This window comes from Paraclostridium dentum, assembly GCF_012922555.1.
Lineage (GTDB): Bacteria > Bacillota > Clostridia > Peptostreptococcales > Peptostreptococcaceae > Paraclostridium > Paraclostridium dentum.
Genome location: NZ_WIPK01000001.1, coordinates 1,153,433 through 1,211,103, shown reverse-complemented (window position 1 = coordinate 1,211,103; position 57,671 = coordinate 1,153,433). Strand labels below are relative to the sequence as shown.

Below are 57,671 nucleotides of genomic sequence, written 5' to 3'. Positions count from 1 at the left end.
AGGAACATTACTTAAAAAAATAGTTAGTGTAACACCATCAAAATTAATAGTTCCAACTGTAGTTTTCTTAGGAATAATGTCAAATATGGCATCCGATGCAGGATATGTTATATTAATTCCACTTGGAGCTTTAGTCTTTATGGCTTATGGAAGACATCCATTAGCAGGAATAGCAGCAGCATTTGCAGGAGTTTCAGGAGGATTTAGTGCAAATTTAATAATTGGAACAATAGATCCGATGCTAGCAGGAATAACAAATGAGGCAGCACATATAATTGATCCTACAGTTAGTATAAGTGCTACTGCGAACTATTTCTTTATGGTAGCATCTACATTTTTAATAACGATATTAGGAACTATAATAACTACAAAAATTATAGAACCTAAACTAGGTAAATATGATTCTAAAATGGCAAAAGATTCAGTTGGAATGTCAAGAGCTAGTGATTTGCAAACTATAAAGCCTGAAGAAGCTAAAGCAATGAAAGTTGCAAACTTTACTTTATTATTTATGGTAATTGGGTTAGTTATTCTTGTTGCAATGCCTAATTCATTTTTAAGAAACTTAGACAAAGCAAGTTTCCTAGATTCTATAGTTGATCACTCAACTCTAATGAATGGTCTAATACCAATAATAGCATTATTGTTCTTTGTGCCATCAGTGGTTTACGGTAAAATTGCTAAAACTGTAAAAAATGAAAAAGAGGTTGCAGCACATATGAGTAAAGCCATGAGCTCAATGGGTGGATATTTATGTTTAGCATTCGTTGCAGCTCAATTTATAAAATACTTTGAATATACAAATTTAGGAACTATAATTGCTGTAAGAGGAGCAGAGTTCTTACAGTCTATAAATATAGGTTCAATACCACTACTTGTTGGATTTATAATAATAACAGGGTTTATAAATCTGTTTATGGGATCTGCATCAGCGAAGTGGGCTATAATGGCTCCTGTGTTTATACCAATGTTTTTAAAACTTGGAATAGGTGCAGATGTAGTTCAAACTGCATATAGAATAGCGGATAGTTCTACAAATATAATATCTCCGCTTATGAGTTACTTTGCGATGGTTATAGTATTTATGCAAGCTTATAAGAAAGATACTGGAATTGGTACTGTTATATCATTGATGTTACCTTATTCTATGACATTCTTAATAGCTTGGACATTACTGTTTGTAGTATGGATGAGTTTAGGGATACCGGTAGGATTTTAAATTAAATAAAAAAAGCTGTTTCATAAATGAAACAGCTCTTTTTTTATATATTATATATCTTATGAAGTTTCACACCTATTGAAATTTTTTCATAAAACTCAATATTTGATTTATCTAGATTTAATATTGATTTAACTTTTAAAATTCTGTATCGAATTGTATTTTCATGCTGAAATAATTCACTAGAAACTTTTTTATAATCGCCATCATGGTTGACGAAGCTTATTAGAGTTTCTAAAAGGAAGGATTTATTTGCTTTATCATAGTCTAAAATAGGTTTCATTATATTGGAATATAGTTCTTTAGCCTCCTCTAAGTCTTTACAGCACATAAGCAATGAATATATACCTAGTGAATTATATTTAATTATTTTTTCGTTAGATATTGAGTAAGAACTAGAAGAAATTAATGCTTGATTTATTGCATTTTTACAGGATGTTATAGGTATGTAATTATCGCTAATTCCTATTATAGAATCATTAATATTATATTTTATATGATTAATATAAAAATCTAACATTTTGTTTAACTCAGATTTGGATATGCTATTGTAAGTTATTAATAGCAATAAACCATTCTTAAATGGTAAACATGTAGTTGCCTTATTTTTTGATAACAAATCTATTAAATTTTTATTCCAGCTATCATTTATATTTTCTGAATAACAGTATATGGCAGTTACATATTTTAAAAAAGAATAATTTATAGATTTTAATGTATTGTGGATATCGCTATTAGATAAATTGCTTTCTAGTAGTGAAGATATTCTCATTTCTAGTATAATGTTTTTTTGTTTTTCTAATATAAGTGACATAATTTCATTCATTACATCACCATAGGAAGTAGTATAGTCTATAGTAACTATAGGAAAATTAATATCATTTCAAACTTCTATTAGTTTTTGTGTAAAACTGTTTAAATATTCATTTGTTATACAAAAACAAGCACATCCACATGAATCTATAAATTTTAACGCATATAAAGCATAATCTTCATCATCTTTAAATGGGAAAAAATTACTTATAAAAAAATCACCTTCTTTCAAGACTAATTTATCCCTATTAACTTCTATAGGACAATCAAAAACAGATACTCTATTGATAATTCTATCTAAACCTTTATGGCCAGCTATTACCTTGCTATCTTTAAAAATATCGAGCTTTAACGCATCTCTAACTGATATACCCATTGAAATACCCCCAATACTATATTTAATAATATTTTAACAGAAGTTTTTAAATATTTGTTAAATTTGTGAAAAATACAAAAAATTCAAATGTATTATTATAAATTTTACAAACTAAGATTGTTAAAAATATATTACCATTTAATCAAAGTAATAAATCAGAAGGGGGAATAATTGTGAAATTGGAAATAGGTAACTTTTATGTAAAAAGTATAGAATTTAGCAATAAGACAAGTTATGAAAATGGGATCTTAAGATTAAATAAAGAGGAACTCTTAAATTTTATTAAAGAAGACGAAAGAATAACAGATGCGGATTTACATATTGTAAACCCTGGAGAAATGATAAGATTATGTCCTGTAAAAGAAGCAATAGAACCTAGAGTTAAAGTAGATAATAGAGCATTATTCCCAGGTTTTACAGGCGATTTAGAAAATTGTGGTCATGGCAAAACACATGCTTTAAAAGATTGTAGTGTACTAGTTGTAGGAAAACATTGGGGAGGATTTCAAGATGGATTAATAGATATGGGAGGAGAAGGTGCAAAGTATACTTACTTCTCTAAAATTAAAAATATAGTATTAGTTGCTGATACAAATGAAGATTTTGAAAAAAATGAACAGCAAAAGAAAAATGATGCTTTAAGAGTTGCAGGTCATAAGTTAGCTGAATATATAGCAAAGTGTGTACAAGAATTAGAGCCTGAAGAAGTAGAAGTTTATGAACTTGAGGGAATTACAAAAAGAAGTGAAAAAGTTAATGGACTTCCTAGTGTAGTATTTGTTATGCAATTACAATCTCAAATGGAAGAAGATGGATATAATGATTTGACTTATGGATGGAACACAAATCACTTGGTGCCAACATTAATGCATCCGAATGAAATATTAGATGGAGCTGTAGTATCAGGAAGCTTTATGCCATGTTCATCAAAATGGTCCACTTATGATATACAAAATGCACCCGTAATAAAAAGATTATATAAAGAACATGGAAAAAGCTTGAACTTTTTAGGTGTTATATTATCTAACTTAAATGTATCATTAGAGCAAAAGGAACGATCTGCTATATATGTAGCGCAAATTGCTAAGACATTAGGCGCAGATGGAGCAATAGTTGCAGAAGAAGGATATGGAAATCCAGACGCTGATTTTGTAGGTTGTATAGTTGCACTAGAAGATGTTGGAGTAAAAGTAGTTGGACTTACGAATGAATGCACGGGAAGAGATGGAAACTCACAACCTTTAGTTACATTAGATGAAAAGCTAGATGCAATAGTATCTTGTGGAAATGTTTCTGAACTTATCGATTTACCTCCGATGGAAAAAGTTATAGGAGAGTTAGAGTCATTATCAAGAGATGGATTGTCAGGAGGATGGAGTGATGATGAAATACTAGGTCCTTCAGTAAGAGAGGATGGATCGATTATAATGGAAAACAATGCTATGTTCTGTGGAGATCAAGTGTTAGGCTGGTCAACTAAAACAATGAAGGAATTCTAAAAATAGGGGGTAAAAATATGAAAAAGGCTATAGTATACCTAAATCAATTTTTCGGGCAAATAGGAGGAGAAGACAAAGCTGATTTTAAACCACAAATAAAAGAAGGGGTTATAGGGCCTTCAATTCAGATGGAGAAACTATTAGAAGATACTACTGTTACTCATACTATAATATGTGGGGATAACTTTATGGGATCAAATACAGATGAAGCAGTAGCAGTTATAATTGAATTTTTAAAAGATAAAGACTTTGATATATTCATAGCTGGACCAGCATTTCAAGCAGGAAGATATGGAGTTGCATGTGGACAAATATGTAAAGCGGTAAAAGAGAAACTAAATAAACCTGTAGTTACTTCAATGCATGAAGAAAATCCAGGGGTTGATATGTTTAAAAAATATATGTACATTTTAAAGGGCGGAAATAGTGCTGGTAAAATGAGACATGATTTAGCTAATATGGCAAAGATATCTAACAAAATATTAAGAAATGAAACTATATTAGATTCACAAACAGAAGGTTATTTCGGAAGAGGAAATAGACATCAAGTTTGGATTGAAGATGAAAAAATGGCAGCTGATAGAGCTGTTGAAATGATTATAAAGAAATTAAATAATGAAAGTTATGAAACAGAGCTACCTATACCTAAAATAGATAAAGTAGCAATAGCTCCAGCTATTAAAGAATTAAGTAAAGCAACAATAGCATTAGTAAATACGGGTGGAATAGTGCCTGTTGATAATCCAGATAAAATACAATCAGCATCAGCTACTAGATGGGGAAGATATGATATATCAAGCACTGATGATTTGAAAAGTGGCGTTTATAAAACAATACATGCAGGATTTGATCCAGCTGTAGCTGATGATGATCCAGATGTAATAACACCTATAGATGCTCTTAAAACTTATGAAAAGGAAGGCGTAATAGGTAAATTGCATGAATACTTTTATTCAACAGTTGGGACTGGGACTACTCAAGCAGAAGCTGCAAAGATGGCAAATGAAATAATTCCTTATCTACAAGAAGCTAAAGTTGATGCTATCATAATGGTTTCTACATGAGGTACTTGCACTCGTTGTGGAGCAACGATGGTAAAAGAATTTGAAAAAGTAGGTTTTCCAATTGTCCAAATGTGCAATTTAATACCTGTTGCAAAAACTGTAGGATCTAATAGAATAGTACCTACAATATCAATACCATACCCTCTTGGAGATCCTTCAAAATCTAAAGCTGAACAATTTAAAATAAGATATAAGATGGTAGGGACAGCATTAAAAGCGTTAACTACAGATATAGAAGAACAAACTGTATTTAAAAATTAATATTTATCAATGTAAAACTAAAAATTAGGAGGATAAATATGAAAAATACAGTCAAAAAAGAGGATAATAGAGTATTTTATATTTCGTTATTGATAGTATTACCTATGTGTTTATGGGCAGTGATATCGAGTAAAAGTTTTTCAAAGGCAGCAGATGCAGCATTAAGTTTTTTGACAAGTAAGTTTGGATGGCTATATTTAATATCAATGCTATTGTTTGTAATATTTGCAATATGGTTAGCTTTAAGCAAATATGGAAATATAAAATTAGGGCCAGATGATTCTAAACCGGAGTATTCAACTTCATCATGGTTTGCCATGTTATTTGGAGCTGGAATGGGTATTGGTCTAATATTTTGGGGAGTAGCAGAACCATTATCTCACTTTGTTTCACCAAAAGGAAACATAGCACCTGGAAGCACAGAAGCTGCGGACTTTGCCATTAAATCATCATTTCTTCACTGGGGGATACACCCTTGGGCAGGGTACAGTATAATTGGATTGTCTCTTGCGTACTTTCAATTTAGGAAAGAAAAATCAGGGTTGATAAGTTCAATATTAGAACCTGTAATAGGAAAAAAGATAAATGGATGGATAGGAATAACAATAGATGTTCTTGCTGTATTTGCAACTATAGCAGGGATAGCCACATCTCTAGGACTTGGAACTATGCAAATAAATAGTGGACTTAGTTATTTGTTTAATGTGCCTAATAACGCTATTACTCAAATCATTATAATTGCTATAACAACTTTTGTATTTATAGCTACAGCTGTATCGGGAGTAGATAAAGGAATAAAGAAAGTATCCGATTTAAATTTAATACTAGCGCTTATAGTAACTGCTGCAGCTTTTTTAGTAGGGCCTACATTAGAAATAATAAATAGTTTTACAAATTCACTAGGAAGCTATGCTCAAAATATATTATCAGATAGTTTATCAATAGGAGCATATTCTGACAATACTTGGACAAATAAATGGACGGTATTTTATTGGGCATGGTGGATAGCTTGGGCTCCTTTTGTAGGGACATTTATAGCTAGAATTTCAAAGGGAAGAACTATAAGAGAATTTATAGTAGGGGTTATGGGAGCTCCAGCAATTGCATCTTTTATATTCTTTGCAATATTTGGGAACCTAGGAATTAATCTATCTTTTGGAAAAGGGTTAGAACTTACGGCAATTGAAAATATAGCATACGATGTATCTACTGCATTTTTTTCAGTACTTAGTAATTATAATTTTGGGTTTATAATATCTATTATAACAATAATACTTCTAATTACATTCTTTATAACATCAGCAAATTCAGCTACATTTGTTTTAGGAATGTTTACATCACAGGGAGATTTAAATCCAAGTAACAGAAAAAAAATAATGTTAGGCTTATTACAATCTTTTTTAGCTGTAGTACTTTTGTTAACGGGAGGTCTAAATGCACTTCAGACTTCATCTCTGATTGCGGCGTTTCCATTTATATTTATAATGATATTAGCATGTATTGCCTTAGTTAAAGAACTCAGAAAAGAAAATCTAAATGAAAAAGAAGAAAAGGAAATTAGCAAATAAATAGATTAGAGCTACTTCGAAATGGAGTAGCTCTGTTTTATTAAAAAACATTATAAATACTTAATTTCCCACAATATGCTAGAATTAATGTATGAAGTAAAAAATATAATATATAGTAAGTTAGGAATAACTAAAAGGAGGTATTAACATGCAAATCTTAACAATTGAAAATGTACCAGGGAAAAAAATAGTAGAAGTTGTTGGGTTAGTTAAAGGTAGTACAATAAGGGCAAAACATATAGGAAAAGATATTGGAGCAAGTTTTAAGCAATTAGTTGGTGGAGAGCTAAAAGGATACGATGAAATGCTAGAAGAAGCTAGAAAAGTAGCTATAGGAAGAATGGTTGAAGATGCAGAGAACAAAGGAGCTAATGCTATAATAGGATTTAGACTAACATCAGCAGCAGTTATGCAAGGAGCAGCAGAGATGCTAGCTTATGGAACTGCTGTAGTTATAGAGGAAGAAAAATAAATTGTTATATTTTATAGGAATGATAGTCATATGTGCATATGTAGCTATCATAGTTGGAAGTATAATATTACTTATCTTAAAGGTTATAGAAAGAAAAAAAGAGAAACAAGAAGAAGACTGGGATAAGTATGATGATTATTAAATTTATAAATTTAAATAATTATGAATATTTTTTAAAAGTATTGACAAAATATATTAAAAAGTCATATTATAAAAATAAGCAATTATAAAAAAAGCTTTGACGAGAAAGAGTAAGGTTAATGTAATCTTTACAGAGAGTACCCGGTTGGTGAGAGGGGCAAAAGATAATTTAACTTGAATACATCTCTGAGCTGCACTCCGAAAGATAACAACCAGTAGGCAGTTGCCGGATTTTGCACACGTTATAGTGCTAGAGTATCCCAATAAGTTGGCGTACTTGAAGAGGTCATTATTGCGAGATAATGATGAATTAAGGTGGTAACACGTGAGTAATACTCTCGTCCTTTTTATAAGGACGGGAGTTTTTTTATTGTATTGGCGCCGTATAATATTTAAGCTCCCATCCTTAAAAATTAATTTATATAAAATTTTAAGGAGGATTAATTATGAAAAGTATAGATGAACAAATAAGAATAATATCTAAAGGTGTAGATGAAATAATAGGAATAGAAGACCTTAAAAATAAATTAGAAAAATCTCAAAAAGAAAATAAACCTATGGTGGTTAAACTAGGATTAGACCCTAGTGCACCGGATATACACTTAGGACACACTGTTGTACTGAGAAAGATGAAACAGTTACAGGACCTAGGTCATAAAGTAATTATAATTATAGGAGATTTTACAGGTAAAATAGGAGATCCTACAGGAAAATCTAAGGCTAGAAAGGCTCTTAGTACAGAACAAGTATTAGAAAATGCTAAGACGTATGAAGAGCAAATTTTAAAAGTGCTAGATAAAGAAAAAACAGAAATTGTTTTTAATAGTAAGTGGTTATCAAAGTTAAGTTTTGAGGAAGCTATAAGTTTAGCCGCTACTACTACAGTAGCTAGAATGCTTGAAAGAGAAGACTTTAAAAAAAGATATGAAAGTCAAACTCCAATATCTCTACATGAATTTTTCTACCCTCTAATGCAAGGATTTGATTCAGTGGAGATAAAAGCGGATATAGAATTAGGAGGAACTGATCAAAGATTTAATGTATTAATGGGAAGATCATTACAAAAAGAATTTAATCAAGAACCTCAAGTAACTATATTTATGCCACTACTTGAAGGATTAGATGGTAAAGATAAAATGAGTAAAAGTTTAGGAAATTACATTGGAATAGATGAACAAGCTAATGTAATGTATGAAAAAGCTATGACTATACCTGATGAACTTATAATAAAATACTTTGAATTAGTAACAGATATTCATCCTGATATAGTAGATAAGATTAAGTTAGACCTAGAAGAAAATAGAGTAAATCCTAGGGATATAAAAATGAACCTAGCTAAAGAAATAGTTAAACTATACCATGAAGAAGAAAAAGCTATTGAGGCTGAAAATAGATTTAAAGAAGTTTTTCAAAAAGGCCAAATACCTAATGATATAAAAACTATAGCGGTATTAAAATCTAAATTTGATTTGATAGATGAGCTAGTTAAAAATAAATTAGTAAGCAGTAAAAGTGAAGTTAGAAGACTTATAACACAAGGCGGGGTTAAAGTTAATAATGAAAAACTAGATGATATAAAGAATATAAATATAAATGAAACTATGATAGTTCAAGTAGGAAAGAAAAAATTTATTAAAATATGCCTAAAACAATAATTTCAAAATTATTAAAAATTTATGGACTTTCTAAAAACTTAGAAAGTCCATAAATTATCTAATGGAAATCTGGATGCTTATCATTTAATTCAGCTTGTCTTTTTTCTATTATTTTCTTAACATCATCTTCACATAAATTTGTCTTAGCTAGGATATCTGACATCCCAACGTTATTTTCAAGTAATGATTTAGCATGCTCAACAGCTTTTTCGTATTCACCTTTTTTGAATTTATGACTCATATAAACACATCCTTTCTTAAATAGATTTCCACAGAATTAGTAAGTTATAACTGTAAAATAATACACATTAAAATATTAATAAAGTTTGATATTAAACTCATATACATGTATAATTATTTTAGAATGAAATTAAGTTACTTTTTACAAAGGGAGTTTATATAATGAGTAATATAAAAATACTATGTGATACAATGAATGATGTACCCGAGAATATAATGAGAACATACGATATAGAGGTACTGCCAACAACTATAATATTTGAAGGAAAAGAGTATAAAGCAGGAGTAGACATAGGTGAAGATGAATTTTACAAATTACTAAGAAGTAGTGAGAATATACCATCTACATCTCAAATTACATATGCTACATTTAAAGAAACTTTTGAAAAGTACATAAATGAAGGTAAGAAAGTTTTATACTTAGCGGGTTCATCTGCTGCATCTGGAACATATCAATCAGCTATGATAGCTAAAAATGATATTGAGGGAGAGGTTTATATATTTGATACATATGGACTTTCTATAGGCGGTGGAATTTTAATAGGTGAAGCTGCTAAAATGGCAACTGAAGGATATGATATAGAACAAATAATGAATAAATTAGAAGAAGAAAAGGAAAAGGTAAATGTATTTTTCTCTGTTGATTCATTAGACTACCTACAAAAAGGTGGAAGAATATCAGGAACTAAAGCTGCTATAGGAACTTTACTTAATATAAAACCAATATTAAAAATAGAAGATGGTTTAGTTAAGCAAAAGACTCAAGTAAGAGGTAGCAAGAAAATAATACCTTCATTGATAGAACAACTTAGATCAGAAATTGGTGAAGATTTTTCAGACAAAGATGTCTATGTTGGATATGGTGATGATGTAAACGAACATAAGAAATTTATGGAAAAAGTAAAAGAAGAGTTAGAGCCAAGAAATGTATATCCTTTCAGAATAGGAGCTTGTGTTTCTTGTCATTCAGGACCTAGCGTTTTAGGAATAGCATGTTTAAAATAAGGAATTATAATATTATAATAATAAAGAAAAAGACCCCTAAATTAAGAGGTCTTTTTTTATCTGCAATTTTTTTGAATATAGTTTAACGAACTTTTCATATCGTTAAAAGAATTTCTAGGAATCATTAAACGTTCAATTCCATTATAAAATCCATAGACATCAAAAATTTTATCTATTTTTACTTGTATTATATCGTCGATAATATCTATATAAATACATTTAGAATATTTACTAAAAGATTTAAATATAAGAATTTTATTGCTACTTAGTTGAATCATTTTAAAACCATTAAGGTATAAATTACTATCTAAAAAATTCATAAATTCTTCCATAAAATTACCTCCGACTACTAGTATTAACAAGGTTTTTGATTTATATAACTATTTACTAAAAATTACAACATTAAGGCATAAACTTGTATAAATTTTCCTATTGTAGTAAATTAAAAACGAGGTTAAGTGACATAATTATATATATACTTTGTAGGAGGCAATTCAATGAAAATAAATAAAGAGAAATTCATATATGAATTTACAAGGAATCAAGCTACTCATGAAGAAATACATGAAAATATATTAGAGGGAATGAATGTGCATGGAGCAAATTTTATAATTTTAATTTGTGCAATAATAATAGCATCTGTTGGGCTGAATATGAATGCTACTGCAGTTATTATAGGGGCAATGTTAATCTCTCCACTAATGGGTTCAATTATAGGAATAGGGTATGGTGTAGGTACATATAATGTGAAGCTTTTAAGAGAAGCTTTCAAAATTTTAATAATTTCAATTGTAATAAGTATAGTAACATCTACACTTTATTTTTCAATTACGCCAATAACAACAGCCGGAAGTGAAATATTATCAAGGACTAGTCCTACTATTTGGGATGTTATAATAGCTTTTGTAGGTGGAATAGCAGGGATGATAGGTATAACTCGTAATAAGGCAAGTAATGTTATACCTGGAGTTGCAATAGCAACTGCGCTTATGCCTCCACTTTGTACAGCTGGATATGGACTAGCTACAAAACAATATGGAATGTTTTTTGGAGCTGGGTATTTATTTTTTATAAATGGATTTTTTATAACAATAGCAACTGTAATAGTTACGAAAGCATTAAATATTCCAACAAGAATAAACATATGCAATATAAAAGAAAGAAAAGTTAAAAAATTTATAATCATAGCATCTATAATTGTTATAATTCCAAGTATGTTTTCTGCAGTTAGTATGATAAAAGAAACTCTAGATGAAAGTAATTTAGATAAATTTATAAGAGAAGAATTAGGAAATCAATATGTTGTAAGTAAAAAAATAAGTGAAAAAAATGATACAATTACATTAGTTGTAGTAGGGGAAAGAATCTCTAATAATCATTTAAAAGAATTACAACAAAGTTTAAGTGATTATGGATTTGAAGATAAAAAATTAGTTGTACAACAAGATGAAAGTAAAATTTCAGATATTGACAAATACATAAATGAAATTAAAAACAAAAGTAGTGATTTTATAATAGACAATCAGTCTAAAAGTAAAAATGAAGTAGAAAAACAAATTAAGGAATCTGAAATGGGTACAAGTGAAATTTCAAAAGAGTTAAAGGCTATATATCCTCAAATAAATGAAGTATATTCAGGTTATTTAATTGGTGAAACGGATAAATCTAAAGAGATTCCTACCTTGGTAATATATAGTAGTGATGAAAATTTATCAAATAAAATAGATAATATTGAAAAATGGTTTGAAGCAAGAACAGGTCAACAGAATGTAAAAGTCTATGTAGAACAACGTAATCAAGAGGATGCAAAAACAGATAATGAAATTAATAGATAATTTTAACAATAACAAGCAATAAATACTAATTGTAGATGATTTTTAAAATATATGTTTGTTTTATTATAGAGAGATATATAGAAATATGCTATAGTTAGAAAAGTAAAATATATTTTGGGAGTTGGGGTAAAATGAGTGAAAATCAAGAAAGCTTAGTTGATCCACTTTTAAAAAGTGGTAGCGTTTATAAATTAAAATGTAATAAATGTAGATCTATATCTATACAAATTACACAGAATAAAGAACCTGATTGTATTTGTTTAGAATGCGGAGGTAAATGTATTTCATCAAAAATAAAATAATTTATTTAAAAAGGCTACTTCAAAATAGTTATAAAAATATTTTTGAAGAGCCTTTTTTACTTTAATATAAAAATTATTGTTCTTAGGAGGAATAAATGAAAAAAACTATAGGCGTACTAGCTCATGTAGATGCAGGTAAAACTACATTTTGTGAGCAAGTTTTATATCACACAAAATCAATTAAAAATAGAGGAAGAGTGGATGATAAAAACACTTTTTTAGATAATCATGAAATAGAAAAACAAAGAGGTATAACTATATTTTCTGAACAAGGCAAATTTTATTATAATGGATCAAGTTATAATTTAATAGATACTCCAGGTCATATAGATTTTTCTCCAGAGATGGAAAGATCTATAAGGATAATGGATTATGCAGTTGTAATAATAAGTGCTGTAGAAAAAGTTCAAGTACACACTAAAACTGTATTTAGGCTATTGAAAAAACATAGAGTTCCTACTTTTTTATTTATAAATAAAATTGATAGAAGTGGTATTGATGCAGAACTTTTATTAAGTGATATTAAATCAAAACTAACTGAAAATACTGTGGATTTAAGTGATAAATTAAATATAGATGGAAGCGATATAACACTAAGTGAAGAGTTAATTGAATTTATAGCTGAAAGTGATGAAGAACTAATTGAAAGATATTTAAATGATGATTATGATGAAAAAATATGGATATATAAGTTGAAAGAAAAAATAAAAAAGTGTGAGATATACCCTATGTTGAGAGGTTCTGCCCTTCATGATATAGGAATACAGGAATTTTTAGAAAAGCTTGATTTATTAACTTATACGGAATACAAAAATGATGAAGATTTTATAGGGAAAGTTTATAAAGTAAAGTATGATGAGAGTAGAAATAGAATAACGTATGTAAAAGCTATTAGAGGTAAAATGAAAGTAAAAGATGAAGTCTCATATATTGTAGGTGATGATATAGATACTGAAAAAATTAATAGCATTAGAATATATAGTTCTAATAAGTTTGAAAGTATTAATAAAGTTGAAGCAGGTCAAATTTTTGGAGTTGAGGGTTTAAGTGAGGCAAATCCAGGAACTGTTTTGTATAAAAATTTTTCTAGTAATTTTTATGAAGTCGATTGTGAATTAGATATGGTACCTACATTAACTTCAAAAGTTATATTTGATAAAAGTTTAAATGTAAAAGAAGTTTTGAGTATTTTTCAAATTTTACAGAATGAAGAACCTTCTTTGAATATATTATGGAATGAAAATTTAAAAGAAATACAAGTAAATATAATGGGGAAAATACAATTAGAGGTTCTAAAGGAAATTTTAAAAAGTAGATTTGGTTTAAATATTGATTTTGGAAAAAGTGAGATATTATATAAAGAAACTGTAAAAGAAAAAACAGTAGGATATGGGCATTTCGAGCCGTTAGGGCATTATGCTGAAGTACAATTAATCATAGAACCTGGAATGCGAAATAGTGGAATTAACTTTAAAAGTATTGCACATCCAGATAATTTAAATCAAGGGCATCAAAACCTAGTTAAAACACATATATTTGAAAAAGAACATAATGGAATTTTAGGTGGTTATCCTATAACAGATATTGAAGTTACTTTGATTACTGGAAGAGCTCATAACAAACACACTAGTGGAGGTGACTTTAGACAAGCTACTTTAAGAGCATTAAGGCAAGGGCTAGAACAAGTTGAAAATAAAATATTAGAGCCTTTTTATAAATTTAAAATAGAAGTAGGTCATGAATATATAGGTAGGGTAATTTCAGATATACAAAAAATGAATGGCGAATTTAATAACCCTATAATAAGTGAAGGTATTTGTACAATAGAAGGTAGAGGGCCTGTTGCCACGTTAATGGATTATCCGATAGAAATCATTAGTTTTAGCAAAGGTAGTGGAAGTATTGTATTTATATTTGATGGATATGATGTATGTCATAATGAAAGTGAAGTAATTTACAATAAAGGATATGACAAAGATAGTGATATTGAATATACGTCGAATTCTATATTTTGTTCAAAGGGAGAAAGTTATACGATAAAAGGAAAAGATGCGAAGGCATTTATGCATTGTCTATAAAAAAGATTTTTTTACAAGAATATAATATGATAGTAATCAATATAATATAGAAGTTTTAAAGCTTAAATATTAGGGGGGGATTATTATTGTATTGTAAGAACTGTGGAAATGAACTAAAAGAAAATGCTAGTATATGTGTAGATTGTGGAGTTTCTATAGGTAAAGGAAATAAATTTTGTAAGTTTTGTGGAAATGAAGTAAATGAAGATTCAAAGTTTTGTATAAGTTGTGGAAATGAATTGAATAAGCCTTATATACCTAAAATTAAGGATTGTACTAATCGAAAAATATATTGTAGAAACTGTGCAAATGAAATGGATTATGAGTCATCTATTTGTACTAAATGTGGAGTAAAAAGGGGTGGAGGAAATTCATATTGTTATGCATGTGGGAAAGAAACTGATGAAAAGGCAGACATATGTGTTCACTGTGGAGTAGAACTCAAAAAAAGATTTTCAGTAGCCAATACAAAAGGAACAAAGAGTAAATTAATGGCTGTAATTTTATGTATATTATTTGGAACTATGGGAATACACAGGTTCTATGTAGGAGATAATACTGAAGGATTTATTTTACTAGCATTAACTTTAGGCGGGATTGTAACGTGTGGAATAACTACTATAATTAGTGGGATTTGGGTAATTGTGGATTTGATTTTTATAATAATAGATAAAATAACAGATGAGAATGGCGAACCACTTCAATGGTAAAATAATTAGACTTTTAGTATACATTTTTATAATTACAATAATATACTTAATTCCAATTAGCTATATAGAAAGTAGAAGTTTTTGTTTATGGTATAATTTATTTGAATTAAAATGTTTTGGATGTGGAATGACTAGAGCTTTTTTTAACTTATCAAGATTAAATATAAAAAAAGCTATAAATTACAATCATATGATTATTTTGGTTATTATCCCAGTATATTTGATTTTAAAAGATATATTGAATATATTAAAGTGTGAATTTAAAAATTTGAATAAAAAGTAAAAGTATGTAGTTAATAACTACATACTTTTTTTATGTGATTTATTAAAATGTATACTTAATTTAGGTGAGTTGAATTTGTATTGTTAAATTGAATCGATATGTTACAATATTATACAGTGAAACTTATAAAAAAAGGAGAACGTATGAAAAGATATAAAAAAATACAAAAAATAACAATATTTATTATTTTATTTATTGCAATTATATTTACATCAGGATGTAAAAGTGAGAATTTAAAGGAAGTTAAAAGTGAAACACAGGTAAAGTCTTATGAATCAGATAATAAATCACAATCGGAAATACACTTTATAGATACTGGAAATAGTGATGCTATACTTATAAAACAAGGAGATAAATCATCACTTATAGATGGTGGAGATAATGATGATGAAGGAAGAGTTGTAGAATATCTGAAAAAATCAGGAATAAAAGAACTTGAATATGTATTTGCTACACATCCTCATGCAGATCATATTGGAGGACTTGATGCAGTTATAAACTCAATACCAGTAAAAAATGTTTATGTAAGTAATGGAGATGCAAATACAAAAACATATAGGGATTTTATAGAAGCTATTGCAAACAAAGGACTATATCCTAGTGTACCTTTATTAAATAGCGAGTTTGATTTAGGAACGTCAAAGTTTAAAGTTTTATCAGTTGCAAATACAGACGATCCAAATAACAATTCTATAGTTCTTGAATATATAAATGGAAATGATAAAATATTATTAATGGGAGATGCGGAATCTGAAATAGAATCAAAAATAAATACTGAAGATGTAGATTTGTTAAAAGTGGGGCATCACGGTTCTCATAGTAGCACAAGCAAATCTTTTTTAGATAAGATATCACCAGAATATGCAGTTATAATGGTAGGTAAGGATAATAAATATGGACATCCACATAAAGAAACTATGGAGAAGTTAAAACAAGAAAATATTGAAGTACATCGAAGTGATGAGTGTGGGAATATAGTTGTTATATCTACTGGAGATGGATTAAAAATTGATTGTGCAAAAGGTAGCTATAAAAGTGGAAGTGATAAGGGGTACTCAAATAATAACCCAGGAAATATAAATAGCAGTAATTTAAAAGAAGAAAAAGTATATTGGACACCAAATGGTAAGTCATATCACACAACTAATAAATGTAAAAACTTGAGTAGAAGCAAAAACATACTTTCAGGAACGATAAAAGAGTCGGGAAAACTTGATTCATGTGATTCTTGTCACTAATTAATATGAAATAATAATTGAAGTATTTAGTTATTATTGATATATTATATTAAGAAAAAAATTAAATATATATTTAGACGCTAGGGCTAGCATCAGGAGGAAATATGATTGATATAACAGAATTAAAATTTGAATTTAGACAACAAGGAGAAGCTCACAAAGTTGATTTTATAGGTCTTTGTCATATAACAGAAGATCTTTTATGGTTTTGTGAAGAAAGTAATGCTATAGTTTTTGGATTTGAAGATGATAGTGAGTATAAATTAGTTATTAATGAAGATACAGAATATGAGGATATACAAGAGTTCTTTGACAATATAGGAGAAGATCAATGTATATCAGATAGTATAAATATAAAACTTTTAAATTATAGAAATTAAAAAAATTTTAAAAAAGTGTATACATTTTTAAAATAAGTGATATAATAAGTAGTACAGTGATTAAAGAATTACTGATTTAAATAAATGGAGTTAAAAACTTCATGTAGGTATTTAGGAGAACATTTCAATGACTAATGGAATAGTAAAATGGTTTAATAGTGAAAAAGGATTTGGATTTATATCTGTAGAAGGTGGAGATGATGTATTCGCTCATTTCTCAGCTATACAAAGAGACGGATTCAAAACTTTAGAAGAAGGTCAAAAAGTAAGCTTTAATATAGTTGAAGGTGCTAGAGGTCCTCAAGCAGAAAACATAACTATATTATAATTATAGATTGTCTAAAAAAAATTCTCTCATATGAGAGAATTTTTTTTGTCAATAATTAAAATAATTTTAAAATATATGTAATCTTAAGAAATTTTTTTGTTTACAAAAACTTAACAAAAACATAACAAATTAGCATATAATTATTTCAAAGGTTAAATTCTGAAAAATTTTAATATATAAAAGATTTTAACTTAATAAAGGGGGATTTTTATATGGAGCTTTTTAATCCAGTAGTAATTTCTATTGCTGTGATGATTGTACTTTGTTTGTTTAAGTTTAATGTTTTTTTATCAATTATTGTAGCAGCCATAGTTGCTGGGGTTTTTTCTGGGATGTCTTTAAGTGACACCATGACTACTTTAGTAGGTGGAATGGGTGGAAATGCAGAAACTGCATTAAGTTACATATTATTAGGAGCTTTGGCTGTAGCTGTAAGCAAAACAGGACTAGCATCAATTCTAGCAAAAAAAATATCTCAGGTAGTTAAGGACAAAAAAATTACACTAATCTTATTAATAGCATTCATATCATGTTTTTCTCAAAATCTTATTCCAGTTCATATAGCATTTATACCAATATTAATACCATCATTATTATCACTTATGAATAAATTAAAAATTGATAGAAGGGCAGTTGCATGTGCACTAACATTTGGTCTTAAAACACCGTACATTGCAATACCAGTTGGCTTTGGGTTGATTTTCCAAAATATTATAAGAGATCAAATGATAGCCAATGGAATAGATACAACTACTAATATGGTTACAGGCGTAATGTGGATACCTGCGATTGGTATGATTTTAGGTTTGCTAGTAGCTGTATTTATAACATATAGAAAACCTAGAGATTATAAAGATGTGAAAATTGAAGGGTTAGAAGAAAATCAAATTGACGAAAAAATGACAACTAAACACTGGTGTGCACTTTTGGGGGCTATAACTGCATTTGTAGTTCAAATTCTAACTGGATCACTACCACTTGGAGGGTTGTGCGCTATAATAGTATTATTTGTTACTAAAGCTATTAAATTTAGTGAAATAGATGAGTTAGTTGATGGTGGAATAAAAATGATGGGCCTTATAGCATTTATAATGCTTGTAGCAGCAGGGTATGCAAGTGTTCTTAGAGAAACAGGGCAAGTGGAGGCATTAGTAGCATCTGTATCTGGAATAGTTGGAAATAGCAAGTTCATAGGAGCTTTAATTATGCTTTTAGTAGGACTACTAGTAACTATGGGAATAGGAAGTTCATTTGGAACTTTACCGATAATAGCAGCTATTTATTGTCCATTAGGTCTTAGTTTAGGATTTAGTATTCCAGCTATAATTTTATTAATAGGAGTTGCTGGAGCTTTGGGAGATGCAGGATCGCCAGCATCAGACAGTACACTAGGACCTACAGCAGGTCTTAATGTAGATAAACAGCATGATCATATTTGGGATACTTGTGTTCCTACATTTTTGCATTATAATATACCACTATTGATATTTGGATTAATAGGAGCAATGATATTATAATTAAAAAACTAGTCATATGACTAGTTTTTTTAATGCAAATTTAAGATTTATACAAATAATGTATAAAATAGCAATTAAAGTGCAAATTATTATATAAATAATAATTTAAATTTAATAGCAAAAGATGATCATATTAGAAAATAAAATTTCGTTTGATTTTATTGAAGTTTCACAATTTAAAGATATGTTAAAAAAATTTAACAAAAAATACTATTTAAAATTTAAAAAATTGAGCGAATTTTGTAAAAATATGATATAATCGATTTAGTTAAAAAAAGGAAGGTGAAATAAATGAGCAAAAAATTGTCTAAAGAAGCATATGGAGGGATACATGGAAAAGAATATGTACCTTACATAACAGACAAATCAAAAACAGGTGCAAACGTTGCTGTATTAATTATAGGTATTCTTTTAGCAACTATATTCGCAGCATCTACAGCATATTCAGGTATGAAGGCAGGACTTACAGTTGCAGCTGGTATACCGGGGTCTATAATAGGATCAGCATTTATTGCAGCATTTGCTAGTGGAAAAGGTATTCTAGGGAAAAACATAGTACAAGGTATGGCAAGTGGTGGGGAATCAGTTGCTAGTGGTATGATTTTCGTTTTACCAGCTATATTACTAATAGGTAGCCAAGTTAGCTTCCTAGAAGGTTTAGCAGTGGGAGTAGGTGGAGTTCTATTTGGTATAGGAGTTTCATCACTTGTTTATAATTATTTAATAATAGAAGAACATGGTAAGCTTATGTACCCAGAGTCAATGGCTATATGTGAGACACTTGTAGCATCAGATGCAGGTGGAGACTCAATGAAGTACATGGGAATTGGATTTGGAATAAGTGGTATTATAACAGTATTAACAGGGTCATTCTTAAATGTAACAAATAATGTAATAAGCTTTATAGGAAATAAATTCTATAAATATAAGTTCGAAGTTGAAGTTAACCCATTACTTTTAGGTATAGGGTTTATAGTAGGACTTGAAGTATCTTTAACAATGTTTGCTGGTTCTATATTAGCAAACTTTGGGATAACACCATTAATATCTTACTTTACTGAAATGGCAGGGCCAGGAGCAAATGTTTGGAATAACTCTTCAATGGCTATAAGTCAAATGGGTGTAAATGATATCGGTGGTAACTATGTAAAATACATAGGAGCTGGTATGATGCTTTGTGGAGGTATAATAGGAGCAGTAAAACTTATACCAACTATAATAGCATCAGTTCAAGAAACTATGAAAGCTAAATCATCTAATGATGGAGAAGGAAGCTCGGCTCTTCAAACTATAATATTATTAGGTGGAATAGTAATAGCATTTGTAGCAGGATTCATTATATCTGGAAGTGTAACAATGGCAATAGTTGGAGCTATAGCGTCAGTATTATTAGCTGGATTATTCGTTATAGTTGCAGGACGTTTAACAGGAACAATAGGAACATCAAACTTACCAGTATCTGGTATGACAATAGCATCTTTAGTTATATTAACTTTAGTGTTTGTTATAATGGGATGGAAAGGTCAAGCAGATAATAAATCATTATTATTATTTGGTACATTTATAGTAGTTGCTATAGCTATAGCTGGTGGATATAGCCAATCTCAAAAGGTTACTTACATCATAGGTGGAAGCAAGAGTGAAATGCAAAAATACTTTACAATAGCTGGTATAGTAGGTGTAATAGTTGTTGTTGGAACAATATTATTACTTTCAAACCAACTTACAATAACAGGAGATAACCCTCCGTTTGCATTACCTCAAGCAAACTTAATGTCAACACTTACTTCAGGAATAATGTCAGGGCAATTACCTTGGGTTATGATAATCGTTGGAGTATTCATGGCAATAGTTTTATACTTCTTAGGATTACCAATAATGACAGTTGCAATAGGATTCTACTTACCAATAGCAACAACTTCTATAATATTAGTAGGAGCATTAATCCGTGTATTCGTTGAAAAAACTTCTAAATCTGAACAAGAAAAAGAAGGTAAAGTTTCAAATGGTATAAGTTTATCATCAGGACTTGTAGCAGGAGGATCTATAATAGGATTAATAGGTATAATATTACAAGTAACAGGTGTTATAAAGAGTGCAGGTCCAAGTGGATTCGCAGCTGGAAATATGATGGCAATAATATTACTAGTAGTATTAGTAGTATGTACTGCATTGCCGATTGTATCATCTAAGGTTAAGAATAATGAAAAATAATGAAGATGTTTTAAATTTAGTCTTTAAAAAAAATGAAAATATAGAGTACAAAGTAAATGAAAGTGGCATAGTGATTATACAAGAAAAACAAGATCATAAGATTCAAAGAGTTTTTAGAAAATTAAGATTTAAAATTCCTATGTATAAAAATATAGAACTTGATGAATATGGTAGTTTTATATTCTTGCAAGTTGATGGAAATAAAAATGTTAAAGAGTTAGGTGAGATTTTAGAGTCAAAATATGGAGAAGAATCACATCCTCTTTATGAACGACTACTTTTATTTCTAAATCACATTGAAGTAAATTGTCATTACATTGAAAAAGTACAATAAATAAGTAATAGAGTTAACTAAATAGTTAACTCTATTTTTTTGCAAAAAACAGAAAAATCTAAAAAAAATGTCGAATTTGAATAGTTTTAATAAAGTTAAAATTCTAAAAAAGTTAGATTTCAAAATATTGTGGTATAATGAGTTTAATCAAACAAAAGGATGGTGAAATTTAATGAGTAAAAAATTACCTAAAGAGGCTTACGGGGGCGTATCAGGTAAAGATTATGTACCCTATGTAACAGACAAGTCTAAAACAGGTGCAAATATGGCAGTACTTATAATTGGTATTGTTTTAGCAGTAGTTTTTGCAGCGTCTACAGCATACTCAGGTATGAAAGCAGGACTTACAGTTGCAGCTGGTATACCTGGATCTATAATAGGGTCAGCATTTATAGCAGCTTTCGCTAAAGGAAAAGGTATTCTAGGGAAGAATATAGTACAAGGTATGGCAAGTGGTGGAGAATCAGTTGCTAGTGGTATGATATTTGTACTACCTGCTATTTTATTAATAGGTAGCCAAGTGACATTTTTAGAAGGATTTGTTGTAGGAGTAGGTGGAGTTCTATTTGGTATAGGAGTTTCATCACTTGTTTACAATTATTTAATAATTGAAGAACATGGAAAGCTTATGTATCCAGAATCAATGGCTATATGCGAGACACTTGTAGCATCAGATGCAGGTGGAGACTCAATGAAATACATGGGAATTGGATTTGGAATAAGTGGTATTATAACAGTATTAACAGGATCATTCTTAAATGTAGCTAACAATGTAATAAGTTTTATAGGTGATAAGTTTTATAAGTGTAAATTTGAAGTAGAGGTTAACCCACTACTTTTAGGTATAGGATTTATAGTAGGTCTTGAAGTTGCATTAACTATGTTTGCAGGATCTTTATTATCTCACTTTGGAATAATGCCTTTAATAGGATACTTCACTGATTTAGCAGGAGAAGGAGCTAAAGTATGGAACGATCCTTCAATGCCTATAAATCAAATGGGTGTAAATGATATAGCTGGTAACTATGTAAAATACATAGGAGCTGGTATGATGCTTTGCGGAGGTATAATAGGAGCAATAAAACTTATACCAACTATAATAGCATCTGTTAAAGAAACAATGAATGCTAAATCTTCATCAACTGATGGAGAAGGAAGTACTACTCTTCAAACAATGATATTATTAGGTGGAATAGTAGTTGCAGTTATAGGAGCATTTTTAGTTTCAGGAAGCGTAGTAATGGCAATTGTTGGAGCAATAGTTTCAATAGTTTTAGCTGCATTATTTGTTATAGTTGCAGGACGTTTAACAGGAACAATAGGAACATCAAACTTACCAGTATCTGGTATGACAATAGCATCTTTAGTTATAGCAACATTAGTATTCGTTATAATGGGATGGAGTGGACAAGCAGATAATAAATCATTATTATTATTTGGTACATTTATAGTTGTGTCTATATCAGTAGCTGGAGGATATAACCAATCTCAAAAAGTTACTTACATAATAGGTGGTAATAAAAGTGAAATGCAAAAATATTTTGCAATAGCAGGTATAGTAGGTGTAATAGTTGTTGTTGGTACAACAATATTACTTTCTAACCAACTTGTAGTTACAGGGGATAATCCTCCATTTGCATTACCTCAAGCAAACTTAATATCAACACTTACATCAGGAATAATGTCAGGGCAATTACCTTGGGTTATGATAATTGTTGGAGTGTTTATGGCAATAGTTTTATATTTCTTGGATTTACCAATAATGACAGTTGCAATAGGATTCTACTTACCAATAGCAACAACTTCTATAATATTAATAGGAGCTTTAATCCGTGTATTTGTTGAAAAAACTTCTAAATCTGAACAAGAAAAAGAAGGTAAAGTTTCAAATGGTATAAGTTTATCATCAGGACTTGTAGCAGGAGGATCTATAATAGGTCTAATAGGTATAATACTACAAGTATCAGGTGTTATAAAGAGTGCAGGACCAAGTGGATTTGCATCTGGAAATATGATGGCAATAATACTTTTAATAGTATTAGTAGGACTTACTGCATGGCCAATAATAACATCTAAGGTAAAAAATAATGAAAAATAATGAAGAAGTTTTAAATTTAGTTTTTAAAAAAAGTGAGAATATTGAATATGAAGTAAGTTCAGAGGGGATAGTTACTATACTTGAAAAACAAGATCATAAGGTTCAAAACTTTTTTAGAAAATTAAAATTTAAAATTCCTATGTATAAAAAGATGGAATTAGATGAATATGGCAGTTTTATATTTTTACAAATTGATGGTAAAAAAAATGTAAAAGAATTAGGAATAAAATTAGAAGAAAAATATGGAGGAGAATCACATCCTCTGTATGAAAGATTGCTTTTATTTTTAAATCACATTGATGTTAACTGTCATTACATTGAAAAAATTGATTAAAAAGAAGAGGATATCTTAATATTTACTATTAAGATATCCTCTTTTTATATTATGAATTGTAAAGATTTGAAACTTTTTTCCAATCTATTATATTCCATATGTTATTTACATAGTCAGCTCTAAGATTTTGATATTTTAGATAATAAGCATGCTCCCAAACATCAATTGTAAGTATAGGGACTAAACCATCTTGAAGGTTTGTGTCTTGGTTTGATGTAGATTTTATAAATAAATTTTTATTTCTATCCATAAGTAAAGACGCATAACCTGATCCAAATTGTGCTATAGCTTTTTTACTTAATTCATCCTTTAAATTGTCAACATTTCCAAAAGTTTGGTTTATTTTTTCTAGTAAGTTACCTTCTGGAACTAGAGAAGCTTTGGGAGATAGAATTGAAAAATATAAGTTGTGATTATAAACCCCACCACCTTGGTTTATAACTCCTTGTCTAATTTCTTCTGGTAAGTCAGACACATTTTTTAGTAATTCCTCTAAACTTTTTCCATCAAAAATATCTTCATAACCTTTTAAAAGATTATTTAAATTATTTACATAAGTTTGTAGATGTTTACCATAGTGTATTTCTACAGTTTTAGCATCTATATATGGTTCTAATTCATTAAATTTATATCCTAACTCTATTTTATCATACATTTAAAACACCCCTTTTTATTAGTATAATATATATATTCCCTTAAATTCAATATATAAACTAATTTAATAAAAATAACCATTATCATTTTTGAAAATAAGTTTTGCCAATATTAAAATTTTACTTTTTATAATATTTATGTAATTATATTATTAAATTAAACAAATTAGAAAATTATATTTTTAGAATTAATAATTGGTAACAATTAAAAAATAGTTGTCAGGAGATAAGTTATGGAAGTGACATTCATGCATAAAAATAGAGAAATAAGATTTAATATAATTTATAGAAAAAGGAAAACTATGAGCCTAGAAATTAAAAGAGATGGTATTATTAATGTAATTGCGCCTAATGGTTTGGACAAAACCTTTATAGTTGATAAAGTAAAAAATAAATCTGATTGGATAATAAAAAAATTAGACGAAATTGAAGTTCTAAATAATAATCGATATACAAGAAGTTATGAAAGTGGAGATATATTTTTATATTTAGGTAATGAGTACATATTAGAAGTTTTGGTAGATAAAACCACAATTGGAACTAGTGTTAGTTTAGAAAATAATAAATTAATAGTTAGATCCAACTCCAATAATAAAGATGTTATACAACGTGCTTTAAGAAATTGGTATACTGATGAAACCTTAGGTATTACTAAAGAAAGAATAAACTACTATAAGCTCTTTTTTGGAGATACAGTAACCTCTATAAAAATTAAAGATCAGAAGTCAAGATGGGCTAGTTGTACTTATAAAAATGAAATACTATTTAATTTAAGATGTTCAATGATGCCTATACAAATAATTGATTATATAGTTGTACATGAAATGTGCCATATGGAGCATAGAAACCATTCTAAGGACTTTTATTTAGCTGTGGAAAGAATTTTACCGGATTATAAGGAAAGAGTTAAATGGCTAAAAAATAATGGGGTGCGAATGAATTTTTAGAAAATTCTATAAAAACAGTTGACAAAGTATAATAAAGTGTATAATATGTAAAATATAAATAAAATTAAAGGCGAAGAAAAGGAAAGTAACTTTAAGAATACTTTTACAGAGAGCTTTTGTTGGTGAGAAAAAGCAAAGGATATTAAAGTGAAAATGGCCTTGGAGCTGTGTACCGAGATCTTTATGATTTAGGCTACAACGGGTTCACCCGTTACAGTGATAGAGTATAACCAAAATTTTGGCGTACTTGATGAGGTTTGTATTGCGAAATACAAATAAATTAGGATGGTAACACGAATTCAACTCTCGTTCCTAAGATTAAGTTCTTAGGGTCGGGAGTTTTTTTATTCCCAAAATTGAGGTTATGTTAAAACAATAAAAAATGAAGGGAGATTAAACAATGAAAAAAGAAGTAAAAAGAGGTAATCCATTAGCTTTATTACCATTAGGTGTATTTTTAGTATTGTTTGTAGGAAGTGGAATTATAACTGGGGATTTTTATAAGATGCCAGCATTAGTAGCTTTCTTAATAGCAGGAGGTATAGCTTTATTATTTAATAAAAAAGAAAATTTAGAAACTAAGATGAATGTATTTTGTAAAGGTGCAGGAGATACAAATATTATATTAATGGTTATTATATTTTTATTAGCTGGAGCTTTTTCAAGTGTAGCAAAGGCTATGGGTGGGGTTGACTCAACTGTAAATTTAAGTTTATCAATATTACCATCAAATCTTTTAGTAGCAGGATTATTTATTATAGGATGCTTTATATCAATATCTATGGGAACATCAGTTGGGACTATAGCTGCATTAGCACCGATTGCTCTAGGCGTAGCTCAAAAAACTGGCATTCCAGTTCCGTTAGTAATAGGGGCAGTTGTTGGAGGTGCTATGTTTGGAGATAATCTATCGATGATATCAGATACAACGATAGCAGCTGTAAGAACACAGGGATGTGAGTTAAAAGATAAATTTAAAATGAACTTTTTAATAGTATTACCAGCAGCTATTGCAACAGCTATAATTTTAACAGTAGTAACACTTGGATATGGGAATGTAGCAACTCAATCTTATGAGTATGATATTATAAAAGTTTTACCTTATATATTAGTTTTAGCAGGAGCTTTAATAGGTGTAAATGTATTTGTTTTGCTTGGAAGTGGAATATTATTTGCAGGAGCTGTGGGAATATTTTCTAATTCATTTGATATTTTAGGGTTTATAGGTGCTATATCGGAAGGCTTAGGTGGAATGTATGAACTAAGTTTATTAGTAATTGTAGTTGGAGGAGTTGTATCATTAATTAAGTTTAATGGGGGAATTGATTATATACTACATTTCATAACTAGCAAAATAAAAAGTAAGAAAGGTGCAGAGTTTGGAATAGCAGCATTAGTAAGCGTTATAGACTTATGTACTGCTAATAACACAATAGCAATTGTAACAGCAGGACCTCTAGCAAAGGATATAGCTGAAAAATATGATATTGATCCAAGAAAAACAGCTAGTATATTAGATATATTTTCATCATGCTGGCAAGGTGTAATACCTTATGGAGCTCAGCTGTTAACGGCAGCAGGGATAGCTGGAATATCACCAGTTGAAATAATAAAATATCTTTATTATCCAGGATTAATGTTTATTTGTGGAATAGCAGCAATTACTTTTTCACAAGTTGTAGTGAAAAAAAGTAGCTTAAAAGAAAATATATAAATTAGAATAAAATTATAAAAAGAAGTTAGCACATAAAATTACTTATATTGTGCTAACTTCTTTTTAATTTTCATTATAAAAATTATATTTTAGTTAATATAATGGTATCATTTTTGAATTTAATATTATAATCAGCAAATATAACTAAAGTTTCATGAAGTCCGACACTTGAAATAACACCCATTCCTTGTAAAAATGAAATATTAGCCATGCCAGCAATCATAGGGGCAAATCCTATAGAGCCCATAAAGGCTGAATCAGCACTTTTATTTCTTAAGCTGTATTTACATCTATTTCTATCAGAATCTTTTATATTTACGTTATCAAGAACTTTTAATCCTTTTACAATTCTTTTATCAGTTACAGTAATTTTGTTTTCTCTATTCTTTAAAGCTAAATCTAATTCAACTTTTGTATCTGCTGTATGCATAAAAAATTTCCTTTCTAAAATGTAAAATTATAATAATATTATAGCATGAATGTATATACAAGCTAACAAGTAAATTAAAAAAATATTAAAAGTTATTGAAAATCATTATCAAGAGTGGTATTATTTAAATGTGTGATAATTGTTTTCAAATGAAATGTGAAAATAGATGAAAAATAATCTTAAAAAGGGGATGGTTTCGTGAGTGTAAATAAACTTTCAATAGGAAATAGCGCAATAGTCGATTATGTATTTGGTGAAAATGATTTTACTAAAAGGCTATTAGCTTTAGGCTGCATAGAAGGGACTAAAATTACTGTGAAAAAAGTAGCTCCGTTAGGAGATCCAATTATAGTGAATTTTAGGGGATTTGATATAGCTTTAAGAAAAAGAGAAGCTGAATATATAAAAATAAAATAGCATTACAGGGGGATTTAATTATGATTAATGTAGCATTGGTTGGTAATCCTAATGTTGGGAAAACGACTGTATTTAATGCAATAACTGGTCTTAGTCAAAAAGTTGGGAATTGGCCGGGAGTTACGATAGAAAAAAGAGAAGGGCATTTTGGAAAAAATATAAATATTGTAGATTTACCAGGAATTTATGCAATGGATACTTTTTCTAATGAAGAAAAAATATCTAAAAACTACTTAGATGAAGAAAATGTTGATGTAATAGTAAATGTAGTTGATGCAGCTAATTTATCAAGAAACCTATACTTAACAACTCAGCTTATGAAATACAATAAGCCCATAGTAATAATTTTAAATATGGTAGATATGGCAAATTCAAAGGGCATAAAAATTGATCATGAAAAGCTTGAAAAAGAACTTGGAGTAAAGATAGTTCCTATGATAGCAAAGAAAAAAGTTAATGGTGATATTCTTGAAAAAGTCATTTTAGAGAGTTCTAAATCGTTAGTTATATATAAAGAATATCCAAATGAAGAATATAAGACCTATAAAGAATTAGAAAAATCGCTAAGTAAATGTATAAGAACTGAAAATGACAATAAGAAAAATTTAAGTGATAAAATTGATGACATAGTTTTAAATCCTATACTGGCATATCCAATATTTATAGGACTATTATATACCTTATTTAAATTTACTTTTGATTGGGTAGGAGGACCATTACAAGAATTTTCAGCAGGAGCAATAGAAACGTACATACAAGGACCTGTAAGTGAGCTGATGGCAAATACAAGTCCGTGGTTTTATTCTTTAATAGTAGATGGAATTATAGGTGGGCTTGGTGGAGCACTACCATTTTTCCCATTAATATTTGTACTATTCTTAGGCATAACACTACTTGAAGATAGTGGGTATATGTCAAGAATAGCATTTTTAATGGATAAAGTTATGGCAAAAGTTGGACTGTCAGGAAAAACGTTTATTCCTATGGTTATGGGGCTTGGATGTTCTTCACCAGCTATAATGGCAACGAGAACATTAGATAGTGAACAAGATAGAAAAATAACTGCTCTTATAGCTCCATTAATGACTTGCGGAGCGAAGTTGCCTATATATGCAATGTTTGTTTCTATATTTTTCCCTAAAAATGCAGCTTTAGTTACAACATCTCTATATTTAATAGGAATAATAGTAGCTATCTTTGTAGCTTTATTTATAACTAGAAGTCAAAACTCATACTCAACTTCACCATTTATAATAGAACTTCCGAAGTATTCTATGCCTACAGTTAGCCAGTTACTTAAAAATACTTGGAATAAATCAAAAGGATTTTTAGTAAGAGTGTGTACTATAATGTTTGCAATGTCTATTGTTATATGGGCATTATCATCATTTAATTTTAGTGGATTTACATCTGAAATAAATGAAAGTTTTCTAGCAACTCTTGGAGGATTGGTAGCGCCTATATTTGCACCGCTTGGGTTTGGAGATTGGAGAGCAGGAGTTTCTATATTAACTGGACTTTCAGCTAAAGAAATAGTTGTTGCTACAATGGAAATTTTATATGGAGATCTAAATATGGTTCTTCCTACAATGTTTACAACTGTAACTGCATATGGATTTTTAGTATTTAGTGCACTTTATACTCCTTGTATAGCAGCACTTGCAACTATGCAAAAAGAGTATGGGACTAAGATGACTTTAGTATCATTTTTATATCAATTCTTTATTGCATGGGTAGGAGCATTTTATGTATATCAAATAGGTACATTAATCACTACAGGATTTGTTATTGAAAATATAATGGCACTAATTATAGGAACTATAATTATATTTGCAATAGGAATGATTATATTTAAAAAACTACAAAAAACAAATTTAAATAAAGAAGTAGATGTAAAATCTAAGCTAAAAGCTGTTATTCAATAAAGGAAGAAGGTGAACTTATGAGTGTGCTAGTTTTAGGTGGACATGAATGTATGGAGAAAGATTATAAAAGTCTTTTACGTGAAAAAGGTTATAATACGAAAATATATACAAAAATGCCATCTGGTCTTAAAAAAAGAATTGGGAATCCAGATGCTATAGTTTTATTAATGTCAACAATATCTCACAGTATGGCAGAACTTGCAATAAGAGATGCTAAAAGAAAAAAAATACCTGTTATAAAAGTTAAAAACAGTAGTAAAGAAGCTTTTTATGACTGTATAAAAGATATTGATAAATGTATCGGAGATTGTAGTCAATGTAAATTAAAATGTAGAAGCTAGTCAATATGACTAGCTTTTTATTTTTGGCTATAATTACAAAAACCATATATTTAATATGAAATTTAATAAGTTAACAAATTGAGATAAAGTTAGAAAAAATACTATCTTTTTTCCAATTATTGGTATATTATATAAAATATAATTATAAATAAATCTATAAATTAGGGAAAATATAGATTGTTTTTATATATTTTAATTAGGGAGATGGTTTTATGAATAAGAAGAAATTAGTTATAGGTATAATAATATTTGTGCTAATATACGCAATACTTGGTATTGGGATAAAAATAGATAAAACTGGATTTCATGGAGTTGTTCATTGGGGAGATGAACTTATAAATATTTTTTAATTAGAAAAAATATATACATATTAAAGCTGAAACTTAGTTTAATTGGTTTCAGCTTTTTTTATTATATTATTTAATCAATGGAGCAAACTAATCTTAAAAATCTATTTTAGGCAGGAGAAATAATAAGATGACAATGATTATAGAGTTAATACTGTTATTAATTAGCACAATTATGATTTGTTTAACTGAAAATTATTTAATAAATTTATGTGGATTGCTGCTGCTAATGATATATGCAATTTATTTTGTGAAAAAAGTTTATGTAGTAAAGAAAAAAAGGAATGTTAGAAAAGTTCAAATACCAATTTTGATATTAGGTTATATAGGGCTATATATAAACATAAATGTATTTACTAAAATGGGATTTACTTTAGGTAAGTGGACTACAAGTTATGGAGGAGTAATTTTAGGTGTAATATATTTTTTTATTTTATCCACTATAATAATACTTTGGACTATTATAACTATCATTTGGGTATTTAGAATTCCAAAAGATTATAATGCTTTAAAGTCATCTGTAATTGTTTTTGGAATAATAACATTGGTTTTGTTGAGTAGTACAATTTTTTATGCTAATTTATTTGAGGATTATAATAACTATTATACTTTTATAGATATAAATGAAAGTAATGGATTATTTTTAAGTAATGGAAGTAGGGTGAAAAGTAAAATTGACTATTTATATTTTAGTAGTGTTATGATTTTTACAATAGGATATGATGAAGTTAGTATATTAGGTTCTGGATTAAAAATTATAGTTGCGAGTGAAATGTTTGTTTCATATCTATTAATGTGTATTTTTGTTCCAAGCATATTCACATTAATTAGTTCTAGAGATTAAATACGCAACACTAAATAAATAAGGAAGTAAAAATATATAAATTTATATATTTTTACTTCCTTATTTATTTTTAATAAAGCTAAATTAAACCTTTAGAAAATCTTTAGATTTATATACTGATTATCTTAAAAAATAAAAGTTATTATATAAGTACAATAAAGATAAAGAAGGAGGTTTTAAGAAGTTGGTTAAATTTAAAAATGCCTTATGATATTATATATATAGAAAAATAATAAAGTGGGGTAGAAAAAATGAATTTTAATATTTTAGTTGTAGAAGATGAACAAGATATAGCTTATGCAGTAAAAGCTTATTTAAACAATCAAGGATATAATGTATTTATTGCAAATAATGGGGTTGAAGGATTATGTATATTAGAAAAAGAAACTATTCATTTAAGTATAGTAGACATAATGATGCCTAAAATGGACGGAATCGAGTTTACCATGAAATTAAGAGAAAATCATGATTTTCCAGTTATAATGTTATCTGCAAAATCTGAAGAAATTGATAAAATAACAGGATTAAATATAGGAGCTGATGACTATATTGAAAAACCTTTTAAACCTTTAGAGCTTTTAGCTAGAGTGAATTCTCAACTTAGAAGGTACAGAAAGTTTTTAAATTTAGTTGAAAAAAATATACCAAATGAAAACATACATACTATAGGTGGTTTAGAACTTAATATAAATACAAAGGAAGTTTGTGTTGATGGAAACTTTGTAAAAACAACTCCTATAGAGTTTAAAATACTTACTTTACTTATGAAAAACCCAGGGAGGGTATTTTCAGCAGATGAAATATATGAGAAAGTATGGAAAGAAAGAGCTGTGAATACAGATACAATAATGGTTCATGTAAGGAATATAAGAGAAAAAATAGAAATGAACCCTAAAAATCCAAAATATTTGAAGGTGGTGTGGGGCGTTGGATACAAAATTGAAAAACAATAAACTGTATGTAAAATTAATAATAGTAATGACAATACTAATAGCGTCAATAGGAATGGTATTGTCTTATCAAAGTATAAAAAAGTATAGTAATCATTTTGGATATAATATATATGAAGATAATGGGGATTTCACAAGCAAATTAATAGACTCTACATATGGACTTTACTATAAAATTTATGATGAAAATAATGAAAAAACTAGTCCTGCAGATCTTATGTTAGAGTTAAAGCCGGGTGTAGATACTAATGATGAATATACAAAGGAAATAAGAGATAGTTTTGGTAATGAGATAAATGATTTCGCTCAAAACTTAAATACAAATTTAAAAAATTTAGACTATTATGTTGTAGATAAGTCTAAAAATTTAACTAAAAAAAGTCCAAGCGGGAATTTAGATTTACTAGATAGTAATGAAAAAAGTACACAAGAAAATTTAAGAGATAAATATCAGTTTTATATATCTATTGACTTTGATGATAAAGGAAATATGAGGATTAGCAAACTACATGGAGCAGATGAAAGAACTATTGAATCGAATTTAAATCAAAATAAAAAACCATCTGTATATTTAGGAGAAGATATTTATGGATTGAAACCTATAAAAAATATGAAGTTTGTATATGGAGTACCTAAAGATTTAAAATATGTAGATAACATATCACATGAAATAAATATGGAACAAGAGCATTCTTATACTATGGCTTCTAGAATTTTTATAAATATAGGAATTGTATTTGTTATTTTGGTTGCAATGATTATTCCGTATAAGGAAATTAAAGAGTTAAAAATATTTGAAAAAATAACAAAAATACCAGTAGAAGTAGTGGCATTTTTAATTTACTTATCATTTGTTTACGCCTACTTGGCTTCTGATTTACTTATAATAAAAACAGTTATGAATAAAGCAATAATAAGTTTTACTCAATTACAATTTACAATAGATATGAATAATATAATTAATTATTTAATTAACCTGACTTACTGGGTAGTTTTATTTACAGTAATGTTTACAGGAGTAATTTTATTAAAACACATTATAAAAACTAGACATACAACATACTTAAAAGACCATTCGTTGATTTATAAAGGTACAAAATATATAAATAAAAAATTAAGAAAAACAAAAAAATGGATGTTTGACATAGAGTTAGGAAGAAACAATAAAAAGAAAATAGTATCTATGTTAATTCTTAATTTAATTGTAGTAAGCTTGATATCATGTACTTGGCTTTTTGGATTAATATTAGTTCCTATATATACTTTAGTTTTATACTTTATTATAAAGAAGAAGTATCTTTCTATAAATAGGGATTACAATAAATTACTAAATATAACTAAAGAGATAGCAAATGGAAACTTAGGTACAAAATTAAATGATGATTTAGGAACTTTTAATGTATTAAAAAATGAGATAGACAATATTCAAATAGGGTTTAAAAAAGCTGTAGATGAAGAAGTTAAAAGTCAGAAAATGAAGACAGAGTTAATTTCTAATGTAAGTCATGATTTGAAAACTCCGTTAACATCCATAATAACTTATGTTGATTTATTAAAAGATGAAAATTTAACTGAAGAAAAACGAAAAATTTATATAGACACATTAGACAGAAAATCTGAAAGATTAAGAGTGTTGATAGAAGATTTATTTGAGGTTAGCAAAGTCAATAGCGGTAATGTACATTTAAATATTATAGATGTAGATGTAGTGTCTTTAATGAAACAGACATTAGTTGAAGTAGATGATAAAATAAAAGCTTCAAATTTAAAAATAAGAACCAATTTTCCAGAAGAAAAATTAATATTGAAATTAGATAGTCAAAGAACATTTAGAGTATTTGAAAATCTGTTAATAAATATAAGTAAATATGCAATGGAGTATTCTAGAGTGTATATTGATATAATAAGTGAATCTGAATTTGTAAAAATAAGCTTTAGAAATATGACAGCTGAAGAGATTGATTTTGATGTAGAAGATTTAGTTGAAAGGTTTGTAAGGGGAGATAAATCTAGGAACACAGAAGGTAGTGGGTTAGGGCTTGCCATCGCAAAGAGCTTTATTGAGCTTCAAGGTGGAACATTTAATGTTAGTACTGATGGAGATTTATTTAAGGTAGTTATAACTTTAAAAAAATAGAAGTGAAATTTGGTATAGAGCTGTAAATTATGTTTAAAGAGTAAGCATGATTTACAGCTCTTAAATTATTAAACTTATATATTTTTAAAATGAATTTTAAAAATATATAAAAAAATTTATTTTAAAAAATAATTTTTAAAAAGAGATTAAAGTATAGTAATATCAAAGGGTTAAAGGTAAGAAAAAAGACAGTAAGAAATATTATTACACCTTAAGAATGAGTAAAAAATAACAAACTTTATTGACATATTTTTGAAATTATATTATTCTGTAAAAGTCAATAAATCAAATAACCAAGTAATTAACTTAAAGTCAATTGGAATAGTAGACATACTTAGGGGGTATATGCATGAATAAACTTTTAAGCTCTGTGAAAAGGTTAACATTGTTTTTTATAGGAATGAGTATAATTCAATTTGGAGTAGCGTTATATTTAAAAACAAATATAGGATCAGATCCATTTACAGTTTTTACACAAGGATTAGCGTGCGCATTAAATAGCATTGGGGTAAACGCTACTACAGGAACTGCAAATAGAATAATCTTAATTGTATTATTTACAATAATATTTTTAGTTCAGAAAAATCATATTAAAATAGGTACCTTAATATGTGTTATTGGAGTTGGGCCAATTATTGATATGGCTGTAAACGTTGTTACATATTTTCCAATTCAACACGATAGTTATATTGGAAAAATAGTTTTAGTAGGATTAGGGTGTTTTATCATAGCTGTAGGATTTTCTATTCTTTCATCTACTAAGGTAGGAATGGCACCAAATGACATAATACCGTTTATTATAAAAGATAAAATGAAATTAGAATATCGTTGGATAAGAATGGGAATTGATGCTACGTTTTTGATTGCAGGGTATTTATTAGGAGGTACAGTAGGACTTGGAACAGTTATAGCAATGCTTATAACAGGTCCATTTATACAAACATGCCTTCCATATGGAGAAAAATTAGTTAAATTTATTTTAAATGAAGAACCTGCAAGAAATAGTGTTGAGGACTTTAACATATAATATAATAAAAACTCTTTCTTAGTTAAATTAAAATTACTAGGAAAGAGTTTTTTATTTAGAAAAATTAAATATCTAAAAGAGTTTCAAAATTTCTACTATAAAGCAATTCATCAATTTTAGAAATATTAAGGTTTTTATTAATACCAAAGATTAAAATACTATCTCTAGGATTTTTAGGGTATAACTCTCCTACATTTCCTAATTTTAGAGCTTTATTGCTTTCTTCTAAATTTAATTTAGCAGATAAACATAGTTGAATAATTTTATCTCTGCTTGGTTTTTTACTTCCGTTTAAAATTTGATATCCATAAGTTCTATCGATTTCAGCATTTTTTATAAGCAAACTCTTGCTTATATTTTTCTCTTTACATATGCTTTCAAAAAAATTAGGCAAGCTTAAATCAGAAAAATTTTCTTTAGCAATTTTAATAAACTCATCTAAACAAGATTCATTTTCTATATTGTTTAAAACACTCATAAGTTCAACTGTTTTATCCTTATTCATATAAATAATTCCACCTCACATATTAATATGATATAATTCTATGGAAGTAAAATCAATAAAAGAGGTGCAAAAAATTGAATATAGATGAAGAATACAAATTATCGCTATACGAAGAATTAAAATCTATACATAAAAGTAGAAAAAGTGAAATATTCTTAGTTCAAAATACTTTAGATGAAAAATTTTATATAAAACGAGTATTAAAAGAGTATACGTTACAAGTATACGAAAGCTTAACTCATATAGAAAGTAAGAATATGGCTAAAATATATGAAGTTTTTGAACATGAAGATAAATTAATAATAATTGAAGAGTTTATAAGTGGACATACATTGCAAGAAATTTTAAAAAGAGAAGGGAATTTAAGTGAAGAGATTGTAGCAAAATACATGATTGATTTATGTAATGTGCTGAAAAAAATTCATAATTTAAATCCTTGTATAATTCATAGAGACATAAAACCTGCTAATATAATGATAAGCAATGATGGAGTATTAAAACTTATAGATTTTGATATAGCAAGAATATATAAATACGGAGAAAACATGGATACGACTCTTTTGGGAACAAAGGGATATGCATCCCCAGAACAATTTGGGTTTGATCAAACTGACTGCAGAAGTGATATATATGCTATTGGGATAATGATGAATGTACTGACTACAGGTAGGCATACAAAAGAAATAGAAAGTGATGGCAACCTAAAAGATATAATAAAAAAATGTACGAAAATATCTGCTAATGAAAGATATCAAAGTGTAGAAGATTTAAAAGCAGATTTAGAAAAGTTAATTAGTACAGATTGTAAAGAAGTAAAAAATTTATATAAAGTAAATAAAAAAATAGATAACGATATAAAGAATTCAAATATTAATATGAAAAAGAATAACAACCTGTGGGATGTATTACCAGGATTTAGGTCTAGAAATAAGTTGAATATGATGTTAGCTATTTTATGGTATTTATTTTTGATCACTGGTCTAGTTTTTGTAGATAGTACAACCACATTTATAGGAAATATACTTGTAATAGGATTATTATTATCATTATCTTTATTATACACAAACTTTTTAAATATAAAGAGTAAGTTACCTATGATACGAAGTAAAGAAAGGTATTTTAGTATATTTGGATATATAATTTATAGCTTTATACTTTTTATGATTTTTGGTCTAGGCCTTGAGTTACTGAAATAATTAAAAATGTGTATGCTAATGGCATACCAATAAATTAAAAATAAATTTTATAATAAAATCAACAAGTAATTATTTAGTGGAGGTTTTATTATGAAAAAAGTTATAGTAGGTGTATTAATAGGTATTGTAGTTGTTATAGGAGGGTGTGCAGCTATGTTTACAGCTGGAGTGTCTAGCGTGGATAAAGCTGTAAATCAAGTGAAAGAAGATACTGTTAAAAATGATAGCAAAGTGCAAGACTTAGCTAAAGACATGTCTTGGGAAGTAGAAAAAGATCAATTTACTACTAAAATAGTAGGAACATTTGAAAATAAAAGTAATGAAAAAATAGGTTATCTACAGTTTGATTATAAATTAATAGATAAAGAAGGAACGGTTATTGAAAGTTCGTTTACTAACGAGACAGATATTATGCCTAAAGAGAAAAGAAAAGTAGAAATATTATGTTCTAAAAATAATTTTGATAAGTATGAAATAACAGCTAAATCAAGTGCATTTTAATAAAAAAGAGTTGCCACTAATTAAAGGCAACTCTTTTTTTACGTTTAAGAAAACTATAATTATTAAAAAATATATATAAAATATAAAACTTAGTTGTATAATCACTCAAGATAAATTTTATGATAGTATATTTATAAACATTATGATAGTAGGTATTGCAACTAGGTCAATCAAAAAAGCACATACAATTGGTATCGTAAAAAATGCTTTTTCTGAGTATCCATATCTACTACATATTGAATTCAAGTTAGCAAGTGCATTTGGAGTAGCACCAAGCTCATGACCTATAAATCCACCAACCATTACGGCTGCATCATAATCCTTACCTAATAATTTAAACATTACAAATATAGTAAATAAAACTATAAATAATACTTGCATAAAAACTATAATCAACATAGGTAATCCAAGTGTTTTTAATTCCCAAAGTTTAATACTCATAAGGGCCATAGTTAAAAATAAATTTAAACTTATATCACCTAAAAGTTCGAAACATGAATAGTCAACATCTACAAATTTAAATTTATCATTACTATTTCTGAATAACATAGCAACTAAAATACCACCTACATACTCAGGTAATGCATAACCTGTTATTTTACCTATAAAATTGCTAACAACATATCCTAATGACATACACGTAGTCAATATGAAGATATGTTTAATAAATTCTGAAGAATCCAATTTTGATGATGCTTTAGAATCGGATGCTATTGCAATTTCACTATTGATATCATCTTCAATTTCGTTATGATTATGTAAGTTGTTTGAAAGCGAATTTTTTGGTTTTAATTTATACTTCTCAATTAAAAATTTAGAGGTTGGAGCTCCTACAAATCCACCACAAATAAGGCCTAATGTTGCAGCGGCAAGACCTATAGTATTAGCGCCTACAACTCCCATTGATTCTAAAGTTGGACCGAAAGTTGCACTAGTCCCATGACCTCCACCCATAGAAATGGCACCACACATAAGACCAAGCAATGGGTCAAGTCCTGTTAGTAATGCTCCTAATAAGCCTATGATATTTTGAGAAAATATAAGTATTATACAAAATACCCAGTAAATCAGTACAGACTTGCCTCCTTTTTTAATAAGGCTAAAACTTGCGCCTATACCTACGGTAGTAAAGAAAGCGACCATAAATGTAGATTGTAAGCTAGTGTCCAATACAATAGTTAATATATTAAATTGATTAAGTAAAAAAACTAAAAGTGCAAAAAATATACCTCCTATAACTGGTCCAGGTATACAGAGTCTATCTAAAATTGAGATTCGTCTTTTTACTATTTTTCCTAAAATTATTAAAAAACATGTTAATGCAATCGTAGCAGCAATGTTTAAATTAAGATTAAGGATTCCGTTAATTTTGTAAAGTTCCATCAAATCACTCCTTATTTAATTTAGTTAGATATTGGATTATTATACTATAAAACGATATAAAATGTAAATACAATTTAAACAATTCTTAAATTTCTTAATAAAACTTTAATTGAATGTAAAAAAAAATAACTATCTTTTGAAGTGGAATAGTTATTTCAATTAATTTTATATTGCATTTATTCAGTATCTTTTAAAAGTATATTTAGCATTACTGCAAATATAGTTCCTGTGCTTATTCCTGAACCAAACAATAATTTTAAAGATTCAGGTAAAACTGTTAAAAGCTCAGGTCTTGTAGTTATTCCAAGGCCAAGAGCTATAGAAACAGATATTATAATTAAGTTTCTATTATTTATATTAACTTTGCTTAATGTTTTTATTCCGCTAGCAGCAACAACTCCGAACATGACTATTCCGGCTCCACCTAAAACAGGGCTAGGAATAGATGCAACTAGAGCTCCTAATTTTGGGAATATTCCAAGTAACATCATAATTACTCCTGATATTATAACCACATGTCGACTTGCAACTTTGGTGATAGGAATAAGACCGATATTTTGGCTAAATGTAGTATTAGGGCATACTCCAAAAAAACCAGCTAAAAAACTGCCTAGACCGTCAGCTAATACGCCCTTACTCAATTGTTCACTAGAAGTTTTAATATCTGAAGCTTCACCTATTGCTATTAAACAGCCAACGGTTTCTATAGTAGTTACTAGATAGGCTATAATAAATGGAGCAACTCCAGCTAGACTAAACTTTACACCATGTTCTAAGATTACAGGTATTCCAGGTAAACCTACCCAACTTGCTTCCTTTATAGGTGAAAAATCAACCAAGCCAATAGAGATACATACTAAGTAACCTACAAACATTCCTATCAAAATTGAAGAGCTGCTAAGAACTCCTTTACCATATATATTAAACCCTACGACTATAACCATAACCATTAAAGCTATACAAATGTTTGTAATGCTTCCATAAGTAGGAGAACCAATACCTCCAGCACACCAATCCATAGAAACAGGAACAAGTGTAAGTCCTATTAAAGTAACAACAGTCCCTGTAACAACAGGTGGGAAAAATTTCATAAGAGGCTTTATAAATCTACTCAAAATCATTTCTATAAAGGAACCAAGTATGGTAGCACCAAATATTCCTGCAAGGCCCATAGAAGTACCAACTGTTATTGCTGGTCCTACAAATGTAAAAGATGTACCCATAATACATGGAAGTTTAGCTCCAATTTTGTAAATACCTCTTGCCTGGATAATAGTTGCAAGCCCTGCTACAAATATTGTAGCACTAACTAACATAGCTGTAGTTCTAACATCAACACCTATTGCAGGACCTATGACCAAAGGAACTGCAACAATTCCACCAAAAGCTGCAACTATATGTTGAAAACCAAGAAGGATTGAAAGTTGCAAATTTGGTCTATCTTCTATTCTATATAGTAATCCTGAGTTATTTTGATTTTTAATCTTTTGAGAAGAACTATTTTCACTCATAAATTCTCCTCCTAATATAAATTTTGCTGCTAGCTATAATAATTAATCTTCCAAAAGAGCGATGGCTCTTATTGGGGACCCAGAACCTTCTCTAATTTTAAGTGGTAATCCAAAATATAAAAATCTTTTACCCACTAATTGATCTAGATTACAAAGATTTTCTGTGTTGGTGATATCATACTCTCCACATACTAAATGTCCTGAAAAATTTAAGTCTTTTGGATGATCAATTGCAGGAGCATCAACTCCTATATTAACTACTCCAGATGTTGCTAGGTACTTAGCTGCATCATAACTAAGCCCAGAATATTCAGTTTGCCACTTATCTGTGTTAAAATTTCTGTCATAATGACCAGTGTACATTAGCAATATATCACCTTTTTCAATTTTAAGGTTAGACTCTTTTAATGAAATTTCTATATCCTTAATTTCAATATACCTACTATAAGTAATATTGCTTAAGTCTATACAAATAGCACTTCCAAAAAAATACTCAAGAGGCATATTTTCTATAGTCTTACCACTGGATTTATATTCCCAGACAGCATCAGAATGAGTACCACCATGTTCACTTATAAGTAAATTTCTAGCAGAAAATCCTAAAGTTTTACTTCCGGTTCTTTTCATATTTTCTTCATGAGTCATATTTGTCATTATAAAGGTAGGTTGATGCATTGGGAAAACAGACATACCTTGATAAATTTCTTGTGACAAATCAATTACTTTAAACCCCATTAAAACACCTCCTTAAAAACTTTATTTAATAAGTTATATTCACAATAGCTAGAAAATATAATTTATAAACAAGTGTAAATAAAAAAATTAGAAAACTTACTTTAAACTGCAGAAAAATTCAATAGATAAAAATTAATCATAAGTTTGGATAAATGAAGATTTGCTTGTTTTAATAGTTTATCTACTTATTAAATTTAAAAAAAATAAGGAGATAATTGTATGGAGAAAAAACAATATGTATTAGCAGTGCCAAATTTTAGTAATGGAAAAGACAAAGATGTAATTGAAGCTATTGTAGACGTAGTTAGAAATTCAAATGTAAAGTTAGTGAGCTATGAACCAGAAGCAGATTTTAATAGAACAGTTGTTACATTTATAGGAGAGCCAGAAGATGTAAAAGATGCTTTAGTTAATATGGCTAAAAAATCTATAGAACTTATAGATATGAGAGAACACAAAGGAACTCACCCTAGAATAGGAGCACAAGATACTCTGCCTATATTCCCACTTAAAAATATAACTATAGAAGAGTGTGTGAAGCTATCAAAAGAAATAGGGGAAAGGCTACATAAAGAAAGTAAAGTCCCTATATACTTTGCAGGAGAAAGTGCTAGTACAGAAGAAAGAAAGGCATTTGCATATATAAGAAAAGGTCAATATGAAGGTGTTAGAGATCTTTTAAAAGAGATAAAAGATGATAGCAGTAGACAAGAAGAATACAATAATAGAAAGCCAGATTTAAGTGTTGATGGATTATTAAGTGAAAAAGCTGGAGCAACATTATCGAGCGCTGAAGTTAATGGGCTTACAGCTTATAATATATTCCTTGGAACTGAAAATGTAGAGATAGCTAAAAAAATAGCTAAAGCATTAAGAGGACCAAGTGGTGGATTTAGTACTGTTAGGGCAGTTGGAATTAAATTCCCGGAAAAAGAAGGAGTAGTAGTTTCTATGAATTTACTAGATTGTTATCAAACTCCTATTCATAGAGCGTTTGAATTTGTAAAAAGAGAAGCTGAGAGATATGGAGTAATAGTAACTGGAAGTCAATTAGTAGGACCTATAAAGCTAGACTATGTATTAGATACATTTAACTATTATTTACAATTAGAGGATTTTAGAAACGAACAAGTATTAGAAACTCATTTAATGGATATGTAAGGGGGATTTTAAATTATGGATTTAATTATAAAAAATGCAAACATACCTCAAGGAGACGAAATGGTTCTTACTAATATATTAGTAAAAGACGAAAAAATAGTAGGGTTTGTTGATGATATAAATATGATAGATGCAAAAGAAATTATAGATGCAAAAGAAAACTTAGTAATGCCAGGTTGTATAGATTCACATACGCATTTTATGTATCAAGGATTTCCTCATAGAGAAAACTTTTTAACAGGAACAGCAGCAGCAGCTACTGGAGGAGTTACAACTATAATTGATATGCCTTGTTGTTCAGTTCCTTCAGTTAGAAGTATAGAACAATTAGAAACAAAACTAGGTATATGCGGGCCACAAGCTGTAGTAGATTATGCTATGTGGGGAGGAGTTACAGGAGAAGATGTTCGTGAAGGTTGGATGCATAATGTAAAAGAACAAGCTGATTATGGGGTAGTTGCTTTTAAAGTTTATATGACGCCATCTGTTCCAACTTATCCAAGAGTTACAGATCCAGAAATGTTTGAATGCTTTAAAGCAGTATCAGAAACAGGGCTTCCGATAGGAATACATGCAGAAAATTTTGCAATGTGTGATTTTTATGTAAATAAATTTAAAGAAGAAGGTAGACTTGATGGACCTGCTTGGGCAGAAGCTAGAATGGAGCTTGCTGAAAAGGTAGCTATAGAGTTAGGCATTAGCTTTGCTGAAGCTAGTAAAGCTAGACTGCATATAGTTCATATGAGTACAGGTGTAGGGGCTAAGTTAGTAAAAGAAGCTAAAATGAGAGGGTTAGATGTAACTAGTGAATCTTGTCCTCATTATTTAACTTTAAATTACCAAGATGCTATGACTGAATATGGGCCACTTGCAAAAATAGCTCCACCTCTTAGAACTAAAAAAGATAATGAGGAGCATTGGAAAGGTATAAATGATGGAAGTATAGATTTTATAGCAACAGACCATGCACCATATGAAATAGAAAGTGAAAAATTAAAAGAAGGTACGAACATATGGACTTCATTCCCAGGTATACCAGGAGTTGAGACTATGGTACCTGTAATAGTCAGTGAAGGATACAATAAGGGAAGAATTTCACTAAGTAAATTAGTTGATATACTAAGCACTAATGCAGCTAAACACTATGGATTATATCCTAAGAAAGGTGCTTTAAATATAGGGTCAGATGCTGACTTTGCAATAATAGATTTAAATAAAGAATGGACTATTAAAAATGAAAATTTAGTAACTATGTGTGGATACACTCCACTTGAAGGAATGAAGCTAAAAGGAAGAATAATTAAAACTATAGTTAGAGGTAATTTAGTTTATGAAGATGGAGAACCTGGAGTTTTGGGAAATCTAGATAATTATGATGTTTTATTTAATAATCCTGAAGAATTAACTAGTGGAGAATATAAAGTTAGTTATAGAAAAGATCATCCAGAGTTAATTCTTGAACATGTCAAAAATATAAAAGGTATAAAGGTTAAACCAGGATTCGGTAAATTTATAAAACGTCAGACAATAAGTAAGTTAGATAAAAATATCAAGTTCTAATGTTGATTAGTGGTGGAGAGCGGGAGTTGTGAATTGCTTCTGTCGCTAAAGACCTGAAGTGCGCGGTCTTTAACGCTTCTTCAGCAAGTCACAACTCCCACCCTCTATACTATCAATCTTTAGAAACTTAATTTTTTCGGTGAGGAAAGAGAATAAGAGGGGGATTTATTATGAAAAGACATGCAATTTTAGTTATAGATATGTTAAATGATTTTGTTGGAGAGAAAGCTCCATTAAGATGTCCGGGAGGAGAAAAAATAATACCTGATCTTCAAAAGCTTTTTGCTTGGGTTAGAGAAAGAAATGCTAGAGGATTAGACGATGTTCAGTTAGTTCATATACAAGAAGCTCATAGAAAAAATGATGCTGATTTTAGAGTTAGACCAGTTCATGCAGTTAAAGGAACTTGGGGTTCTGATTTTATAAAAGAACTTTATCCACAAGGTGAAGAGTATATAGTTCCAAAGAGAAGACATAGTGGGTTTGCACATACTGATCTAGATTTATATTTAAGAGAAGAAAATATAGATACTGTAGTTGTTACTGGGGTATGGACTAATGTATGTGTTAGAAGTACTGCTAGTGATGCATTATATAATGCGTATAAAGTTATAACTTTAAGTGATGGAGTTCATTCTAAAAATGATGAGATGCATGAAGCAGGGCTTAGAGATTTAAGCATATTTACAAAAGTTATGACTATAGATGAGTATATAGACGCATGGGAAAAAGACTTAGACCCTTGGGTTGGAGGCGGAGATACAGAAAACAAAGTAGAGTAGTTTAAATAGTTTTGATATTCTGGTTTGGGCTTGGAGATGATATTTGGTATTTGCTCCATACAAGCTGGGAAGATGCTTGTAAATGTCGCTACATCCCAAAATATCACCTCAAGCCTTACAGTATATCAAAACTATATAACTTTATGTATGAGAGAAAAAGATAGGAAGTGGAAGGGAATTTTATGAAAATTGTTGTTGGAATTTCAGGTGGTAGTGGAGCAATTTATGCTTTAGGAATTTTACAAGCATTAAGAGAGCTTGGTGTTGAGAGTCACTTGGTAGTTTCTAATATGGGTGAATATGTTGTTGAGCATGAATGCGGTGTAAGTTTAGACGAGCTTAAAGAAATGGCTGACTTTTATTATGAAAATTATGATTTAGCAGCGCGGATAGCAAGTGGATCATTTAAAACAGATGGTATGATAATTGTTCCGTGTTCTATGAAGACATTGGCTTCAGTTGCTCATGGATTTAGCGAATCTTTATTAACCAGATGCGCTGATGTATGCATTAAAGATAGAAGAAAATTAGTATTACTTCCGAGAGAAACTCCTTTAAGTTCTATTCATCTTGAAAATATGCTAAAGCTTTCTAATATAGGGGTTACTATTATGCCTCCTACTCCAGGATTTTATAATCATCCTCAGGATATAAGTGATATTGTTTCATCGATTATAGGAAGGTGTCTAGATCAATTTGATATAGAACATAATTTACTTAAGAGATGGGGGGAATAACATGGAGAGCCAAATGCTTAGATTTACTTTAGATAAATTAGAAAAATCAGGATATCTAAAAACTTGTAAAAAGAGAGTTGATAAAGAATTTGAATTAGGAGCTGTACTTAGGTATTTTGATAATGAAGTACCTATAGTTTTTAAGAATATAAAAAATTATGATACAGATTTAGTTGGTGGAGTATATGGAAATAGAAAAATATTTAATGATTTAATGGATGTAAATGAAGAAAATAGAATTTATAAATTTATGGATGCTATAGCAAATCCAAAATCCTATAAAGAAGTTAAAAGTGGACCTATTGCTCAAAATATTATAACTAAAAATATAGATATAAATAAATTATTTCCGATTCCTACATCGCATGAAAAAGATTCATCAAATTTTATAACAGCAGGGATGCTAATAATAAAAGATCCAGAAACTAATGACACACATATGGCAGTTAGAAGGTTCCAAATAAATGATAAAGATAATATAAGTGCTTTAGTATCTGGAGCTTCTCCTCATTTGAATAAGATAATTAAAAAAGCTGAATTAAATAATGAAAAGCTAGAGTGTGCAATAGTTCTAGGATATGATGCAGAATTTTTGATAGCATCTCAAATTAGTTCTTCAAAATATGGTCTAGATAAGTATGAGGTTTATAGTTCTTTAAAAAATGAACCACTTGAAGTTATAAAGTGTAGTAGTGTAGATATATTAGTTCCAGCATTTTGTGAAATTGTAATCGAGGGGTATTTAGATTCAAATAAAAAAATAAAAGAAGGTCCTTTCGGGGAACTTATGGGATATTATGGTGAAGTATCGAATCACCCAACTATAGACGTTATAGCTATAATGCATAGAGATAATCCTATTTTTCAACATGCATTTCCTTCAAGAGAAGAACATTTATCAAATGGTCTTATAAGAGAGGTTGAAATATATAGTGCTTTAAAAAATATAGTTGATGTAATAGATATTAATGTAACAGTAGGTGGAGGATGTAGACTTCATGCAGTTGTAAAGATAAATAAGCAAAACGAAGGAGATGGAAAAAGTTCAATACTAACAGCGCTTGGAAGTAGTAAAGACTTAAAACATGTGGTAATAGTTGATGGTGATGTAGATATATACAACTATAAAGATGTAGAATTTGCAATAGCTTCAAGAGTGCAAGCAAGTGAGGATGTAATTATAATACCTAATGCACTTGGAAGTCCATTAGAAGCCTCTCATGTAAATAAAGGCCTTAGCGATAAAATGGGAATTGATGCAACAAAGCCTTTGGACAATGAATTATTTAATCGAGCTATAATACCAGGTTATGAAAATATAAACATAGATGATTATTTTTAACTTCTTATGTTAAAGGGGTGAGTATGATTGAAAGCGCTAGGAATAGTAGAAGTAAAAAGCTTGATAGGTGCAATTCAAGCTGCGGATACCATGTTAAAATCAGCAGATGTAGAGCTAGTTGACATAGATTTGGTGGGATCAGGGATAGTTGCTGCAATTATAAAAGGAGATGTAGCAGCTGTTAAAGCAGCTGTTGAAAATGGAGAAGAAAGTGCAGGAAGATTAGCGGAAATAATATCCACTAATGTAATAGCTAGACCTCATGATGAAGTAAGTAAAATTTTATAGGTGGTGGTTAAGTGGCAGATTTATTGACAAAAGTTGTTATGAAGAATATATCAAATAAAGCACTTAATAAAAAAATATGTAAAAAAGAAGAAAATAAAAAAATTGAAAATATAAATTGTAAAGAAGTAGAAATTTTAAAAAGTATATTATACAAGAATAGTAAAAAAAATAATTTAAATAATGAAAAGCATATAAATAAAGAAATGAAATTTAAATCATTAAAAGATTTAAATCACAATATAGTTGTAGATAAAAATATAAATACAAATAATAAATGTAAAAATATGATTAGTTTAAAAGATTTAGCTAAATAAGGGGGGATAATATGAGAAAAGCCCTAGGGATGATTGAGGCTGTAGGACTTACTACAGCGATAGCAGCTCTTGATGCTGCAAGCAAAGCAGCGGATATTACACTAGTAGGATACGATAAAGTAATAGGTGTTGAAAAAGCAGTTAGTGTAACCATACATATAGCTGGGGAGGTTGCAGCAGTAAATGCCGCTATCGATGCTGGTATTGAGGCAGGAAATAAAGTTGGAAAAATTGTTTCAAGCAAAACAATAGCAAGACCTCATGAAGAAATTGATGTTTTAATTAAAGAATTTGAAAAAAATCTTAAAGTAAAAAATAGTAATAAAAAAATAATAGAAAATAAAAATGAATAAAATAATTGATAACGGGAGGAATTTGTTATGGGTCAAGCGCTAGGAATGATAGAAACTAAAGGTTTGGTAGGTGCAGTAGAAGCTGCAGATGCTATGGTTAAATCAGCTAATGTAACTTTAATGGGATATGAAAAAATAGGATTTGGATTAGTAACTGTTATGGTAAGTGGAGATGTAGGTGCAGTTAAAGCTGCCGTAGATGCTGGAGCAGAAGCAGCAAGAAATGTAGGTGAACTTCATTCAGTACATGTTATACCAAGACCACACTCAGAAGTTGAAAGAGTAATTTTAAGCAGAGATTAAATAGATGAAAGAAAAAATTGATTTTACAAAAAATATATTGAACAAAATAAGTAAAAATATAAAAAAAGATAACAAAAAAGAATTTAGTAGTTGTAAAACTCTTATATCAAATAATAAATTTAATTCTATAGACGACAATTCATATGTAATGATACCTACAAATCACAAGAATATAAAAGAAATTCTTGATTTCTTAAATAATAATCATATTAACTATAAAAATAAAACAATTGATCATGAAAACAACAAAGATGAAGCAAGGAAGGAAATAATAACATTAAATGATATTATGAATTTAAATGAAGGAAGTATACGTATATCAAAGAATACTATAATAACTCCAATGGCAAAAGATTATATAAAACAAAAGAAAATAAAAATTGAAATAGGGGGATAAACATGCAAATAGGAAAAGTTATAGGAACAGTAGTTGCGACTAAAAAAGACGATTCGTTAGTAGGAAGCAAATTAATGATAACTCAACCATTGAACTTAAAAAATGAAATAGATGGAAAACCACTAATAGCTGTAGATACAGTAGGGGCTGGAATTGGAGAACTTGTAATATATACAGAAGGGACAGCGGCTAGAAATGCAACCAAAAAACTACAATCATCAATAAATGCAGCTATTATAGGTATAGTGGATAATATAGATGTTTGGGAGGATTAAAATTGAAATATATAAAACAAGCAATAGAGTACAAGGAGTTAATAGATACACTTATGAGTAATAAGCACCATGCAGATATTGTTCTGTATGGTGGGAATATTATAAATGTACTGACTAAAGAGATATATACAGGAGATATAGCTATAAATGGAAAATACATATTAATGGTAGGAGATTGTGAGAGTTTAATAGGTGAAAATACTATAGTAGTAGATGTTCGTGGCAAATACTTGTCTCCTGGATTTATAGATTCACACATGCATTTTGAAAGCAGTATGTTAACAGTTACTGAGTTTTCTAGGCTTTCTATACCATCAGGAACTACAACTTTGATAGCAGATCCTCATGAAATAGGAAATGCATTAGGTACTGTTGGAATGAAAGCTATGGCAGATGAAGCAAGTTATGTTCCGAACTATGTAAGATTTGTAGTTCCTGCACTAACTCCAGATTGCCCTAGCCTTGAAACAGCAGGAGTTGATGTTAGTTCTAAAGATATGGAAGATTTGCTAAACTATAAAAATATAATAGGTATAGGAGAACTTCAAGGATTTAGTAATGCAAAACATGTATATAACAATACCCCAGAAATAATAACAGATTTACTAGCATCGACTACGTATGCTAAAAGTATAGGGAAAATAGTAGATGGTAATGCTCCGGAATTGTTTTCAAATGAACTTGCTGCACATATAGTGTGTACTGGTGGAAAATGTTCTTGTCATGAAACAACTACTAAAGATGAATGTATAGAAAAGTTAAGACAAGGGGTCTACGTATTCATGAGAGAGGGATCTACTCAAAAGAATATGGGGGAATGTATAAAAGCAGTAACAGAAGAACATATAGATTCAAGAAGATGCATATTAGCTACAGATGATATGGTGGCGAAAGATTTACAAGAATTAGGTCATATGAATGAAATAATAAAAAGAACTATAAGCGAGGGTGTAAACCCTGTTGAAGCTATACAAATGGCAACAATAAATCCTGCAACTTATTTTAACTTAGAGGATAGAGGTGTACTATCTCCATCTAAAGTTGCTGATATTACAATAATAAATGATTTGAATGACATGGATATAGAAGCTGTTTTTATAGAAGGAAAGCTTGTAGCTTCTAATAAAAAACTATTGATAGACTTACCTAAATATACTTATCCTGATAGTGTGAAAAATTCTGTTAAAATAGGTAAAATAAATGAAAAAGATATAGGAATTATAAGTAATGAAAAAGAAGTTGTTGCTAGATGTATAAAAGCAATACCTGATCAAAATTTGACTGAATGTATGGAAGTTAAGTTGAAAACTAGAAATAATGTAGTAGAAGCAGACATAACTAATGATATTTTACATATTGCATGTATTGAAAGATATGGGAGAAACAATAATATAGGTAAAGCTTTTGTTAATGGTTTTGGACTTAAAAAGGGTGCATTTGCAGAGAGTATAGCTCATGATACTCACAATATAACTGTTGTTGGAACTAATATAAACGATATGGTAGTTGCAGTTAACAAGGTAATAGAGATGGGAGGAGGTATTGCTGTTGTTAATAATGGTCGAGTACTAGAAGAGCTAAGATTAAATGTAGGAGGACTTATTACAGATGAACTTACAGGAAGTGAAGTAAGTGAAAAAATAGATTTACTAGAAAATGTAGTAAGTAAAGATTTAGGTGGAAATTTACATGCTCCATTTATGCATCTATCTTTTTTAGCTTTATCCACTAGTCCTAAATGGAAAATTACTGATAAAGGATTAATAGATGTAAATAATTTTGAAGTTTTAAGTCCTATATTATAGCAATTAAAATAGGTTGTTTTAAAGTGAGTATGCTCCTGCATAAAGATGTAAGTTTTGCTCCATACAAGCTATAGTACGTGCTTGTAAATGTCGCTAAAACTTACATCTTTATCCTTCGCTAACTTTATTTTAAGACAACCTATTTTTTACACTCTAAGAAATTAGAATAAATAAAAAATTATAGATGAACTAAAAAATATATGTAATAATATACTTATATAAATGCAGCAGGGGGTAACTTATGAAAAAAGAAATATATAATAAATTAGATGAGTTAGATATAAAATATAAAATTTTAGAACATGATGAAGTATTTACAGCTGATGAATTTTATGCAGTCACAAAGGACATGCCAGGGCATCACTGTAAGAACTTATTTTTAAAAAACTCTAATAAAAGTATTAATTATCTAGTTGTAGCAAAACACGATAAAGCTGTAGACTTAAAAGAAATAAAATCACAAATTGGAAGTAGTAGGCTTTCATTTGATTCACCAGAAAAGTTATATAAATTAATGAAGGTAACACCTGGTAGTGTAAATCCATTTAGTATTATAAATGATGCAAATAGTGTAGTAGAAGTCATAATAGATAATGATTTACTAGATGGTCAAAATCTTAATTTTCATCCAGCTATAAATACGGAAACATTCAATATATCTGGAGATGATTTTATTAAGTTTTTAGATTATATAGATAATAAAGTTATTAAGGTTAATATATAGATTGATTTAAGTTGTGTGTATAAATAATACTATGTGAATAGGGGTCGGTACGTTTCTTCTAAACCATTGAAATCCATAAAAAACACATTTATACAATAGTCAATGTATTTTTTATTTATAAACCTTACATAGATGTAATATCTATGTAAGGTTTGAAGATAGTTATACTATAGTATTTACAGTAAAATTCTTATATGAGAAAAGTCATATAAGAAAAGAGGATTAAACAAATGGAATTAATAGAAATATTTAAAGCTATAATTTTAGGTATTATAGAAGGCATAACAGAATGGCTACCGATAAGTAGTACAGGTCACATGATACTAGTAGATGAATTTTTACAGCTAGGAATGTCAGATGCATTCAAAGAAATGTTCTTTGTTGTAATACAACTAGGTGCAATACTAGCAGTAGTAGTTTTATATTGGAGAAAGATATTTCCTTTTTCATTTAAAGATAATCAAATTATAAAAAAAGACATAATAACAATGTGGATAAAAGTAGTTATAGCCTGTATGCCAGCGGCAATCATTGGTATATTATTTGATGATAAGATAAACTTATTATTTTACAATTTTCAATCAGTAGCTATAGCTCTTATAGTATTTGGAATTTTGTTTATTGTAGTAGAGAACTATAATAAAGGTAAAAATTCTATAGCAAATAATATAAATCAATTAACTTATAAAATGGCACTAGTTATAGGTTTATTTCAATTAGTAGCAGCTATTTTTCCGGGTACATCGCGCTCAGGGGCGACTATACTTGGTGCTTTATTAATAGGTGTATCTAGGGATGTAGCAGCTGAGTTTACATTCTTTTTAGCTATACCAGTAATGTTTGGGGCTAGTTTACTTAAATTGGTGAAGTTTGGTATTGTATTTACAAGTTTTGAACTTACTGTATTATTAGTAGGTATGGTAGTTGCATTTATAGTATCTTTATTAACTATTAAATTTCTGGTAGGATACATTAAAAAACATGATTTTAAAATATTTGGTTGGTATAGGGTAGTACTTGGATGTATACTTCTAATATACTATTTTATGATGATATAAAAATTAATTAAATATAGGAACGCTATAGCAATAATGACAATGCTATAGCTTTATTTACTATAAAATATGGTATACTAATTACAAATACAAGTTATCAAAAAATGGTGAAATAAGAACTGATATGGAGTGAATATATGAATAATAGAATTTATATTATAGAAGATGATACTTCCATAAGTACATTGTTAAAAGATTACATAGACAGATACGGATTTGAAGGGGTTATAGCGACAAATTTTAATAATATATTAGAAGAGTTTGAAATATGTAGACCGAGTTTAATATTATTAGATATAAATTTACCCAAATTTGATGGGTTTTATTGGTGTACGAAGATAAGACAAAAATCAAATGTACCTATAATATTTATATCAGCGAGGGAAAGTGGAATGGATCAAATTAGAGCATTAGAAAGTGGTGGAGATGATTATATAACTAAGCCCTTTCAATATGAGGTAGTGATAGCAAAAATAAAAAGTCATATGAGAAGGTCTTACGGAGAATATGCTTTAAAGCTAAATGAACGAATAGTTGAATTAGATGGACTTAAATTTTATCCTGAAAGATTGGAAGTAGAATTTGAGGATAAAGATGTAATCATAACTAAAAAAGAAGGGATATTACTTGAATGTCTTATGAAAAAATATCCCAAAGTAGTTAGTAGAGATTATTTATTAGAAAAAATATGGGATGATATTGAATTTGTAGAGGAAAATACATTAAATGTCAATGTAAGTAGAATTAGAAAAAGACTTAATGATTTAGGAATAGAAGATGCCGTGAATACAGTAAGAGGGGTTGGCTACAAATTAAATAAGAATTGGTAGGATTATAATATGAAATTATTTATAAATGAATACAAAGGATATATATTCACTTATTATGCAGGGCTTATAATAACTCTTACGTATTGTAAACTTATGAATTTTATAAAAGCATCAGAGATAATCTATATATTATTATTTAATACTTTTATTGTAAGTAGCTTTATAATCTACAAGTACATAACAACTAAAAGAGCTTATGAAGTTATTGAAAAAGGCATAGGAAACTTAGATGAATCTATATTAGATTTAGGAAAATCACCTATAGGAAAAAATGTAGCTAATGTGTTAAATCAACAATATAATCAATACAGATTAAAGATACAAGAACAAAATAAAATACACAACGATCATTTAACTTTTATTAATCATTGGATTCATCAGATGAAAACTCCAGTATCTGTAATCAATCTTTTGCTACAAGAATATGAAGGTGAAGAGATATCATCAAATATACAGCAAGAGTTAGACAAAATAGATAAAGGACTTAATATGGCAATGTATTTTGCTAGATTAGATCAGTTTCAAAAAGATTTCTCAGTGGAAAAAGTTAATTTATATAATGATGTGGTAGAACTGGTAAATAAAGAAAGACGATTATTTATTAAAAATAGAATAATTCCTAAAGTAGAATTGGACAAGGATTTAGTGGTCTATAGTGATAAAAAGTGGCTAAGATTTATAATAGAACAAATAATAATAAATGGTGTAAAGTACTCAAAAGATTATGGCAAATATTTGACTATAAAAAATAGAGAAGATGATAAATATATAATAATAGAGATAATTGATGAAGGAATTGGAATATCTAAAAAAGATATAAAAAGAGTATTTGAGCCATTTTTTACAGGTGAAAATGGGCGTGACTTTGGAGAATCAACGGGTATGGGATTATACATAGTAAAGACAGTATGTGACAACTTAGGTCATGAGGTAGAAATAAAATCGAAAATTGAAAAAGGCACACAAGTATCAATATTATTTAAAAAATAAAGAAAGTCAATAGTTATAAGCTATTGGCTTTTTAAATATACAAAAAATAAATATAAGTGAACCTTACACAGATGTAATGTAAATGTAAGGTTTGTAGATAGTGATATTTTAATATCTAAATTAAAATTGATGTATAAAGAAATTTAATAAATTTAGAGAAGGAGAAACAAAGTGGATATTTTAAAAGTAAACAACGTAAGTAAAGTATATGGGAATAAGGTAGTTTCAAATGCATTAAAAGATATAAGTTTTAACATAGAGGACGGAGAATTTGTAGGAATAATGGGGCCAAGTGGGAGTGGAAAAACTACATTATTAAATTTGATTTCAACTATAGATAAGCCAACTTCAGGAGAGATTATATTAAAAAATAAAGAGCCACATAAATTAAAAGGTGATCAACTTGCACTATTTAGAAGAAGAGAGCTTGGGTTTGTATTTCAGGATTATAATTTACTAGATACTTTAACTATAGGCGAGAATATAATATTGCCATTAACTTTAGAAAATATGCCCACAAAAGAGCAAGATGATAAATTAAAAAAGGTATCAATAATATTAGGAATAGAAGATTTGTTAAATAAAAGAACCTTTGAAGTATCAGGTGGTCAAGCTCAAAGGACTGCTATCGCAAGGGCTTTAATAAATGATCCTTCTATAGTTTTGGCTGACGAGCCAACAGGAAATTTAGATTCAAAGGCTGCTGGGAATGTTATGGAGTTATTAGAAAAGATAAATAGGGAAGAAAATGTAACGACTATGATGGTAACTCATGACCCAGTGGCAGCAAGCTATTGCAATAGAATTTTGTTTATAAAAGATGGTGTAATATATAATGAAATTTATAAGGGTGATAATAGAATGCAGTTTTATCAAGAAATAATGGATGTACTTTCTTTGTTAGGGGGTAGCAAGTAATGAATTTTACAGAGTTTGCAATTAAGAATGTAAAACGAAATATTAAATCATATATAGGACATTTTTTTAGTATACTTATATCTTCTACATTAATTTTTTCTGTTAATATGTTCATAAATCATCCAGACGTAGATACTTCATTATTTCCAGGTTATTTGATATTGATGATGAAGCAATCAACAGTTATAATTTATTTGTTTTTATTTCTATTTGTAGGTTATTCAGTAAGCGTGTTTTTAAAAAGTAGAAATAAAGAGTTTGGTATTTTATATACGATAGGAATATCAAAAAAGCAAGTTAGAAAAATGATTTTCATAGAAAATTTAATAATGAATACTTTAGCATCAATTTTAGGAGTTTTTATAGGATTAATTTTCTCTAAAGTAATATTGATTGTTATATCTTCATTAATAGGTATAGAGCCATTAAAGTTTTATGTCCCAATAAAATCTATGGGTGCAATTATTTTATACTTTATATTATTGTCATTATTGATTTCGTATTTTATATGTTTTGTGGTTAGGGAAGATAAAGTTATAAAGTTACTTAAAGGAACACAAAAACCTAAAAAAGAGCCAAAAACATCACCTATATTATCAATACTTTGTGTTTTGTTATTTGTAGTTGCCTATTATAGAGCGGTTACCGTAACAGAATCACAGTTGATAAGTACAATAGTACCAGTAACTTTTATGGTTATTATAGGGACATATTTATTATTTTCACAGCTTAGTGTATTTATTATAAAAAAGCTTAAAGGAAATAAGTCATTTTATAAAAAAAATATTAATATGTTATGTATAGCAAATTTACATTATAAAATAAAGGATAATACAAGGATGCTTTTTTTAGTAACAATAACTTCTGCTGTTGCATTTACTGCTATTGGGTCCATACATTCATATTGGACAGACTTGATTAGTCAATCAGAAATGGATTTTCCTCAAGCAATATTTTATGCTACTGAGAGAAAAAAATTAAATAACAGCAGTAATAATAATGAAGAAAACAGAGTAAAGAAGTTAGGGTCTTTGTTAGAAGAAGAAAATATATCATATGATAAAGTTGAGGGAAAATTTAAAACTTTATTTCTTAAAGATAAAAATAGAGATATAAAGATAATCAAAGAGTCGGAGTATGCCCAGTTGGCTGAGGCGAAAGGATTTGAAATAATAAATTTTAAATCTAATGAAGCGATTTCATTGTCAAAAGAAAGCAGTAAGAATAAAGATGATTTTATAAATATAGATAATAAAAGTATAAAAGTAAGACAAGTTAAACAATCTGCTGTGCCAACATATTATGGCATGTATATGTATGTAGTTAAAGATGATTTTTATGATAGTATAAATACAGAGTATATAGAAGATGAATTTGTAGCGATAAATACAAGTGATTATATGAGTACTTTAAATGCCAGCAAAATTTTTGAAGATGTTTATAAATATGATAAAGAATATAAATTTTTATCTAAATCAATTATTGTAGAAAACGGAAAAGTAGCCTATGCGGTTCTTCTATTCTTATCAGTATTTATAGGATTGGTATTTTTTATTACTTCTAGCAGCTTTTTATATAATAAGATTTATAGGGATTGCCAAGAGGATAAGGTAAAATACAGAAAACTTAATAAGATAGGATTAACTTATAATGAGATAAAGAAAATATCAAGAGTGGAGATAGGCGCTTTATTTTTTATTCCATATATGGTTGCGGTTATACATTCTATATTTGCACTTTTAGCTTTTAAAAGTGCTCGTGGTGTAGATATTGCATCATCTTCATTTTTAGTTATGGGAAGCTTTTTTATAGTTGTATGTGTGTATTTTTTAATTATAAGGAAAAATTATCTAGATGAGGTAAAAGAGTGCTTAATAGATTAAATTAAAATTTGATGTAATTGAAAAAAACATATAGATAGTTAATATTAAGATAACAAAAATAGTTTAAAAAAATATCAAATGTGTTATGATAATCTTATTAAGGAGAAACAAAAAAGGACTACAATCTATTTGGTTGTAGAGTGTCTTTTTAATTTATCGAATATGTAACTAGCAACTATACTTGATGGTATACCTACTAGAAAGCTAATCATTATGTTAAAAAGAAAATTGTCTATACTTCTACCTCCTTCCTATTGGAAGTAGGTTAAAGCCCTCGTATGGAAACAACACTCTAATAGATTGTAGTCTATTTGAGATCATAACATAATATTAAAGATAAATATATATTGAAGCTATAAAAATAATCAAATAGATAATCGTGGGTATGATTCTTGTGAATTGTCTCCACCATTGAAATACACGAACA

61 protein-coding genes and 2 other annotated features (1 of these 63 cut by a window edge) are annotated in these 57,671 nt (G+C 28.7%); of the genes, 51 read left to right on the top strand and 10 right to left on the bottom strand.

What is annotated here, in order from left to right:
• Window positions 1-1,219 carry the 3' portion of an AbgT family transporter gene (locus GFJ41_RS05825; protein ID WP_035118471.1) on the top strand. Its footprint begins 356 nt before the window's first position, so the window shows 1,219 of its 1,575 coding nt (coding positions 357-1,575); its start codon lies beyond the left edge, outside the window; it ends in the stop codon at window positions 1,217-1,219.
• Between the two features lie 43 nt (window positions 1,220-1,262).
• Here the strand turns inward: GFJ41_RS05825 and GFJ41_RS05820 are convergent, their stop codons facing one another.
• Complete coding sequence (locus GFJ41_RS05820; protein ID WP_035118473.1) at window positions 1,263-2,045, bottom strand: PucR family transcriptional regulator; 783 nt, start codon at window positions 2,043-2,045, stop codon at window positions 1,263-1,265.
• A 57-nt stretch (window positions 2,046-2,102) separates the two neighbouring features.
• Window positions 2,103-2,408: a PucR family transcriptional regulator ligand-binding domain-containing protein gene (locus GFJ41_RS05815; protein WP_021431102.1), complete on the bottom strand. Its 306-nt coding sequence runs from the start codon at window positions 2,406-2,408 to the stop codon at window positions 2,103-2,105.
• 173 nt (window positions 2,409-2,581) lie between these two features.
• Here GFJ41_RS05815 and GFJ41_RS05810 point away from each other — a divergent pair, with 173 nt between their 5' ends.
• The 6 genes from GFJ41_RS05810 to tyrS all read left to right on the top strand — a co-directional run bounded on the left by GFJ41_RS05810 (window position 2,582) and on the right by tyrS (window position 9,068).
• Window positions 2,582-3,907, top strand: coding sequence for a glycine/sarcosine/betaine reductase component B subunit (locus GFJ41_RS05810; RefSeq protein ID WP_170074851.1), 1,326 nt, complete (start codon window positions 2,582-2,584; stop codon window positions 3,905-3,907).
• Window positions 3,908-3,924: 17 nt separating this feature from the next.
• A complete protein-coding gene (gene grdH, locus GFJ41_RS05805) occupies window positions 3,925-5,232 on the top strand; it encodes a betaine reductase selenoprotein B (protein WP_081949304.1) in 1,308 nt (435 codons plus the stop codon).
• A gap of 38 nt (window positions 5,233-5,270) precedes the next feature.
• Window positions 5,271-6,800, top strand: coding sequence for a glycine betaine uptake BCCT transporter (locus GFJ41_RS05800; RefSeq protein ID WP_170074850.1), 1,530 nt, complete (start codon window positions 5,271-5,273; stop codon window positions 6,798-6,800).
• A 148-nt stretch (window positions 6,801-6,948) separates the two neighbouring features.
• Window positions 6,949-7,272: a heavy metal-binding domain-containing protein gene (locus GFJ41_RS05795; protein ID WP_021431097.1), complete on the top strand. Its 324-nt coding sequence runs from the start codon at window positions 6,949-6,951 to the stop codon at window positions 7,270-7,272.
• A gap of 1 nt (window position 7,273) precedes the next feature.
• Window positions 7,274-7,414 (top strand): hypothetical protein, encoded by a 141-nt coding sequence (locus tag GFJ41_RS05790; protein WP_021431096.1) that lies wholly within the window; start codon window positions 7,274-7,276, stop codon window positions 7,412-7,414.
• Between the two features lie 87 nt (window positions 7,415-7,501).
• Window positions 7,502-7,762: a binding site (T-box leader), on the top strand.
• A 97-nt stretch (window positions 7,763-7,859) separates the two neighbouring features.
• The gene (gene tyrS / locus GFJ41_RS05785; protein WP_170074849.1) at window positions 7,860-9,068 is read left to right on the top strand and encodes a tyrosine--tRNA ligase; all 1,209 of its coding nucleotides are present in this window, start codon (window positions 7,860-7,862) and stop codon (window positions 9,066-9,068) included.
• A 58-nt stretch (window positions 9,069-9,126) separates the two neighbouring features.
• Here the strand turns inward: tyrS and GFJ41_RS05780 are convergent, their stop codons facing one another.
• Window positions 9,127-9,309 (bottom strand): hypothetical protein, encoded by a 183-nt coding sequence (locus GFJ41_RS05780; RefSeq protein WP_035118480.1) that lies wholly within the window; start codon window positions 9,307-9,309, stop codon window positions 9,127-9,129.
• A gap of 161 nt (window positions 9,310-9,470) precedes the next feature.
• Here GFJ41_RS05780 and GFJ41_RS05775 point away from each other — a divergent pair, with 161 nt between their 5' ends.
• Entirely contained in the window at window positions 9,471-10,313 is an 843-nt protein-coding gene (locus tag GFJ41_RS05775; RefSeq protein WP_035118481.1) for a DegV family protein, read from the top strand.
• 56 nt (window positions 10,314-10,369) lie between these two features.
• Here GFJ41_RS05775 and GFJ41_RS05770 read toward each other — a convergent pair whose 3' ends face one another.
• A complete protein-coding gene (locus GFJ41_RS05770) occupies window positions 10,370-10,645 on the bottom strand; it encodes a hypothetical protein (RefSeq protein WP_035118483.1) in 276 nt (91 codons plus the stop codon).
• Window positions 10,646-10,810: 165 nt separating this feature from the next.
• Between GFJ41_RS05770 and GFJ41_RS05765 the strand changes: the two genes are divergently transcribed.
• From GFJ41_RS05765 to GFJ41_RS05700, 13 genes are all read left to right on the top strand, one after another.
• Window positions 10,811-12,148, top strand: a complete 1,338-nt coding sequence (locus GFJ41_RS05765; protein WP_035118485.1) for a DUF389 domain-containing protein — start codon at window positions 10,811-10,813, stop codon at window positions 12,146-12,148.
• Window positions 12,149-12,279: 131 nt separating this feature from the next.
• On the top strand, window positions 12,280-12,450 hold the full coding sequence (locus tag GFJ41_RS05760; protein WP_170074848.1) for a hypothetical protein: 171 nt from the start codon (window positions 12,280-12,282) through the stop codon (window positions 12,448-12,450).
• Between the two features lie 95 nt (window positions 12,451-12,545).
• A complete protein-coding gene (locus GFJ41_RS05755) occupies window positions 12,546-14,528 on the top strand; it encodes an elongation factor G (RefSeq protein WP_170074847.1) in 1,983 nt (660 codons plus the stop codon).
• Window positions 14,529-14,614: 86 nt separating this feature from the next.
• Window positions 14,615-15,238 (top strand): TM2 domain-containing protein, encoded by a 624-nt coding sequence (locus GFJ41_RS18460; protein WP_021433341.1) that lies wholly within the window; start codon window positions 14,615-14,617, stop codon window positions 15,236-15,238.
• Window positions 15,210-15,521, top strand: coding sequence for a DUF2752 domain-containing protein (locus tag GFJ41_RS19820; RefSeq protein WP_170074846.1), 312 nt, complete (start codon window positions 15,210-15,212; stop codon window positions 15,519-15,521). Before GFJ41_RS18460 ends, GFJ41_RS19820 begins: the two co-directional genes overlap by 29 nt.
• A gap of 143 nt (window positions 15,522-15,664) precedes the next feature.
• On the top strand, window positions 15,665-16,759 hold the full coding sequence (locus tag GFJ41_RS05735; RefSeq protein ID WP_170074845.1) for a ComEC/Rec2 family competence protein: 1,095 nt from the start codon (window positions 15,665-15,667) through the stop codon (window positions 16,757-16,759).
• A 104-nt stretch (window positions 16,760-16,863) separates the two neighbouring features.
• Window positions 16,864-17,139 carry a hypothetical protein gene (locus GFJ41_RS05730; protein ID WP_035118491.1) on the top strand — a complete coding sequence of 92 codons (276 nt, stop codon included), beginning with the start codon at window positions 16,864-16,866 and terminating at the stop codon, window positions 17,137-17,139.
• Window positions 17,140-17,266: 127 nt separating this feature from the next.
• A complete protein-coding gene (locus tag GFJ41_RS05725; RefSeq protein ID WP_021431086.1) occupies window positions 17,267-17,467 on the top strand; it encodes a cold-shock protein in 201 nt (66 codons plus the stop codon).
• 212 nt (window positions 17,468-17,679) lie between these two features.
• Window positions 17,680-18,984: a Na+/H+ antiporter family protein gene (locus GFJ41_RS05720; protein ID WP_170074844.1), complete on the top strand. Its 1,305-nt coding sequence runs from the start codon at window positions 17,680-17,682 to the stop codon at window positions 18,982-18,984.
• A 291-nt stretch (window positions 18,985-19,275) separates the two neighbouring features.
• Window positions 19,276-21,198, top strand: coding sequence for an OPT family oligopeptide transporter (locus tag GFJ41_RS05715; RefSeq protein ID WP_035118495.1), 1,923 nt, complete (start codon window positions 19,276-19,278; stop codon window positions 21,196-21,198).
• Window positions 21,188-21,532: a PqqD family protein gene (locus tag GFJ41_RS05710; protein ID WP_035118497.1), complete on the top strand. Its 345-nt coding sequence runs from the start codon at window positions 21,188-21,190 to the stop codon at window positions 21,530-21,532. Before GFJ41_RS05715 ends, GFJ41_RS05710 begins: the two co-directional genes overlap by 11 nt.
• A 172-nt stretch (window positions 21,533-21,704) precedes the next feature.
• Complete coding sequence (locus GFJ41_RS05705) at window positions 21,705-23,630, top strand: OPT family oligopeptide transporter (RefSeq protein WP_170074843.1); 1,926 nt, start codon at window positions 21,705-21,707, stop codon at window positions 23,628-23,630.
• A complete protein-coding gene (locus GFJ41_RS05700) occupies window positions 23,620-23,964 on the top strand; it encodes a PqqD family protein (RefSeq protein ID WP_170074842.1) in 345 nt (114 codons plus the stop codon). Before GFJ41_RS05705 ends, GFJ41_RS05700 begins: the two co-directional genes overlap by 11 nt.
• Window positions 23,965-24,013: 49 nt before the next feature.
• On the opposite strand, the gene GFJ41_RS05695 is transcribed toward GFJ41_RS05700, so the two are convergent.
• Window positions 24,014-24,619 (bottom strand): superoxide dismutase, encoded by a 606-nt coding sequence (locus tag GFJ41_RS05695; RefSeq protein ID WP_021433332.1) that lies wholly within the window; start codon window positions 24,617-24,619, stop codon window positions 24,014-24,016.
• A gap of 231 nt (window positions 24,620-24,850) precedes the next feature.
• Between GFJ41_RS05695 and GFJ41_RS05690 the strand changes: the two genes are divergently transcribed.
• Together GFJ41_RS05690 and GFJ41_RS05685 are read left to right on the top strand one after the other, a co-directional pair.
• Window positions 24,851-25,564: a M48 family metallopeptidase gene (locus GFJ41_RS05690; RefSeq protein ID WP_170074841.1), complete on the top strand. Its 714-nt coding sequence runs from the start codon at window positions 24,851-24,853 to the stop codon at window positions 25,562-25,564.
• 64 nt (window positions 25,565-25,628) lie between these two features.
• Window positions 25,629-25,881: a binding site (T-box leader), on the top strand.
• A gap of 83 nt (window positions 25,882-25,964) precedes the next feature.
• Entirely contained in the window at window positions 25,965-27,278 is a 1,314-nt protein-coding gene (locus GFJ41_RS05685; RefSeq protein ID WP_053832995.1) for a Na+/H+ antiporter NhaC family protein, read from the top strand.
• An 82-nt stretch (window positions 27,279-27,360) separates the two neighbouring features.
• Here GFJ41_RS05685 and GFJ41_RS05680 read toward each other — a convergent pair whose 3' ends face one another.
• Window positions 27,361-27,708: a hypothetical protein gene (locus tag GFJ41_RS05680; protein WP_170074840.1), complete on the bottom strand. Its 348-nt coding sequence runs from the start codon at window positions 27,706-27,708 to the stop codon at window positions 27,361-27,363.
• A gap of 198 nt (window positions 27,709-27,906) precedes the next feature.
• Here GFJ41_RS05680 and GFJ41_RS05675 point away from each other — a divergent pair, with 198 nt between their 5' ends.
• The 8 genes from GFJ41_RS05675 (at window position 27,907) to GFJ41_RS05640 (ending at window position 35,696) form a co-directional block, all read left to right on the top strand.
• Entirely contained in the window at window positions 27,907-28,125 is a 219-nt protein-coding gene (locus tag GFJ41_RS05675) for a FeoA family protein (RefSeq protein WP_035118509.1), read from the top strand.
• Between the two features lie 20 nt (window positions 28,126-28,145).
• Window positions 28,146-30,050 (top strand): ferrous iron transport protein B, encoded by a 1,905-nt coding sequence (gene feoB, locus GFJ41_RS05670; protein WP_170074839.1) that lies wholly within the window; start codon window positions 28,146-28,148, stop codon window positions 30,048-30,050.
• 17 nt (window positions 30,051-30,067) lie between these two features.
• The gene (locus tag GFJ41_RS05665) at window positions 30,068-30,391 is read left to right on the top strand and encodes a DUF2325 domain-containing protein (protein ID WP_021431074.1); all 324 of its coding nucleotides are present in this window, start codon (window positions 30,068-30,070) and stop codon (window positions 30,389-30,391) included.
• A gap of 212 nt (window positions 30,392-30,603) precedes the next feature.
• On the top strand, window positions 30,604-30,741 hold the full coding sequence (locus GFJ41_RS05660; protein ID WP_170074838.1) for a hypothetical protein: 138 nt from the start codon (window positions 30,604-30,606) through the stop codon (window positions 30,739-30,741).
• Window positions 30,742-30,868: 127 nt separating this feature from the next.
• A complete protein-coding gene (locus tag GFJ41_RS05655; RefSeq protein WP_170074837.1) occupies window positions 30,869-31,582 on the top strand; it encodes an ion channel in 714 nt (237 codons plus the stop codon).
• A 251-nt stretch (window positions 31,583-31,833) separates the two neighbouring features.
• Window positions 31,834-32,535 carry a response regulator transcription factor gene (locus GFJ41_RS05650; RefSeq protein WP_021433324.1) on the top strand — a complete coding sequence of 234 codons (702 nt, stop codon included), beginning with the start codon at window positions 31,834-31,836 and terminating at the stop codon, window positions 32,533-32,535.
• Window positions 32,510-34,669 carry a HAMP domain-containing sensor histidine kinase gene (locus GFJ41_RS05645; RefSeq protein ID WP_170074836.1) on the top strand — a complete coding sequence of 720 codons (2,160 nt, stop codon included), beginning with the start codon at window positions 32,510-32,512 and terminating at the stop codon, window positions 34,667-34,669. The genes GFJ41_RS05650 and GFJ41_RS05645 overlap by 26 nt, the downstream gene beginning before the upstream one ends.
• 349 nt (window positions 34,670-35,018) lie before the next feature.
• Window positions 35,019-35,696, top strand: a complete 678-nt coding sequence (locus tag GFJ41_RS05640) for a YczE/YyaS/YitT family protein (RefSeq protein ID WP_170074835.1) — start codon at window positions 35,019-35,021, stop codon at window positions 35,694-35,696.
• A 64-nt stretch (window positions 35,697-35,760) separates the two neighbouring features.
• Here the strand turns inward: GFJ41_RS05640 and GFJ41_RS05635 are convergent, their stop codons facing one another.
• Window positions 35,761-36,201, bottom strand: coding sequence for a hypothetical protein (locus GFJ41_RS05635; protein WP_170074834.1), 441 nt, complete (start codon window positions 36,199-36,201; stop codon window positions 35,761-35,763).
• A 74-nt stretch (window positions 36,202-36,275) separates the two neighbouring features.
• On the opposite strand from GFJ41_RS05635, the gene GFJ41_RS05630 reads away from it, so the two are divergent.
• Together GFJ41_RS05630 and GFJ41_RS05625 are read left to right on the top strand one after the other, a co-directional pair.
• Window positions 36,276-37,397, top strand: coding sequence for a serine/threonine-protein kinase (locus tag GFJ41_RS05630; protein ID WP_170074833.1), 1,122 nt, complete (start codon window positions 36,276-36,278; stop codon window positions 37,395-37,397).
• 90 nt (window positions 37,398-37,487) lie between these two features.
• Window positions 37,488-37,898 carry an FxLYD domain-containing protein gene (locus GFJ41_RS05625; RefSeq protein WP_170074832.1) on the top strand — a complete coding sequence of 137 codons (411 nt, stop codon included), beginning with the start codon at window positions 37,488-37,490 and terminating at the stop codon, window positions 37,896-37,898.
• Window positions 37,899-38,015: 117 nt separating this feature from the next.
• Here GFJ41_RS05625 and gltS read toward each other — a convergent pair whose 3' ends face one another.
• From gltS to GFJ41_RS05610, 3 genes are all read right to left on the bottom strand, one after another.
• On the bottom strand, window positions 38,016-39,281 hold the full coding sequence (gltS, locus tag GFJ41_RS05620; protein WP_170074831.1) for a sodium/glutamate symporter: 1,266 nt from the start codon (window positions 39,279-39,281) through the stop codon (window positions 38,016-38,018).
• Between the two features lie 176 nt (window positions 39,282-39,457).
• Window positions 39,458-40,792 (bottom strand): uracil-xanthine permease family protein, encoded by a 1,335-nt coding sequence (locus GFJ41_RS05615; RefSeq protein ID WP_170074830.1) that lies wholly within the window; start codon window positions 40,790-40,792, stop codon window positions 39,458-39,460.
• Window positions 40,793-40,834: 42 nt separating this feature from the next.
• Entirely contained in the window at window positions 40,835-41,527 is a 693-nt protein-coding gene (locus tag GFJ41_RS05610) for a cyclase family protein (protein WP_170074829.1), read from the bottom strand.
• Window positions 41,528-41,746: 219 nt separating this feature from the next.
• Here GFJ41_RS05610 and ftcD point away from each other — a divergent pair, with 219 nt between their 5' ends.
• The 18 genes from ftcD (at window position 41,747) to GFJ41_RS05520 (ending at window position 57,244) form a co-directional block, all read left to right on the top strand.
• Window positions 41,747-42,688 (top strand): glutamate formimidoyltransferase, encoded by a 942-nt coding sequence (ftcD, locus tag GFJ41_RS05605; RefSeq protein WP_021431062.1) that lies wholly within the window; start codon window positions 41,747-41,749, stop codon window positions 42,686-42,688.
• Between the two features lie 15 nt (window positions 42,689-42,703).
• Window positions 42,704-44,248 (top strand): dihydroorotase, encoded by a 1,545-nt coding sequence (locus GFJ41_RS05600; protein ID WP_035116795.1) that lies wholly within the window; start codon window positions 42,704-42,706, stop codon window positions 44,246-44,248.
• Window positions 44,249-44,418: 170 nt separating this feature from the next.
• On the top strand, window positions 44,419-45,030 hold the full coding sequence (locus tag GFJ41_RS05595) for a cysteine hydrolase family protein (RefSeq protein ID WP_021431060.1): 612 nt from the start codon (window positions 44,419-44,421) through the stop codon (window positions 45,028-45,030).
• Between the two features lie 182 nt (window positions 45,031-45,212).
• A complete protein-coding gene (locus GFJ41_RS05590; protein WP_170074828.1) occupies window positions 45,213-45,767 on the top strand; it encodes a UbiX family flavin prenyltransferase in 555 nt (184 codons plus the stop codon).
• Window position 45,768: 1 nt separating this feature from the next.
• The gene (locus tag GFJ41_RS05585) at window positions 45,769-47,109 is read left to right on the top strand and encodes a UbiD family decarboxylase (RefSeq protein ID WP_170074827.1); all 1,341 of its coding nucleotides are present in this window, start codon (window positions 45,769-45,771) and stop codon (window positions 47,107-47,109) included.
• A 27-nt stretch (window positions 47,110-47,136) separates the two neighbouring features.
• Window positions 47,137-47,397, top strand: coding sequence for a BMC domain-containing protein (locus tag GFJ41_RS05580; RefSeq protein WP_021431056.1), 261 nt, complete (start codon window positions 47,137-47,139; stop codon window positions 47,395-47,397).
• A gap of 11 nt (window positions 47,398-47,408) precedes the next feature.
• Window positions 47,409-47,711 carry a hypothetical protein gene (locus GFJ41_RS05575; RefSeq protein WP_170074826.1) on the top strand — a complete coding sequence of 101 codons (303 nt, stop codon included), beginning with the start codon at window positions 47,409-47,411 and terminating at the stop codon, window positions 47,709-47,711.
• Between the two features lie 11 nt (window positions 47,712-47,722).
• A complete protein-coding gene (locus GFJ41_RS05570; protein WP_170074825.1) occupies window positions 47,723-48,064 on the top strand; it encodes a BMC domain-containing protein in 342 nt (113 codons plus the stop codon).
• A 27-nt stretch (window positions 48,065-48,091) separates the two neighbouring features.
• A complete protein-coding gene (locus tag GFJ41_RS05565; RefSeq protein ID WP_021431053.1) occupies window positions 48,092-48,367 on the top strand; it encodes a BMC domain-containing protein in 276 nt (91 codons plus the stop codon).
• Window positions 48,368-48,371: 4 nt separating this feature from the next.
• Complete coding sequence (locus GFJ41_RS05560) at window positions 48,372-48,764, top strand: hypothetical protein (protein WP_170074824.1); 393 nt, start codon at window positions 48,372-48,374, stop codon at window positions 48,762-48,764.
• Window positions 48,765-48,766: 2 nt separating this feature from the next.
• The gene (locus GFJ41_RS05555; RefSeq protein ID WP_021433307.1) at window positions 48,767-49,039 is read left to right on the top strand and encodes a EutN/CcmL family microcompartment protein; all 273 of its coding nucleotides are present in this window, start codon (window positions 48,767-48,769) and stop codon (window positions 49,037-49,039) included.
• A gap of 2 nt (window positions 49,040-49,041) precedes the next feature.
• Window positions 49,042-50,844 (top strand): adenine deaminase, encoded by a 1,803-nt coding sequence (gene ade, locus GFJ41_RS05550; RefSeq protein ID WP_226890222.1) that lies wholly within the window; start codon window positions 49,042-49,044, stop codon window positions 50,842-50,844.
• A 241-nt stretch (window positions 50,845-51,085) separates the two neighbouring features.
• Entirely contained in the window at window positions 51,086-51,568 is a 483-nt protein-coding gene (locus GFJ41_RS05545) for a prolyl-tRNA synthetase associated domain-containing protein (RefSeq protein WP_170074823.1), read from the top strand.
• Window positions 51,569-51,798: 230 nt separating this feature from the next.
• On the top strand, window positions 51,799-52,626 hold the full coding sequence (locus tag GFJ41_RS05540; RefSeq protein ID WP_170074822.1) for an undecaprenyl-diphosphate phosphatase: 828 nt from the start codon (window positions 51,799-51,801) through the stop codon (window positions 52,624-52,626).
• 134 nt (window positions 52,627-52,760) lie between these two features.
• Window positions 52,761-53,453 (top strand): response regulator transcription factor, encoded by a 693-nt coding sequence (locus GFJ41_RS05535; protein ID WP_170074821.1) that lies wholly within the window; start codon window positions 52,761-52,763, stop codon window positions 53,451-53,453.
• A gap of 9 nt (window positions 53,454-53,462) precedes the next feature.
• A complete protein-coding gene (locus tag GFJ41_RS05530; protein ID WP_170074820.1) occupies window positions 53,463-54,443 on the top strand; it encodes a sensor histidine kinase in 981 nt (326 codons plus the stop codon).
• Between the two features lie 171 nt (window positions 54,444-54,614).
• Window positions 54,615-55,361, top strand: coding sequence for an ABC transporter ATP-binding protein (locus GFJ41_RS05525; protein ID WP_170074819.1), 747 nt, complete (start codon window positions 54,615-54,617; stop codon window positions 55,359-55,361).
• Window positions 55,361-57,244 carry an FtsX-like permease family protein gene (locus tag GFJ41_RS05520; protein WP_170074818.1) on the top strand — a complete coding sequence of 628 codons (1,884 nt, stop codon included), beginning with the start codon at window positions 55,361-55,363 and terminating at the stop codon, window positions 57,242-57,244. The genes GFJ41_RS05525 and GFJ41_RS05520 overlap by 1 nt, the downstream gene beginning before the upstream one ends.
• The last annotated feature ends 427 nt before the right edge of the window (window positions 57,245-57,671 follow it).

Excerpts from the sequence above, each read along its gene's own strand:
- GFJ41_RS05820 (WP_035118473.1), bottom strand. The coding sequence starts at position 2,045 with ATGAATGAAATTATGTCACTTATATTAGAAAAACAAAAAAACATTATA.
- GFJ41_RS05815 (WP_021431102.1), bottom strand. The coding sequence starts at position 2,408 with ATGGGTATATCAGTTAGAGATGCGTTAAAGCTCGATATTTTTAAAGAT.
- GFJ41_RS05800 (WP_170074850.1), top strand. The coding sequence starts at position 5,271 with ATGAAAAATACAGTCAAAAAAGAGGATAATAGAGTATTTTATATTTCG.
- GFJ41_RS05795 (WP_021431097.1), top strand. The coding sequence starts at position 6,949 with ATGCAAATCTTAACAATTGAAAATGTACCAGGGAAAAAAATAGTAGAA.
- tyrS (WP_170074849.1), top strand. The coding sequence starts at position 7,860 with ATGAAAAGTATAGATGAACAAATAAGAATAATATCTAAAGGTGTAGAT.
- GFJ41_RS05780 (WP_035118480.1), bottom strand. The coding sequence starts at position 9,309 with ATGAGTCATAAATTCAAAAAAGGTGAATACGAAAAAGCTGTTGAGCAT.
- GFJ41_RS05775 (WP_035118481.1), top strand. The coding sequence starts at position 9,471 with ATGAGTAATATAAAAATACTATGTGATACAATGAATGATGTACCCGAG.
- GFJ41_RS05770 (WP_035118483.1), bottom strand. The coding sequence starts at position 10,645 with ATGGAAGAATTTATGAATTTTTTAGATAGTAATTTATACCTTAATGGT.
- GFJ41_RS05765 (WP_035118485.1), top strand. The coding sequence starts at position 10,811 with ATGAAAATAAATAAAGAGAAATTCATATATGAATTTACAAGGAATCAA.
- GFJ41_RS05760 (WP_170074848.1), top strand. The coding sequence starts at position 12,280 with ATGAGTGAAAATCAAGAAAGCTTAGTTGATCCACTTTTAAAAAGTGGT.
- GFJ41_RS05755 (WP_170074847.1), top strand. The coding sequence starts at position 12,546 with ATGAAAAAAACTATAGGCGTACTAGCTCATGTAGATGCAGGTAAAACT.
- GFJ41_RS19820 (WP_170074846.1), top strand. The coding sequence starts at position 15,210 with ATGAGAATGGCGAACCACTTCAATGGTAAAATAATTAGACTTTTAGTA.
- GFJ41_RS05735 (WP_170074845.1), top strand. The coding sequence starts at position 15,665 with ATGAAAAGATATAAAAAAATACAAAAAATAACAATATTTATTATTTTA.
- GFJ41_RS05730 (WP_035118491.1), top strand. The coding sequence starts at position 16,864 with ATGATTGATATAACAGAATTAAAATTTGAATTTAGACAACAAGGAGAA.
- GFJ41_RS05725 (WP_021431086.1), top strand. The coding sequence starts at position 17,267 with ATGACTAATGGAATAGTAAAATGGTTTAATAGTGAAAAAGGATTTGGA.
- GFJ41_RS05720 (WP_170074844.1), top strand. The coding sequence starts at position 17,680 with ATGGAGCTTTTTAATCCAGTAGTAATTTCTATTGCTGTGATGATTGTA.
- GFJ41_RS05715 (WP_035118495.1), top strand. The coding sequence starts at position 19,276 with ATGAGCAAAAAATTGTCTAAAGAAGCATATGGAGGGATACATGGAAAA.
- GFJ41_RS05710 (WP_035118497.1), top strand. The coding sequence starts at position 21,188 with ATGAAAAATAATGAAGATGTTTTAAATTTAGTCTTTAAAAAAAATGAA.
- GFJ41_RS05705 (WP_170074843.1), top strand. The coding sequence starts at position 21,705 with ATGAGTAAAAAATTACCTAAAGAGGCTTACGGGGGCGTATCAGGTAAA.
- GFJ41_RS05700 (WP_170074842.1), top strand. The coding sequence starts at position 23,620 with ATGAAAAATAATGAAGAAGTTTTAAATTTAGTTTTTAAAAAAAGTGAG.
- GFJ41_RS05695 (WP_021433332.1), bottom strand. The coding sequence starts at position 24,619 with ATGTATGATAAAATAGAGTTAGGATATAAATTTAATGAATTAGAACCA.
- GFJ41_RS05690 (WP_170074841.1), top strand. The coding sequence starts at position 24,851 with ATGGAAGTGACATTCATGCATAAAAATAGAGAAATAAGATTTAATATA.
- GFJ41_RS05685 (WP_053832995.1), top strand. The coding sequence starts at position 25,965 with ATGAAAAAAGAAGTAAAAAGAGGTAATCCATTAGCTTTATTACCATTA.
- GFJ41_RS05680 (WP_170074840.1), bottom strand. The coding sequence starts at position 27,708 with ATGCATACAGCAGATACAAAAGTTGAATTAGATTTAGCTTTAAAGAAT.
- feoB (WP_170074839.1), top strand. The coding sequence starts at position 28,146 with ATGATTAATGTAGCATTGGTTGGTAATCCTAATGTTGGGAAAACGACT.
- GFJ41_RS05665 (WP_021431074.1), top strand. The coding sequence starts at position 30,068 with ATGAGTGTGCTAGTTTTAGGTGGACATGAATGTATGGAGAAAGATTAT.
- GFJ41_RS05660 (WP_170074838.1), top strand. The coding sequence starts at position 30,604 with ATGAATAAGAAGAAATTAGTTATAGGTATAATAATATTTGTGCTAATA.
- GFJ41_RS05655 (WP_170074837.1), top strand. The coding sequence starts at position 30,869 with ATGACAATGATTATAGAGTTAATACTGTTATTAATTAGCACAATTATG.
- GFJ41_RS05650 (WP_021433324.1), top strand. The coding sequence starts at position 31,834 with ATGAATTTTAATATTTTAGTTGTAGAAGATGAACAAGATATAGCTTAT.
- GFJ41_RS05640 (WP_170074835.1), top strand. The coding sequence starts at position 35,019 with ATGAATAAACTTTTAAGCTCTGTGAAAAGGTTAACATTGTTTTTTATA.
- GFJ41_RS05635 (WP_170074834.1), bottom strand. The coding sequence starts at position 36,201 with ATGAATAAGGATAAAACAGTTGAACTTATGAGTGTTTTAAACAATATA.
- GFJ41_RS05625 (WP_170074832.1), top strand. The coding sequence starts at position 37,488 with ATGAAAAAAGTTATAGTAGGTGTATTAATAGGTATTGTAGTTGTTATA.
- gltS (WP_170074831.1), bottom strand. The coding sequence starts at position 39,281 with ATGGAACTTTACAAAATTAACGGAATCCTTAATCTTAATTTAAACATT.
- GFJ41_RS05615 (WP_170074830.1), bottom strand. The coding sequence starts at position 40,792 with ATGAGTGAAAATAGTTCTTCTCAAAAGATTAAAAATCAAAATAACTCA.
- GFJ41_RS05610 (WP_170074829.1), bottom strand. The coding sequence starts at position 41,527 with ATGGGGTTTAAAGTAATTGATTTGTCACAAGAAATTTATCAAGGTATG.
- ftcD (WP_021431062.1), top strand. The coding sequence starts at position 41,747 with ATGGAGAAAAAACAATATGTATTAGCAGTGCCAAATTTTAGTAATGGA.
- GFJ41_RS05600 (WP_035116795.1), top strand. The coding sequence starts at position 42,704 with ATGGATTTAATTATAAAAAATGCAAACATACCTCAAGGAGACGAAATG.
- GFJ41_RS05595 (WP_021431060.1), top strand. The coding sequence starts at position 44,419 with ATGAAAAGACATGCAATTTTAGTTATAGATATGTTAAATGATTTTGTT.
- GFJ41_RS05590 (WP_170074828.1), top strand. The coding sequence starts at position 45,213 with ATGAAAATTGTTGTTGGAATTTCAGGTGGTAGTGGAGCAATTTATGCT.
- GFJ41_RS05585 (WP_170074827.1), top strand. The coding sequence starts at position 45,769 with ATGGAGAGCCAAATGCTTAGATTTACTTTAGATAAATTAGAAAAATCA.
- GFJ41_RS05570 (WP_170074825.1), top strand. The coding sequence starts at position 47,723 with ATGAGAAAAGCCCTAGGGATGATTGAGGCTGTAGGACTTACTACAGCG.
- GFJ41_RS05565 (WP_021431053.1), top strand. The coding sequence starts at position 48,092 with ATGGGTCAAGCGCTAGGAATGATAGAAACTAAAGGTTTGGTAGGTGCA.
- GFJ41_RS05560 (WP_170074824.1), top strand. The coding sequence starts at position 48,372 with ATGAAAGAAAAAATTGATTTTACAAAAAATATATTGAACAAAATAAGT.
- GFJ41_RS05555 (WP_021433307.1), top strand. The coding sequence starts at position 48,767 with ATGCAAATAGGAAAAGTTATAGGAACAGTAGTTGCGACTAAAAAAGAC.
- GFJ41_RS05545 (WP_170074823.1), top strand. The coding sequence starts at position 51,086 with ATGAAAAAAGAAATATATAATAAATTAGATGAGTTAGATATAAAATAT.
- GFJ41_RS05540 (WP_170074822.1), top strand. The coding sequence starts at position 51,799 with ATGGAATTAATAGAAATATTTAAAGCTATAATTTTAGGTATTATAGAA.
- GFJ41_RS05535 (WP_170074821.1), top strand. The coding sequence starts at position 52,761 with ATGAATAATAGAATTTATATTATAGAAGATGATACTTCCATAAGTACA.
- GFJ41_RS05530 (WP_170074820.1), top strand. The coding sequence starts at position 53,463 with ATGAAATTATTTATAAATGAATACAAAGGATATATATTCACTTATTAT.
- GFJ41_RS05520 (WP_170074818.1), top strand. The coding sequence starts at position 55,361 with ATGAATTTTACAGAGTTTGCAATTAAGAATGTAAAACGAAATATTAAA.